This is a genomic window from Ectothiorhodospira sp. PHS-1 (genome assembly GCF_000225005.1).
GTDB lineage: Bacteria > Pseudomonadota > Gammaproteobacteria > Ectothiorhodospirales > Ectothiorhodospiraceae > Ectothiorhodospira.
In genome coordinates this window covers 1-56899 of record NZ_AGBG01000013.1, presented here as the reverse complement: position 1 = coordinate 56899, position 56899 = coordinate 1, and the positions used below count along the sequence as shown (strand labels likewise).

Genomic DNA, 56899 nt, shown 5'->3' with positions numbered 1-56899 from the left:
CCTACCGCCTGGCGGTGGTCAGTATCCGCAAGCAGTATGCCGGGCACGCCAAGCGGGTGATGCTGGGCGTGTGGTCCTTTCTGCGCCAGTTCATGTATACCAAGTTCGTCATCGTGGTGGACGACGATGTCAATGCCAGGGACTGGACCGATGTGATCTGGGCCATGACCACCCGCATGGACCCGGGCCGGGATACGGTCACCATCGACAATACCCCTATTGATTATCTGGATTTTGCCTCCCCGGTATCGGGGCTGGGGTCCAAGATGGGTTTTGACGCCACCAACAAATGGCCCGGCGAGACCACCCGGGAATGGGGGACCCCCATCGTCATGAGCGAGGCGGTGAAACGGCGGGTGGACGAGATCTGGAAGGATCTGGGCCTGGACGGAGACTGACGGGCATCCGGCATCAAGTCCTCGCGGTCGGTGCCGCCATTGTGATATGGCAATATGCTATTTTTTCCGGCACGAGGCTTGAGGGGACTGCAAAAGGATGGACCGATCCATATTGATTCGCCTGACATGGGCGGCGGCTGTCTGCGGGGGGGCGGTCGTGTTCGCCCTGCTGATGCACTGGCTGATGGGCCCCGGCTTGCCGGCGGTCGTGGTCGGTGCCGTTGCGGCCGTGGCAATCACCTTCCTGCTGCTGGAGCGCCGCTGGTTTGCCCCCCGTGAGCGTGACCTTCAGGCCCTGTACGGGCAGCTTCAGGGTGGCCCCATGCCCGTCGGGGCCGATCCCAGGATCGAGGCCGTGTCCAGGCAGCTGAACCGTTACCGGAATCTGACCGACAAGCTGGCGGAAACCGGATCGCTCATCGCCGTGTCGGCGGCCGAAGTGGCCTTTTCCTGCAATGCCCTCAAGCAACGGGTCCACGCACAGGTCACCAGCGTCAACGGCATTGCCGATTCCTCCACCCGGATCTCGGCCACGGTCCAGGCCGCCGCGCAAAGCTCCGGCGAGGCCGTGGCAAGTTCCAGGCGTACCAATCAGGCCAGTCATGAGGGGCATGAGTGTGTCGCCGATGCCTTGCGACACATGGAACAGATGAAGGAGCGCATGCAGCAGGCCTCCGCGCTCATGACCAGTCTTGAGAGCCGGGCCGGGGAGATCCAGCGCATCACCGAAGTCATCACGGGGATTGCCGAGCAAACCAACCTGCTGGCCTTGAACGCGGCCATCGAGGCGGCCCGGGCCGGAGAGCAGGGCCGCGGGTTTGCCGTGGTGGCGGACGAGGTGCGAGGCCTGGCCACGCGCACCTCGTCCGCCACCCGTGAGATTGCGCAGATGGTCCATGAGATCCATACCGAGACCTCCCATGCCGTCGCCACGATTCATCAATTGGTGGAGGCCGTCGAGGAGAGCGCGCGACGCACGGCCACGGTGGATGAGAAGCTGACGGCCATTCTGGAACACTCCGCTTCAGCGGACCGCAGCATCCAGACGGTGGTCAGTGGCAGCGAGGAAAACCATACCCATCTGGATCAGGTCACGGGTTCCATCCAGACGGTCAGCGCCCACCTGAGCGAGACGGAGCAGGATGTGACCACCCTCTCCACCGAAGCGGACAGGCTCTCGGAACGGGCGGAGTTGATCTACGAACTGCTGGGGGACATGGGGCTGGGCGGCATCCATGACCGGATGCGCCGGGAAGCGGAGCAGGCCGCCACCGCCGTGGGACGTGCCTTTGCCGAGGCCTGCGACAAGGGCCGCATCCGCCTGGATGATCTGTTTGACCGCAACTACAAACCGATTCCCGGCACGGATCCGGTGAAGTACAAGACACGCTTCGATGACTTCACCGACCAGGTGCTGCCCACCATTCAGGAACCGATCCTGGAGCGCGACGACCATGTATCCTATGCCGGCGCGGTGGATGATCGGGGGTATTTCCCCACCCACAACCGTCGCTACACTCAGCCCCTGACCGGGGACTATCAGCGCGATCTGATCAACAACCGCACCAAGCGCATCTTCAAGGACCGGACCGGTTCCCGTTGCGGCAGCCACCAGAAACCTTATCTGTTGCAGACCTACAAGCGTGATACGGGAGAGGTGATGCACGACCTGTCGGTGCCGATCTATGTGAAGGGACGGCACTGGGGAGGATTCCGTATCGGGTATCGCAGTGAAGGAAACGGCCGGACCGGCAAGCGCTGAGCCGGACATGGGGCACGGGTGTGTTAGAGTGACTCACCCTGAGTCCTGGTTTTTAGGGTGGCCCCATGGTGTTTCCCGCCTCCCCCTACAGTCTGCGCACCGCCCTGCTCGGTTTTGTCCTGTTCCCCCTGTTGCTGTTGGTCATGCTGGCCGGCTGGTCCGGCCTGCGCAGCCTGGAATCCCAGGTGGAAATGCGCATGCAGCAGGATATCGAACTGGTGGCGCGGGCGATCCAGCTTCCCCTGAGCGACGCCCTGGCCCGTGACCGCCGGGGCCAGATCCAGCAGGCCCTGGATTCGGCCTTTCGCATCGACCAGGTGTACGGCGCCTATGTCTATGATGATTCCGGTGCACTGATTGCCGCCAGCGGCCCCCGCAGTCCTTCCATGGAACGGCGACGGGATGCGCGCCTGGCGACGGTGACGGGTACCCACGGGGCCTATGACGACCGCGGCGGAGACGAGGTGTATTCCTTTTTCATGCCCCTGACCGATGCCGGCGGACGCATCAACGGCCTGTTGCAGGTGACGCGCCACGGCAGTGACTTTCGCGATGACCTGGCCCAGGTCCGCTCCCGTGCCCTGCTCGCCCTGGCGGCCCTGAGCCTGCTGCTGCCGGCCATCGTGTTCTGGGGGCATCAGCGGGCCGTGGGCAGGCATGTGGATCGTCTGGTGACGGTCATGGCCCGGGTCGGTCAGGGCGACCGCCTTGCCCGGGTGAAGCCCGCGGGTCCCCATGAGCTGCAGATGCTGGCACGGGCCATGAACCGGATGCTGGAAGGTATCCAGCGCTCGGAGAAGGAACTGGAGTTTCAGCGCCGGCGACAGGCGGCTCTGGAGGAGCGTTTGCGGCAATCGGAAAAGCTGGCGGCCATCGGTCGGCTGGCGGCCGGTGTGGCCCATGAACTGGGGACGCCGCTGGGGGTAATCAATGGCCAGGCCCAGCGCGCCCTGCGCCATGCCTCGGCGGACAGCGGCACGGGCAAGGCGTTGATGAAGATTCGTTGCGAGGTGCAGCGGATGGATCGGATCGTGCGACAGTTGCTGGATTTCGGGCGCCGCAATCCCAGTTGCACCCGTCCGGAGCTGGTGGGGCGTCTGGTCAAGGCGGCTCTGACCCAGGTGGCCGAGGAAGCTCGGGACGCGGATGTGAGTCTTCGGGTGGTCACCCAGGATGTCGGTCCTACCCTGTCCATGGACCGCCCCCGGCTGGAACAGGCCCTGACCAATCTGCTGAGAAACGCCCTCCATGCCGCGAGGGGGCAGGTGCGGGTGTCCTGGGACATCGTTGATGGCCGGCTGGAACTGCGGGTGGACGATGACGGACCGGGTATCGATCCGGCCCACCGCAGTCGATTGTTCGAACCCTTTTTCACCACCAAGTCAGTGGGTCGTGGTACCGGTCTTGGGCTGTCCGTTGCCCATGGTGCGGTGACGGAACACCAGGGGGAGATCCAGGTGGAGGATAGCCCCCTGGGGGGCGCCAGGCTGGTGATCCGTCTGCCGCTGGAGCGTATCGATGAGCCATGATGTCTCCAAGTCCCCGCCGGGTCTGGTGCTGGTGGTGGAGGATGATCCGGCCCATCGGGAACTGGTGCTGGATGAGCTGGCGGACGCCGGGCTGGCGGCGCGAGGAGTGGAGGATGTGGTCTCGGCGCAGGGGATCCTTTCAACCCGTCCCGTGGATCTGGTGCTCAGTGACCTGCGCCTGCCCGGCGAGGATGGACTCGCCCTGCTTGCCCACTGCCGGCGCCTGCCCCTGCCCCCGGCCTTCATCATGCTGACCGCCTTCGGCACGATCCCCCAGGCCGTGGAAGCCCTCAAGCTGGGTGCCGATGACTTTCTCACCAAGCCGGTGGACCTGGATCATCTGGTCATTCGGGTGCGCCGGGCCTTGCGCAACCGCCACCTGCAGGCGGAAGTGCAGCGCTATCAGGCCCTGCTGCGGGCCGATGATTTTCACGGCCTGATCGGCAGCAGTCCGCCCATGCAGGCCCTCTATGAGCAGGTGCGCCGGATTGCCCGGGCCTCCGGGCCGGTGCTGGTGACGGGGGAATCCGGGACCGGCAAGGAGCTGGTGGCCCGGGCCATCCACGCGGAAAGCGACCGCTCCGGGGGCGCCTTTGTGGCCATCAACTGCGCCGGCATTCCCGGCGAACTGATGGAGAGCGAGCTGTTTGGGCACGCGGCAGGTGCCTTCAGTGGTGCCAGGGAAGCCCGACGGGGGTTGTTTGCCGAAGCCCACGGCGGCACCCTGTTGCTGGACGAGATCGGTGAGATGCCCATGGCCATGCAGGCAAAGCTGCTGCGCGTGCTGCAGGATGGCCGGGTCCGCCCCGTGGGTGGCAATCATGAAATCGACGCCAATGTGCGGGTGGTGGCCGCTACTCACCGGGATCTGGAGCCCATGATCCGGGCGCGGCAATTTCGTGAGGACCTGTTCTACCGCCTGGAAACCTTTCGCCTGCAGGTCCCTCCCCTGCGGGAGCGGGGCGAGGATATCGACCGTCTGGCGGCGCGTCTGCTGGCCCGCTTCAGCACCGCCATGGACCGTGATATCCGTGGTATCTCGCCCGAGGCCATGCGTCGTCTGCGGCTTCATGGTTTTCCCGGCAATGTGCGGGAGCTGACCAACCTGATGGAAAGGGCGGTGACCTTTTGCCGCGGCGACACCATCGAGGTGCGCGATCTGCCGGAGCGTCTGGATCCGGCCCGGGAGGATGCCGGCAAGACCGGCGTGTTGTCGGCGGTGTGGTCCGATGACGAACCCATGCCGACCCTGGCGGAGGTGGAATCCCGGTATATCCATTGGGTGCTGCGGCGACTGGACGGCAACAAGCGCCAGGCGGCCCGGGTGCTCGGCATCGGTCGCCGGACCCTGTATCGACGTCTGGGCGAAACGGAAGAGGCACCCATGGGCAAGGAGATATCCGACGACCAGGATCACTGATGCCAACGTCTCATGGTCACCGGCCGGCGAACAGTCGAATAGCGTTGTGTCCCTGGCGCACGTGGCAGACTGGCCCATGTGTCATCATGACTCACCTGGACAAGCCATGGGCCTCACCGGCTATCCGATTTTTAATCAAATTAAATCAAATGGTTATGATCTTCATGGTGCATGTCTCCATGGTTGGCACGATGTCTGCAAAAGTCACCGTGACATTCAACGAACCAAAAGGAGACGCCCCATGAAGCGCACTTTCCTTCACAGCCTGCCCATCGCCCTGACCACCGCCCTGCTTATCGGCGCCGGTTCCCATGCCATGGCCCAGCAGCAGGAAGGCAATTTCGGCGCCCAGCCGCCGGCGGGAATGGAACAGCAGGGTGCCACGGTGGATCCGCATACCCTGGACCGTTTCGTGGATGCCTTTGTGTCAGTGCAGCATATCCGGGATGATTTTGCCCGCAAGCTCGAAGACGTGAGTGACGAGGCCGAGGCCCAGGCCCTGCAGCAGGAAGCCCAGGAAGAAATGATCACCGCCGTGCAGGATGAAGGCATGAGCGTGGAAGAGTACAACCAGGTGGCCATGACCCTGCAGAGCGATCCGGCCATGTTGCAGCAGGTCCAGGAGATGGCGGCTGAACGGATGTAGCCCGTTTTATCGGGAGGGTGTGAATCCTCCTCCACTACGCGACTCTGCCGGAGGAGGCATTTGCCTCCTCCGGCCTGGTGGAAGTTCTTATCAGGACTTACGCTTCAGTGCTTTCCACAGGCCCGATTGTTCCCAGTCCTCGATCCACGGGATGATCCGGTCGGCTTCCATGGGGCGTGCAATACCAAAACCCTGGACCGTCGGGCACCCCATCTTCATCAGTACGCGGGCATGGCGTTCCGTTTCCACGCCTTCGGCAACCGCTTCCAACTGAAAGGAAATGGCCAGACTGACGACGCTTTCCACGATGCTGAAATCCTCGGGATCTTCGAGCATGTCACCCACGAAGCCCTTGTCGATCTTGAGCGTGTCCAGTGCCAGGCGTCGCAGATGGACCAGGGAGGAATAGCCGGTACCGAAATCGTCCAGCGCGAACCTGACCCCCAGCGTACGGCAGTCCTGCATTGCCAGTGCCGCCATTTGCCAGTCTTCGACGGCGGCGCTTTCCAGAATCTCGATCTCCAGATCGCCCGGGGCCAGTTGGGGATGGTTGAGCAGCATGTCGGCCAGTTTGCTGGCAAATCCGTGCTGAAGCAGGTGTGGCGCGGCGACATTGACGCTAACGGCAATGTTCCTGCCGTTCATTTTCCAGCTACTCATCTGGCGTAATGCCTCGGTCAACACCCAGTCACCCACCTGAAACTCCAGATCCGTGCCGATGATCCGGGGTAGAAATTCGGCCGGGGACAAGATTCCCCGTTCGGGATGACGCCATCGGATCAGTGCCTCCACGCCCCTGACGCAACCACTTCTGAGGTCCACTTTGGGCTGGTAGAAGAGCACAAATTCACCTTGTTTCACGCCCTGATGGATGCGCTGCCTTTGCTCGCGCAGTTCGTCCATCATCCGGGCGTGGGACGTATCGAAGATGTGGAAGGCGCCTCGGCCTTTCTGCTTGGCCAGGAACATGGCGTGATGGGAGTGACGCAGCAGGGTATCCGCATCAACGTCCGGAAGTGAGAGTGCGATACCCATACTGGCGGTGAGGCTGATATCACCATGCTCACTGTCCATGGGCTGGACAAAGCCGGAGTGGAGTTTGCGGATGATGGCATGAATTTGCTCGGGATCCGTAAGCGAGTGGATGATGATCACGAACTCGTCTCCGCCCAGGCGAGAAACCGTATCAGCCTCACGCAATGCGTCCTGCAGACGCCTTGCAATACGGCCCAGGATTTGATCGCCGGCCTGATGACCCAGTCGTTCATTGATGGCGACAAAATCATCGATGTCCAGAGTGATCAGGGCCAGATGGAGGCCTTGGCGTTGATGATAAGCCAGGGCCTGGTGGAGGCGATCCATCAGCAGATGGCGGTTGGGTAGTCCTGTCAGCGGGTCATAATGGGCCAGAAAGGCGATGCGTTCATCGGCCTGCTTTTTGTCGGTTAGATCGCTGAATACCGCCACATAGTCATGTTCGCCATCCTCCCCCGGCACCCGACTGATGGCGGTCCATTGAGGGTACTCTTCACCGTTCTTGCGACGATTCCTGATTTCTCCCTGCCAGGTGCCCGTTTGGATGATGTCCCACCACATGGCGCGGTAGAAATCTGCGTCATGCCGGCCGGATTTGAGCATGCGGGGATTGTTGCCGACGGCTTCCTGGGCCGTGTAGCCGGTAATCTGCGTGAATGCCCGGTTCACCGACAGAATCCTGGCCTGGGCATCGGTAATGATGATGCCTTCCTGGGCATTGTCCATGGCCCTGGCGATGCGGGCCAGATCCCGGGTACGGGTCTCCAGTGCTGTCTGGATCTGTTTGATCAGGGTGATATCCGTATGGGCCCCCAGCATGCGCACGGGGCGTCCCTGGTCATCACGGACGACCATGCCGCGGCAACGGATCCACAGTGTCGAACCGTTCCGATGGGTATAGCGGACGACCTGGTCAAAGGGACAGGCGGGATCGGCGAAATGTCTTTCCAGCGCCTGCTGGACGGACTTCATGTCATCCGGGTGAACCAGTGACTGCCATTCACTGGCCAACGGCTGCTTGCCGGCCGGATCGTAGCCCATCATGGTCCAGAAGCGGTCACTCATCCACTCATGTTCCGGATGTTCCAAATCCCAGAACCAGATGCCGTCGAGCGTGGCCTGCTGCAAAAAATCGAAACTTTGCGCGTCGCCTCGGATAAGCTCGTAAAGCTCCCGTTTGAGATAGTGTTCGGCCATGTCCCCGTTCCGGGTCGGATGTGACGGTCATCAAGCGTGAGTCGGGCCGATCCATTCCCGGTTGGGCTTGTGGATCGAAGGCCGTGAGAAATACTATACCATACGGCGCATATGGGCTATATGTGCATATGGATATGGGGAAATGAGCTTGCGCTAAAGGAGAGTGTCCCTTGAAGGCCGACATGTCTCGAACAGGTACCGGATGCAGCATCCAGCGTGGTCGGTTCAGGCTCGATGAGGAGGGCGTGCAGCAATTTGACCATCACAGGGAAGAACTCATCCGGTTTTCAAGTCATCGCATCACGGCGCACTTCCCTGAAGTCTACGCCGATGGCGGGGCTTTTGGTTCCGATCGTTGCCGCGAGGAACTCACTTTTCTGCTGGAATTCATCCGCCCGGCACTGATCTTCGGCATTCTCGAACCCCTGGAGGACTGCCTGCGCTGGTTATCCGCATTGTTGGAGCGGCGCGGTCTGTCCGCTGAGGTAGTGCATCACGCCCTGGAGGAGATGAGGTTTTGTCTGTCACGGTATCTTCATGGTGAGAACAGACAGCGTATGTCTGCCCTGTTCGATCATGCCAAGGCCATTCTGTGCGAGGACAGCGAGAGGGTATTCAGGGATGAGGACAGCGCGCTGGATCCGTCCGCCGGACAGGTAATGCAGGCATTGATTCGCGGTGATCGGCTCACCGTCTGCACCCTGATCGAGACGGCCCTGGCCGAAGGCCATAGCCTGGCCGAGGCGGAGCAGCGGTTACTGCAGCCTGCCCTGTATCAGGTGGGCCGTGAATGGCATGCCAACCGGCTCTCCGTGGCCAGGGAGCACCTGGCCACCACGACCGCACAGGATGCGATGGCGCAACTGTTGTTCAAGCAGGCCCCCTCCCCCCGGAATGGCCTGAGGGCCCTGTTTGCCGCACCTCCGGGCAACCGGCATGTTCTGGGCCTGCGGATGATTGCGGATGCCTTTGAAATGGCGGGCTGGTCAGTCCAGTTCCTGGGTGCGGACGTGCCGCTGGAATCCCTGCTGGGCCAGATCCAGGATTTTGACCCGCACCTGCTGGGGTTGACGGCCTCCTTGCCGCAGCATCTTTGGCCCGTGCGCAACCTGGCCGAAGAGATTCGTCGGCAACACACAGGGACGTATCCGCTGATTCTGGTGGGTGGCATGCTGATCAATCGCGTACCGTCGCTGGCTATGGCCATCAGTGCTGATCTCTGGGCGGCGGATGCCTGCGACGCACTCAGGTTGGTGGATGATGCATGGCCGGCATCTTGCATCTGCCCAGGCTAACTGACTGAATCCTTGTGTATTGTCAGGGCCTGTCCGGCGATCCAGGCAGCGATTCCGGCGTATTCCCCCAATCCCTTGAAGACGGGGGTGCAGCTCATGCCCACGGCCTCCAGCCGGGATTGCCAGCTGTTCGGGTCCGGACCCGCCATGTCGCGGCGTGCGTGGCCGGCGGTGGACATCATGAGTGGCAGCAGAAAGGCCCGTCGATACCCTTGTGAGAGTAGCCGGGACTTCAGACCGGTAAAGGACAGACCACCGCCCAGGCAGGCCAGATGCACATCGGGGTCCACCTGGTTCAGTCCGTGGGCCAGCGCCTGGTAATGCAGGTCGCAACGTCCCGCGCGGTGTCCATGCCCCACGAAAATGACGGCTTCCCCGGGCATCCTTTCGGTAGGCAATCCTTCCAGCAGGGCCTTGACCACCACTTCCAGCGAGGCACAAGTGGACAGCAGTGCAGGACTGATCCGAATCTGGATCCCGGGGACCGCCTCGCAGGCGGCCCGGAGGGTGCGTCGCATGACGTGATATTCATGGCCGGGGACAACGAAAAGCCCCGTCACCCCGATGGATGCGTGACCCTCCATGGCCAGGTCCGACAGGACCCGGGCCATGGCCTCCCGAGCATCAACCCCCTGCCCCGCCGGGAGAGAGAAACGGAGCAGCTGCGGGGGATGGTCGCCCGCCTGTTGCAGGATGGCCGACTCGATCCCTCCGAGAGAGGCCTCGACCCCGGTCCCTCCCCTGGAAATCAGCAGTACGACACTTGCAGGCGGGGACACGGGCATTGGGTGGCTCACAACTCGTTCTGAATCTGCTTGTAGCCCTGAACCAGTCGGACATTGGTCTGGGCCACATCTTCGGAGAAGCTGGAGGCTTCCGGCGTCACCGGCTGGATCTGGGCCAGATCGGTCTCGGAGTGGATGTTACTGGTGGAAGGGATGTAGAAGGACGGTGGGACTTCGCAGTCTTCCACCACCGAGTTGTGCCGGATCACTGAGCCCTCCCCCACCTTGCAGTTGAACAGCACGGTGTTGAAGCCGATGAAGACCCGGTTGGCAATGTGACAGGGGCCGTGGATGATGGAACGATGGGCAATGGAGGAGTTTTCGCCGATGGTGACGGCGGCACCGGATTTTGAATGGATCACCACCCCGTCCTGGATGTTGGAGTTGTCACCGATGATGATGGGCTCCATGTCGCCTTCGGCATTGAGTTCATCGGCACGGATCACCGCATAGGGTCCGATGAAGACATTTTCGCCGATGACCACCTTGCCGCAGATGATGGCGGTGGGATCGACAAAGGCGGATTCGGCCACCCTGGGGAGATGTCCGCTGGGGTTTTTCCTGATCACGGCAATTTCTCTTGTTGTCTGGATTCGAAGGTCCCGGATGCTGCCATCATCCGGAAGTCGAGGCAATGCGTGGTTAGTGTCCCAGCGACTTGCGGCTCATGCGATACGGATGTACCGCCGTGCCGGCGGCCTCCGCCGTCTGTTCGGCTTCCAGGGATGCCTTGATGCCCGCTTCCATGCGTGGATACAGCAGATCCACGCCCAATTCCACCGGCGCGCGGCCGCACAGGACGACCCGGGATTCCCGCAGGTAGGACATCATGCCCGGAGGGATCAGTTGCTCGGCTTCGGCGAAAGTCACACAGGGTGGGCGTTCCAGGCCGGCGGCATCGGCAGTGGCATGGACGAAATCCGTCATGGAGCGGTGGTCGCCGTCACCCACGTTATAGACCTTGCCGGCTGCGCCATGATCCAGCGCGGCCACGCACAGGGTGGCCAGATCATCCGCATGGATGCGGTTGCCCGGGCTGGCCTCTTCCGGACAGATGACCGGTTCACCTTTGAGGATGCGGTCGATCGGCAGGCGACCGGGGCCGTAGATGCCGGGCGCGCGCAGGATCACCACCGAAATCCCGGTTTCCTGCATCAGTGCCGTCAGCCGCCGCTCTGCATCCAGACGCCGTTGGCCCCGATCCGTCTGAGGGGTGGGCTCGGTCAGTTCGTCCACCTGCCCGCCCGCCTGGTCGCCGTAGACACCGGTGGTGCTGATGTAGACGATGTTGTCCGGCGGCAGGCGTCGGCACAGCTCCACGAAAGTGCCCGTGCGGGGGTCCTCTGTGCCTTCATTGGGCGGTGGGACGCTGTGCAGAACCAGTGCGCCCGCCAGTGGCAGCGCCTCAAGACCCTCGCCGGTATCCAGATCCGCCAGCAGAGCCTCGATCCCCTGTGATCGGAGATATTCCGCGCGATCCGGGTTCCTCACCACGGCGGTGACCCGGCGGCCGGAATGGTTGAGTCGGTGGGCAACCCGTTCACCCACATACCCGCAGCCCATGATCAGTACTGGTTTCATCATTTTTGTTCCTGTCGGCAGAAGGGGCTGTTTTCTAGTAAATAGCAATCGGTCCCGGAAATCCATGTTTGTGGCCCGGTTGCCCGGTCAGACAGGTAAACAAAAGGGCCGCCGGGAGGATCCCGGCGGCCCTTTGAGACTGCCTGAACCGGAGCCCGCCTCTTCTTCAGGGACGGGTTACCGGGGATGCCTGATGTCTCAGGCGGTGCCGGAGCTCAGGCTCGGCAGGGCGACGGTACCACCCTTGGCGGCCTTCTTGCCCTTCTTGGCGGGCTGGGCGACCGCCACCGGAGCGGCATCCGCTTCGGCGCCGTCCACGGCCAGCTGCAGGCCCTTGCGATAGGCGTCCTGAGCCAGCTTTTCTTCACCTACCTGATCCAGCAGTTCGCCCAGTTCCCGATAGGCTTCCGGGCTGGCCTTGGCGCTGATGCTGGACTCCAGATAGCCGCGGGCCTTGCCCCACACCTTGGCCTGCTTGCACAGACGGCCCAGGGTAAGCAGCAGCACGGCATCACGGCGGTGGTCACGCAGCCAGCCTTCGGCATAACCGATGGCACGGCTGACGTCGTTCACTGCCAGCTTGCCGTACAGGCGCACCAGGTTCTCGTCCCAGTGCTGCTTGATGGCGGCACGCAGGACGGCCTCGGCGCGGTCGGCTTCATTCATGGCCGACAGGGCCTGGGCATAGGCGGCGACCATGCCGGGGTTGTTGCGGGAGACCTTGGGCAGGTTCACCCAGATGCCTTCCAGCTTGCCCAGCTCGTTGGCGGCGGCGATGTCCTGGGCCTGAGCGCCGAAGGCATCGGCTTCCAGCTTGTCCAGGGTCGGGTTGTCGAAGGCGCGAGCCTTGCGCAGATCGGGCATCAGCGCCATCAGGGACTCGCTGTCGTTCACTTCCTGATACAGACGGGCCTTCAGGCGCAGCAGCTGCGGATTGCCGGGGGCCACATCGTTCAGGTGACGCAGGGTGCTGATGGCCTGAGCGTGCTCGCCGTGGGCGATCTGCAGTTCGGCCTGGGTCAGACCCACGGCCACTTCGGTGTTGCTGCCGGACTGGGAAGCCTGACGCAGGTACTCGTCACGACGGTCGTAAGCCCCTTGCATCTGGGCCGCGCGGGCGGCGTACAGATAGTTCAGCATGGGGGAGTCACCGCGCTTGGCGGACTGTACCAGCAGCTTTTCAGCCTTGGCGTAGCGACCTTCGGTCATCTCGGCCAGGCCCAGGGCCAGACCTCGCTGACAGGCCACGGCCTTCTTCTGTTGCCGCTTCTCGCTCATGCGACCGGGCAGGCCGAAAACGCCCACCAGGAAGCGGATCAGGCCATAAACCACGGCCAGCATGACCACCAGGGCGATGATGAAGAAGGCCATGGTGGTCTGCACGCTCATGTCAGCGTAGGCGAACAGGACATAACCGGGCTCCTCCATGAACATGAGGGTGGCCACGGCAGATACGATCAGAACCAGAAAAATGACGATCAGAGATTTCATTGCTTACCCCTCCAGCCCGCTGAGCTTCTCAAGAGAGCCACTGATATCGGGCCGTTCGGCGCGCAGTTCCCGCTGTTCCAGGTCCTGCAGACGCTTCAGCAAGGGTGCGACCGGCTCGGAGGCGAAGTACTCCACCAGCAGCTCCTGGGCACCCTTCAGGTTGGCGCGGTAGTCCTCGGCATCCAGACGCAGGGCGGCCAGACGGGCGGACTCGATGCGCAGGGCCAGTAACTGACGCATGAACAGTTCAGCATCGGCATCCGGCATGGAGCGAACGGGCTGAGCGTGACGGCGCACGGTGACGTGCTGGTTCAGTTCGTTCATGACCTGGAAGTAGGCACGCTCCCACCAGGCGGCGTCTTCGGCGGGCTCGCCGTTGACCATCAGCAGGCGGGCGGCGCCGTTTTCGGCCTCGGGCATCTTCAACGGCATGGGCCTGAGCTCGGCGGTGATCTGCTCCAGCTCGGCGACCAGCTGGCTCACCTGGGTACCGTCATAGTTTTCCAGGGCCTGCTTCTCGAGGGCGATGGCGTCGCGCACTTCACCGAAACGCGGATCGCCGATGGCCTTGAGCATTTCGTCGGCGGCATTCAGCGCAGCCAGGGCACCCTGTGCATCATCCATCAGGCTCAGGCGGTGATCGGCGATGCGCATCAGGTAACGCACTTCGGCCACCTGCCATTCACGATGGGGACGTGCGGAGTCATCCTGCAGGGCGGTCAGGCCTTCCTCCAGGGTTTCCAGGCGACGGGCCTGGCGCTGCTCAATGCCGGCCACATCGTTACGGGCCTTTTCCAGGGCCTGGGCCAGTTCGTTGCGCACTTCCCTTTCCAGACGGCTGATGGTGTCCGGCAGGGCCTGGGTGCGTTCCTGCATCTGATTGAGTTCGCGCAGGGCGGTGCTCAGGCGGTCATTGGTGGCATTGACCATGTCCTGGGCCTTGTTGGCGTTGGACGCGGCGTTCATGCCGATACCCAGGGCCAGCACCAGAGCCACGCCACCGACGATCAGCGGCATCTTGCTGCTGCGGCCGCCGCCGTTGCCACCGGAAGCCGGCGGGGTCGGCGGGACGCGACCGCCACCGGTGGAACCAGGTGCGGTCGCCGGCTTGGCGGCGCCGGAAGCACTGGTCTTCGGCGGTTCGGTCTTGGCGGCACCGGCAGTGGTCTTTACCGGTTCGGATTTTTCAGACCCGGCTTTTGGCGAGTCGGTCTTCGGAGTTTCTGGTTTGTTGTCCACGGGTTTTGATGCCTCGGGCTTTGGGGTTTGGGATGGGTCGGCCCCGGCCTTGGGTGCATCGGACGTACTGCCCCCGGCCGCGGCTGTCTCGGGTGCGGGAGATTCGGGCTTGCCTGAATCGGGCTGGTTAGACCCGGAGGCGCCGGCCGCTCCCGCCGGTTGCTCAGAAGTGGATACGCTGCGAACGCTGCCTTCGATCGGATCGCGATCCTTGGCGTCGGCGTTGAATGCAGCATTGTCGTTGCCGGAGGCAGCGCTCACAACGGTACCGGTCAGTGGCCGCCCCCTGCTGGAAGATGTTTCCTTCAACTCGTCCGGTGCACCGGCACCGGTTGCCTGTGGCTTGTTCTTGCCTCTGGCCCTGTCTTTGGATCTAGATCTACTCATGAGTTTGCTTCCTCTTTTCAGCCCATTTCTGCACGGCCACCAGCATGGATTCATCGCTGGGATCGTCGGCCACCACTGGGGATTCCGTGAAGCCCATCTCCCGGACCGTGTCCAGCATGCGTTCGCAGCCCACCACCAGGGGGGTGTTGCGAAGCCAGAGCCGCCCTGCCTGACCGACCATCTCGTACAGGTTGCGCAGCCCCTCGGCGCTGGTAATCGTAATCACGTGGATGTCTCCCCGGGACCACTGACGCAGGAGCTGACCGGTATCCGCATCCGGCATGCCCCGTCGGTAGGTCTCGGCAAAGGTCACCCTCGCGCCCCGAGCAGTGAGTGTAGCACCTAGCAATTCACGGCCCCCGTCGCCGCGAAAGATCACGACATTCTTGCCCTGGACATCCTGCAGTTCCGGTTCTTCCAGCAGGGCTTCGCTGTCAAACCGGCTGGGCGGGCAGATATGCACCCGGTGCCCGAAGCGTTCCAGCGCCTTGGCCGACTTGATCCCTACCGTGGCCAGCTTCAGGCCTTCGGGCAGGCTTCGCCGCGCATGGATCAGGTTCATGGTCCGGGCGACGGCGTTCGGGCTGACAAACACCGCCACATGGAATTCGTCCAGTCGGTCAATCAGGGCATTCAGTGCGCCCGCGTCACCAGGGTCCATAATGGCGAGCACGGGAAAGCGCAATGCCCGCCCTCCGGCGGCTTCCACCATGCGACAGAACGGCTCCGCCTGGTGGGCGGGCCGGGTCACCATGACGGTGACGCCCTGCAGAGGCATGTCCGATGTCGCAGGGGTCATGTCCGCGGGCGCCGTGAATGTCATGACCGTTGGTCGTCTTGGGTCGGCGGTGCCTCGGGTGCCAGTCCCAGGTCGTTCAGGATCCTGTCGGCGCCCTCGCGCAGCAACTGCTCCGCCAGCGCAATGCCCAGGGCCTCGGCCTGATCATGGGGGCCGTTGAGGGCGCCACTATAGACCATGGAACCGTCCGGCTCACCCACCAGGCCGCGCATGTGGATCAGGCCGTCATCCCCCAGCACGGCATAGCCGCCGATGGGTACCTGGCAACCGCCGTTGAGACGGCGGTTGAAGGCACGCTCCGTGATCACCCGCAGGTGGGTGTCCGGGTCGTTCAACGGGGCGATCAGCTCCATGACCTCGGGATCATTGCTGCGGCATTCGATGCCGATGGCGCCCTGACCGATGGCCGGCAAGCTCTCTTCCGGGGTGAGGATGGCGGTGATGCGGTCTTCGAAGCCCAGACGCTTGAGGCCGGCGGCGGCGAGGATGATCGCGTCATAGTCACCGGCATCCAGCTTGGCCAGGCGGGAGTTCACGTTGCCGCGCAGGTCCAGCACCTTGAAGCTGGGGAAGCGGGCGCGGATCTGGCACTGGCGCCGCAGGCTGGAGGTACCGACGCGGGCACCTTCGGGCAGCTCTTCCAGCGACTTGTACTTGTTGGAGACGAAGGCATCGCAGGGATCTTCCCGGTCCATGATCACCGGCAGCTCCAGGCCCTCGGGCAGTTCCATGGGCACATCCTTCATGGAATGCACGGCGATGTCCGCCTCGCCCTGCAGCATGGCGGTTTCCAGTTCCTTGACGAAGAGTCCCTTGCCGCCCACTTTCGCCAGCGGGGTATCCAGGATGCGGTCACCCTGGGTGGACAGCTTCACAAGGGTCACCTTGACCTCGGGAAACAGTTTCGTGACCCGGGCGGCCACTTCCTCGGCCTGCCAGAGGGCGAGAGGGCTTTTCCGGGTGGCGATCTTGAGTTCGGTTTTTGGCATCTTCGGGTTTGAAGCTCGTGAAAATGTGGCCGTTCAAATGGTTCGCGGTATCGTACAACGCAACCATACATTATGTCTGCCTTTCAACACACACGGCAGAGGTGCCTGTGTCAACTTTCATTGACCCGGGCCGCTATTCTTTGCTGCCGCGCATGCCGGAATCCTGTCCCGGCAGACCCTTTGCCGCTAAAGACACTTCAGGAAGCGGCGTACCTCGGCCACGTGGCGACGACTGACTTCCAGTCGTTCCCGCGACCCTTTGAGAACCACTTCGAAGCCGCCCTGGCTGTTCTTTTCCATGCCACAGAATCGGGCCTTGGCAACCAGGGCGTTGCGGTGAATGCGCAGGAAGCTGCCGGTAAACTCTTCTTCCAGGGCCTTGAGGGGTTCTTCGATCAGCACTTCGCCGCCGTCATGGCGGACGGTGACGTATTTCTGGTCTGCCTGAAAATAGTGCACCGAGTCCACGGGAATCAATTCCAGGTTGCCCCGGACCCGGGCACAGATATGGCTGCGGGCGGTGCCGGTCTGGGTGGCGGGTTCGTGGAGCGCGCCGAGCTGGGCCCGGTTGGGCCGGCCGGCCTGCTCCAGGGCCTCCTGCAGGCGCTCCCGGCGTACCGGCTTGAGCAGATAGCCCACGGCGTGGGTTTCAAAGGCCTCGAAGGCATGCTCCTCATAGGCGGTGACGAAGATCACTGCCGGGGGTGTGTCCATGCCGGCGATGTGTCGCGCGGCCTCCAGGCCATCCATGCCCGGCATGCGGATGTCCATGAGGATGATGTCCGGCTCCAGTTCCTGGGCCAGCCACACTGCCTGTACGCCGTTGGATGCGGCGGCAACCATCTGGTATTCGTCCATGTCTTCCAGCAATGAACTCAGCCGTTCCCGTGCCGGCAGTTCGTCATCCACGATCATGACCTTCATGGCAATCTCCTTGGCAGCGAGAGATCCACTCGATAATGGTCCGAGGCCTGGAGGGTCTCCATGCGTGCCTTGCCCTGATAGGCCAGGTCCAGGCGTTGGCGGATGCTTTCCTGGGCAAACCGGTTTCCGGGTCGCCGGCGCCGCTCCTGTTCCGAAGGCATGGGATTTTCGATGGTGATGTCCAGCCGTTCTCCCTGTTGGCGGATCTCCACGCGCACGCAGCCGCCTTCGGTCAGCGGCTCGATGCCGTGGTAAATGGCATTTTCCAGCAGGGGTTGCAGGCTCAGGCTGGGAACGGGATAGTCCATGGCCACCGAGGGTGCCACATGCCAGTCCACCTGGAGGCGGTCTCCCAGGCGCAGGGCCTCGATGCGCAGGTAGTTCTGAGAGAGCTTTACTTCATCCTGGAGGCTGACCATGTCCTTGCTGGACAGGGTGGCCCGGAACAGGTCGGCCAGGTCCATTACGGTGGCTTCGGCCACCTCGGGGCGTGTCCGTGTGAGGCTGGCGATGGTATTCATGCTGTTGAACAGGAAATGAGGCCGAATCCGTGCCTGCAACGCCTGTACCCGTGAGCGGGCTTCGGACTCCACATTGGCCTTCCACTGCTTCTGTACGTAGAGGTAGCGTAGCGCCACGGCGCTGACAATGGCGCTGATGGCCAGGGTACGGGTGAGGAATTCGCCGATCGAAAGGCCACCCTCAAGCAGGTTCCAGTCCAGGTGGCGACCGGTCCACAGTGACAGCAGGGAGAGTGCCAGGGTGATGGTCAGGGTGATCAGCCAGGCCGCGGCGGCGGCCTGCAAGGCGCTCAGGCGTTCCAGCAGGCTCCGGGTTGCGCACAGGACCAGCACCGTCCCCAGGGCGACCCACTGCACGAACAGGGAAATCAGTGCCAGATTGACCCAGAATCCATGACGGCTACCGCCGGAGGAGAGGGTCAGCAGGAAGGCCAGCAGCTGCCCCATGAGCACGACCACGAACACGGTGCGGCTCTCGCAGAAATTGGGCAGGAATCCGGACGCGGTTCCCGACTCCTCTGCAGGGGTTGATGAATGCCTGGGCCTCATGATGATCGCGGTCTGCTGCCGTGCATGGGGGTGGATGAATAAGGGTTCCCTGGCCCCGGGTCCCGCGCGAGGGCCATTGCATCCCCTACAGTATCTCAATGGTATACTCCTTGCCAGTTATCCGGAGATCTGCACCTTCTATGAACGCCAAGGCATCACAAGACAAACTCTGGGGCGGCCGCTTCTCGGAGCCCACCGACAGCTTCGTGGAGGCGTTCACTGCCTCGGTGGAGTTCGACCGCCGCCTCTACCGGCATGACATCCAGGGATCCTGCGCCCATGCCCGCATGCTGGCCAGGGTCGGGGTGCTGACGGAAGATGAATGCGGGCGCATCGTCGCCGGCCTGGAGGACATCCTGGCTCAGGTGGAGCGAGGGGAGTTCGAATGGTCCGTGAGCCTGGAGGACGTCCACATGAATGTGGAGGCCCGGCTCATCGAGCGTATCGGTGACGTGGGCAAGAAGCTGCACACGGGCCGTTCCCGCAATGACCAGGTGGCCACGGACATCCGCCTCTACCTGCGCGAGGCCATTGATCATCTGCTGACGGAAATCCGGCGTCTGCAGCGCGGACTGCTGGATCTGGCGGAGCGCGAGGCAGAGACGGTCATGCCCGGCTTCACCCATTTGCAGACCGCCCAGCCGGTGACCTTCGGCCATCACATGATGGCCTGGTTCGAGATGCTGGAGCGGGATCACGACCGCCTGGTGGATTGCCGCCGCCGGGTCAATGTCCTGCCCCTGGGTTCCGCCGCCCTGGCCGGCACCCCCTATCCCCTGGATCGCCACTACACCGCCGAACTGCTGGGTTTCGACCGGGTGACGGACAACTCCCTGGATGCGGTCAGCGATCGGGATTTCGCCATCGAGTTCTGTGCCGCCGGCGCCCTGATCATGACCCACCTGTCCCGCTTCTCCGAGGAGCTGATCCTCTGGGCCAGCGCCCAGTTTGGCTTCGTCGATCTGCCGGACCGGTTCTGCACCGGCTCTTCCATCATGCCGCAGAAGAAGAATCCCGACGTACCCGAACTGGTACGGGGCAAGAGCGGCAGGGTGAACGGCAACCTCATCGCCCTACTGACCCTGATGAAGGCCCAGCCGCTGGCCTACAACAAGGACAACCAGGAAGACAAGGAACCCCTGTTCGACACCATCGACACCCTGGCCGGCAGCCTGCGGGCCTTTGCCGACATGGTGCCTCATATCCAGGTGCGGGCCGATATCATGCGCGCCGCCACTCGACGCGGGTTTGCCACCGCCACCGATCTTGCCGATTATCTGGTCCGCAAGGGCATGCCGTTCCGTGACGCCCATGAGGTGGTGGGCCGGGCCGTGCGCCTGGGTGTTGAGACCGGCCGCGATCTGGCCGACATGTCCGTGGATGAGCTCAAGGGCTTTTCCGATATCATCGAGGCCGATGTGCACGATGTGCTGACCCTGGAGGGTTCCCTGGCGGCCCGGGATCTGCATGGTGGTACCGCCCCCCGTCAGGTCCGGCTGCGTATCGCCGCGGCCCGGGAGCGTCTGACCGAGGCCTGATCTCCCCGGCGATATTCCCTGTCCGGTTTTCGTCATGCCCCCGGTGAAGGGGCATGACGCGCTTGCGTCATGACGCTATCGGTTGCCTGTGCTATTTTGAGCTTATAGCCATAGGTTAAAAAGGTATTGAAGCAGGCCGTCCGTGCCGGTTTCAAGAAGGATAATTAGGAGGATGAGATGGCGCCCCAATCCGTACTGGTGGTGGACGATGAACCCAATATCGTCCTCTCATTGGAATTCCTGATGAAGGAAGCCGGTTTCGACGTGCGCGTCGCCCGTGACGGCGAAAGCGCGCTGGAAGCCGTGCGCCAGGCCCCCCCCCATGTGATCCTGCTGGACGTCATGCTGCCCAAGCGGGACGGTTATGATGTCTGCCAGACCATCCGCGCCAATCCGGCGTGGAAGGATGTCCGTATCCTGATGCTCACCGCCAAGGGGCGGCAGATCGAGAAAGAGAAGGGGCTGGCCATGGGGGCGGACGACTACATCACCAAGCCCTTTTCCACCCGTGAGGTGGTGGAACGGGTGCGCGCCTACATGCCGGACGCAGAAAGCTAGGCCGCCTCTCCGTGGACAAGCGCACACTGGTTGCACTGCTCCTCTGGTCCCAGGTCCTCTTTGCCTATCTGGGCATGGTGGTGGTGGCCAATTTTGATGTCCTGACTCAGGGGGAGTTGCCGACCCAGTGGTTCGGGCTGCCTTTGCTGGCGGCACTGATCTTTGTGGCCCCCATCTACCTGACATGGTTTGCCCTGCGGCGTCTGGTGTTTCGTCCGGCGCGAGTGTTGAGTCGGGATGTCCGCGCCCTGCTGGAATCCCGGTCCGCCGATGCCGAGATCAGCCTGCCTGCCCGTCATGCCATGGGGAGCTTGCCGGACAGTGTCGGCGCCATGGCGGTGGCCCTGCGCGCCTCCCGCCGGGAGATCCGCAGTGCCATGGCCTCCGCCACGGCGCAGATCAATGAGCAGAAGACCTGGCTGGAGGTCATCCTTCAGGGTCTCACGGAGGGGGTGCTGGTGTGCAACCGCAATCACCAGATGCTGCTCTATAACCAATCGGCCATCACCATTCTCAACGAACCCGAGCGGGTTGGTCTGGGCCGGCCCCTGTTCGATGTCATCTCGAAGGCACCGGTGATGCATACCCTGGATCGCCTGGAATGGCGCCGCTGCACCCGGGGCGAGTCCCAGGCGGAACTGTCCGAATCCTTTGTCTGCACCAATGCCGAGTCCACCCGCATCCTGCAGGGGCGCATGGCCCTGATCCTGGATCCGCGCGGGGAGACCAGCGCCTATCTGATCACCCTGGTGGATATCTCCGCCGACGTGGAGACCCTGACCCACGTGGATGCCATCCGCCGTGCCCTGACCATGGAGCTGCGTGGTGCCGTGGGCAATTTGCGGGCGGCGGCCGAGACCGTCGATGCCCATCCGGAGATGGCCACCGAGGTCCGGCGCCGATTCGAGCATGTGATGCGCACCGAAAGCGAGCAGCTCAGCCGGCGCCTGGAAGAGCTGGCCGCCATCTTCCGGGGCCATGCCCTGGGCCGCTGGCCCATGTCCGACATCTTCAGCTCCGACCTGATCAGCTGTGTGGCCCGGCGTCTGGAGGATCTGCCGAATCTGCGCCTGGTGCCCGTGGGCCAGCCCCTGTGGGTGCAGGGGGACAGTCTCTCCCTGGTACGTGTAATGGAGTGCCTGCTGCGGGAATTGCACGCCTTTTCCGGTGCCGATACCTTCCATGTGGAAACCCTGCTCGGGGATCGACGCATCTATCTGGATCTTTCCTGGAAGGGACAGGTGGTGCCGGCCAAGCAGCTGGACCAGTGGTTGGACATCTCCTGTGGTGAGGAACTGGGCCACCGTACCGTGCGCGACGTGCTGGACCGTCACGGCATCGAATTGTGGAGCCAGCAGGCGGGGCTGCCCGGCGAGGCGCTGTTGCGACTGCCCCTGATCGTACCCAAGCGGCCCCAGTTCCTGCCCGAGGGCGAGCGCTTGCCGCCACGGCCCGAATTCTACGATTTCGGCATCATGCGCGAGCACGAAGGCACCCCGGAGCTGGCCGATGTCCTGCTGGAGGATCTGACCTTCGTGGTCTTCGACTGCGAGATGACGGGTCTGGACCCGGTGGGAGGCGACGAGATCATTTCCATCGCCGGCGTGCGCGTGGTCAAGGGTCGGGTGCTCACCGGCGAGACCTTCGAGCGCCTGATCAACCCGGGCTTTTCCATTCCGGCCGCGTCCATCCGCTTCCACGGCATCACCGATGACCAGGTACGGGACAAGCCGCCCGTCACCGAAGTGCTGCCCCTGTTCAAGGCCTTCGTGGGCGATGCGGTGATGGTGGCCCACAATGCGGCCTTCGACATGAAGTTCATCAGCATGAAGGAAGCCCGGTGCGGCATCAGCTTCCCCAATCCGGTACTGGATACCCTGTTGCTGTCGGTGATGGTGGAGGACGAGGAGGAAGATCACTCCCTGGATGCCCTGCTGGAGCGCTACGGCATCCAGATCTCGGGGCGTCATACCGCCCTGGGGGATGCCGTCGCCACCGCGGAGCTGCTGGTGCGTCTGATCGAGCGTCTGCAGGCACAGGGATTCAAGACCTTCGGCGAGGTCATGCGCTCTTCCAACATGGCGGCCCAGTTGCGTCAGCGTGAACATACCCTGACCCATCAGGGCGGGAACGGGTCGGCCGTGGGGGCGTGACGCCATGAAGCCGTCGCTCCCACCGGAGGATACCCAGGGTGACCGGGGCCTGCGGATGGCCCCGCCCAGCGGCGCCCGGGAGCGATACGTGGCGGCCTTCCTGCTGGGACTGGCCTTGTTCTTTCCCCCCTTGCTGGCGGTGTTCGATGTACCCACCACCTTGCTGGGGATCCCGGTCCTGTTCCTGTATCTCTACCTGGCCTGGCTGACCGTGATCCTGGTGGTGTTGCTGATCGTGGTTCGCAACCCCGACGGGGACGGGCCGGATGACCCGGCCGCGGGACGGGAGGATGAGCACCGGTGAGCATGGGCCTGGTCATCGGCGTCTCCCTGGGCTATCTGCTGATCCTGTTCGGCATTGCCTACTGGGGGGACCGCCGGGCGGACCAGGGCCGCAGCGTCATCAACAACCCCTATGTCTACGCCCTGTCCATCGCGGTGTACTGCACCTCATGGACCTTCTACGGCAGCGTGGGCCTGGCGGCCCAGGGGGGCATCCACTATCTGCCCATCTATCTGGGGCCCACCCTCATGGCGGCGGTCTGGTGGATCGTCCTGCGCAAGATGGTGCGTATTTCCAAGGTCAATCGCATCACGTCCATCGCGGATTTCGTGGCCTCCCGCTACGGCAAGAGCCCCCTGTTGGGGGGGCTGGTCACCGTCATCGCCCTGGTGGGGCTGATCCCCTACATCGCTTTACAACTCAAGGCAGTTTCCGACACCTTCACCGTGATGGTCATGTACCCCGAGGTGACGGCCCAGGATCTGATGCACAGTGTGCCGTTCTACATGGATACCGCCTTCTATGTGGCGCTGATCCTGGCCCTGTTCGCCATCCTCTTCGGTACCCGTCACATCGACACCGCCGAACATCACCAGGGCATGGTGGCGGCCATCGCGTTCGAGTCCATCGTCAAGCTGGTGGCCTTCCTGGCCGCCGGCCTTGTGATCACCTTCGTGATCTTCGGGGGACCGGCGGATCTGTTCGACCAGGCGGCCCGGCACCCGGATCTGGCCGAGCTGTTCCGGGTCGGGGAACTGGCGGACTACGGTAATTGGGTGGCCCTGATCCTCCTGTCCATGGTGGTGATCCTGGTCCTGCCGCGGCAGTTCCAGGTGGCGGTGGTGGAGAACGTGGACGAGCGTCACGTGAGCAAGGCCGCCTGGCTGTTCCCTCTGTATCTGTTCCTGATCAACCTGTTCGTGTTGCCCATCGCCTTTGCCGGGGTGCTGATGTTCGGCCATGGGGAGATCCACCCGGACAGTTTCGTTCTGGCCCTGCCCCTGTCCCAGGACCTGCAGTGGCTGGCGCTGATGGTCTTTCTGGGCGGGCTGTCCGCCGCCACGGCCATGATCATCGTCGAAACCGTGGCCCTGGCCACCATGCTCTGCAACGATCTGGTGATGCCGGTATTGCTGCGCATCCGCTGGCTGCGGTTGCAGCAGCGCAAGGACCTCACCCGCCTGCTGCTGCACCTGCGGCGCTGGGGCATCCTGGTGGGCATCCTGCTGGGCTACGGCTATGTCAGGATCACCGGAGACATGGTGGCCCTGGTGGGGATGGGGCTGGTGTCCTTCTGCGCCGTGGCCCAGTTCGCACCGGCCCTCATCGGCGGCATCTTCTGGAAGGGTGCCACCCAGAAGGGGGCTTTGGCAGGTCTGGCGGCGGGATTTGCCGTCTGGCTCTATACCCTGTTGCTGCCGGCCTTTGCCCAGTCGGGCTGGCTGTCCATGGGTTTTGTCGAACAGGGGCTGATGGGGATCGCCCTGCTCAAGCCCTATGCCCTGTTCGGGCTGGAGGGGCTGGACCCGATCACCCATTCCCTGATCTGGTCCATGCTGGTGAACGTGGGGGCTTATGTGACCGTCTCCCTGCTCACCCGTCAGAGCACCATGGAACGTATCCAGGCCAACCTGTTCGTGGATGTGTTCCGGCTCTCCGCCGATCGCTACGGCAGCTCCCGATTCTGGCGCGGTACCGCCACCGTGCGCGATCTGCTGGACCTGCTCAAGCGGTTCGTCGGGGAGGAGCGGGCAGTACGGGCCTTTCATCAGTATGCCCGTGCCCGTGGACTGGATTTTCGCCGCATGCGCGAGGCGGACGGCGAGCTGATCCTCATGTGCGAGCGCCTGTTGGCCGGTTCCATCGGCACCGCCTCGGCCCGGGTCATGGTTTCCAATGTGGCCAAGGGGGACGTGGTCAGCCTGGAGGAAGTGATGGAAATCCTCGACGAGGCCAGCCAGGTGATCACCTACAGCCAGCAACTGGAGGCCAAGTCCCGGGAGCTGGAGGCGGCCACCGCCGAACTGCGGGCCGCCAATGCCCAGTTGCAGCAGCTGGACCGCATGAAGGATGACTTCATCTCCACCGTCACCCACGAACTGCGTACCCCGCTGACCTCCATCCGCTCCTTCACCGAGATCCTGCATGATCATCCGGATCTGGAGACGGCAAAGCGCCAGGAGTTTCTGGGCATCATCATCAGCGAAAGCGAGCGTCTGACCCGGCTGATCAACCAGGTGCTGGACCTGGCCAAGCTGGAGTCCGGAGCCATGCGCTGGTACATCCGCCGGCTGGATCTGGTGGAGATCCTGACCGAAGCCGCCACCACCACGGGCCAGCTGTTCCGGGACAAGGGGGTGGACCTGGCCCTGGAACTGCCGGAACAGCCGGTCTGGCTGCCCACGGATCGGGACCGGCTGATGCAGGTGGTCATCAACCTGCTCTCCAATGCGGTGAAATTCACGCCACCGCAAACCGGACGGGTGGTGCTGCGCCTGCGCCCGGCCCGGGACGGGGGGGTGCGGGTGGAGGTGGAGGACAATGGCCCGGGGATCCCGGCGGAGGCCCTGCCCACCCTGTTCGAGAAGTTCCGTCAGGTGGGCGATGCCCTCACCGACAAGCCGGAGGGCACCGGCCTGGGTCTGGCCATCTGCAAGAACATCGTGCAGCGACTGGGGGGGCGGATCTGGGTGGAGACCGAGCCCGATCAGGGCAGCCGTTTCATTTTCACCCTGCCGGTGCCCCGGTCCCCCGAGGCGAACGATGACTGAGGCGGCTTATGCCAGCAGCGTGCCGAACCAGCCGCTCAGATCCCGGATCTCGTCGGCGCAGACACTGTGGGGCATGGGGTATTCATGCCATTGCACCACGGCTCCGAGGCTACCGAGCAGTTTGGAGGTATGGCGACCGAAATCCACCGGGATCACCGGGTCAAGGCTGCCATGGCCCATGAACACGGGCATCCCCCGGGCGCGCCGGGACAGCCCCACCCCGGCCTGATCCGCATCGGGCATGTAGGTGGACAGGGCAAAGATGCCGTCCACCGCCGGGCCTTCCGACAGCCCCGCCAGCAGGGCCACCGCCCCACCCTGGGAAAAGCCCCCCAGCAGCACCCGGTCATGGTCCTGGCGGGCCGTTTCCACCATGGCCTGGATCAGGGAGACCGCCTCGGCCACCTGGGCATGATCCTCACCCCGGCCCGGGTCCAGGCTGAGAAAGTCATACCAGGCCCGCATGGGCATGTGATTGTTGATGGTCACCCGCCGCACAGGGGCATGGGGGAAGAGGAAGCGCACCGGCGCATCCGGCGGCAGGGCAAGCTCCGGCACGATGGGTTCGAAGTCGTGGCCGTCGGCCCCCAGGCCATGCAGCCAGATGACGCAGGAACGGGGCGAGGCGCCGGTATCGATGACGACGGTATCAAGGGATGTGTTTTTCATGACCCATAGCATAGCCACTTTGTCTTGCCCGCACTACGGGCCCGGCAGGTGCCCGCGGGGCCGTGCCCGGCGGGGATGAATCCGCTATCCTGTGTGCGGTTAATTCATCCAGCCTCCGATCACAGCGTGGAGCGATCTCAATGTCCCAGTTCAAAGGTTACTATCCCCTGGTTCGTCCCCGTCGCATGCGGCGCGACGACTTCTCCCGCCGCCTCATGCGCGAGAACCGGCTGACCCCGGATGACTTCATCTATCCGGTCTTCGTGCTCGAAGGCAAGGGTGAGCGGGAGGCGGTACCCTCCATGCCCGGGGTGGAGCGTCTGTCCATCGACCTGCTGGTGGAGGAGGCCCGTGTCTGTGCCCGGATGGGCATTCCCGCCATGGCCCTGTTCCCCGTGGTCCCCATGGAGAAGAAGAGCGAGGACGCGGCCGAGGCCTACAATCCCAATGGCCTGGCCCAGAATGCCGTGCGCGCCATCAAGGATGCCGTGCCGGAAATGGGCGTGATCACCGACGTGGCCCTGGATCCCTTCACCACCCACGGCCAGGATGGACTCATCGACGAAACCGGCTACGTGCTCAATGACGAAACCGTGGACGTGCTGACCCAGCAGGCCCTGTCCCATGCCGAGGCCGGCGCCGACGTGGTGGCCCCTTCCGACATGATGGACGGCCGAATCGGCGCCATCCGCGAAGTGCTGGAGGAAGGCGGTCACATTCATACCCGCATCCTGGCCTATTCCGCCAAGTACGCCTCCAGCTTCTACGGTCCCTTCCGTGATGCCGTGGGCTCGGCCGCCAACCTGGGTGCCGGCAACAAGTACACCTACCAGATGGACCCCCACAACTCCGACGAGGCCCTGCATGAAGTGGCCATGGATCTTGAGGAAGGGGCCGACATGGTGATGATCAAGCCCGGCATGCCCTATTTGGACATCGTGCGCCGGGTGAAGGAAACCTTTGGCGTGCCCACCTTCGCCTATCACGTGAGCGGTGAATACGCCATGCTCAAGGCGGCGGGTCAGAACGGCTGGATCAACGAGAAGGCCTGCGTACTGGAGGCCCTGGTCTGCATGAAGCGGGCCGGCGCCGACGGCATCCTCACCTACTACGCCCGCCAGGCGGTGGAGTGGATGGACTGATCGTTCCGGAGAGAGCCCCTGTCATGGATCATTATGCCGTCATCGGCAACCCCATCGGGCACAGCAAGTCGCCCCAGATCCACAGCCTGTTCGCCCGGCAGACGGGCCAGGATCTCGTCTACGAGGCCATCCTGGCGCCGCCGGACGATTTTGCCGGCAACGTGCGACGTCTGGTGGCCCAGGGCTACCGGGGCTTCAGCATCACCGTGCCGTTCAAGCACGAGGCCTTCGACCTGGCGGACCGGCTCAGTGAGCGTGCCCGCCGGGCCGGGGCCGTCAACACGCTGAAGGTGGAGCCGGAGGGACTGTACGGCGACAACACCGACGGCGTGGGTCTGGTGAATGCCCTGAGGGCCGTCCCCGGCGCGACCCTGGCGGGCGCCAGGATCCTGCTGCTGGGGGCCGGCGGCGCCGTGCGCGGCGTGCTGGCCCCGCTGCTGGCGGAGCATCCCGAGAGCCTGCACATCGCCAACCGCACCGCGGAAAAGGCGGCGGCCCTGGCGCGGGATTTCGCCGACCTGGGTCCGGTGTCCGGTGGTGGCCTGGATGGGCTGGCGGGACGTCATTTCGATCTGGTGATCAACGGCACGGCAGCGGGCCTGAACGATCAGGTGCCCGATCTGCCCGACGGCCTGCTCATCCCCGGGGGCGGTTGCTGCGACATGATGTATGGCGACACCCCCACCGCCTTCGTGCGTTGGGGACAGTCCCAGGGGGCCGGCTGGACCCGGGATGGCCTGGGCATGCTGGTGGAACAGGCGGCGGAGGCCTTCGCCCTGTGGCGTGACTGCCGCCCCGATACCGGGCCGGTGATGACGGCCCTGCGCCCGGATTCATGAACCGTTCATCCATCGGCTGCTAAAACCGGTTCATGGACCGATGGATGTCCCGCATCTGCGCAAGCGATAAAGTGACAGTAACTCAAAAAAGAGGCTCGACATGCATAAAACATTGCTGATCCTGACCCTGGCCGCCGCCATGGCGCTGGCGGGCTGCACCACCCTGGATCCCTATACCGGCGAACAGAAGGTCAGTTCCGCCACCAAGGGGGCCGCCATTGGCGCCGCCGCGGGCGCCCTGATCGGCAACGTCACCACCCGACGCGATCGCACCAAGCGCGCCATGGTCGGCGCCGGAATCGGCGCCCTGGCCGGGGCCGCCGTGGGTAATTACATGGACCGTCAGGAACTGGAACTGCGTCAGCGTCTGGAAGGGAGCGGGGTGAGCGTCACCCGGGTGGGGGACAATCTGGTCCTCAACATGCCGGGCAACATCACCTTCGACGTCAATCGTGCGGAAGTGAAGCCGGATTTCTATGAGGTGCTCAACTCCGTGGCCCTGGTGGCCAAAAAGTATGATCAGACCGCCATCGAGGTGGCCGGCCATACGGACAGTACCGGCAGCGTGGAGTACAACATGGATCTGTCCCAGCGTCGGGCCGACAGCGTGGCCCGTTATCTGGCGGGCCAGGGCGTTTCCCAGGTCCGGCTCGACACCATCGGCTTCGGTCCCCATCGCCCGGTGGCGGACAACAGCACCACCCATGGCCGTTCCCTGAACCGTCGCGTGGAACTGACCCTGATCCCCCTGACCCTGTAACCGCGCGTGCCTTCCGGATCTTTCCGGGAGGTTGCATTGAGCGCGTCCCTCCCTTCTCTCCCCTGGGGGAGAAGGGCCGGGGATGAGGGGCGCCGCTGAGGCTACCCGCCCCCGGCGTGCCGGTTCTTCACCCGCACGTAATGTTCCGCCGAATAGCGCAGGTGGGCCTTTTCCTCCTCGGTGAGCGGTCGCACCCGCCGGGCCGGGCTACCCCGCCACAGATGACCGCTTTCCAGCAGTTTTCCCGGGGGCACCACGCTGCCGGCCGCCAGCAGCACGTCCGACTCGATCACCGCGCCGTCCATGACGATGCTCCCCATGCCCACCATGACCCGGTCATGGAGGGTGCAGGCGTGCAGGATCACCTTGTGCCCCACCGTCACCGCGTCACCCACCACCAGGTCCCGGCCGCCGGGGGTATAGGGACCGTCATGGGTCACATGCAGCACGCTGCCGTCCTGGATGTTGGTGCAGGCCCCGATGCGGATACGGTTCACATCCCCCCGCAGCACGCACAGGGGCCAGATGGAGCTGTCCTCGCCCAGGGTCACATCCCCGATCACCACCGCCGTCTCATCCACCCAGGCACCGGCGGCGATCCGGGGCCGATGATTTTCAAAGGCCCGGATCATGGTCGTCAGGCCGCGTGGACACTGCTGTGGGCGTGCTTTTCCTCCACCACCCGAGAGGTCAGCCCCAGGCGCCGGAACAGGGCCTCGTCGTGGCTTTCAGAGGCATTGGGGGTGGTGAGCAGCGTGTCGCCGTGGAAGATGGAGTTGGCGCCGGCAAAGAAGCACAGGGCCTGCATCTCGTCGCTCATCTCGCTGCGGCCCGCGGACAGGCGCACATGGGAATGGGGCATGATGATCCGGGCCACGGCCACGGTACGCACGAACTCGAAGGGGTCGAGGGGTTCCACACCATGCAGCGGCGTGCCTTCCACCTGTACCAGGTTGTTGATGGGCACCGACTCCGGATGCCGGGGCAGGTTGGCCAGTTGCTGCAGCAGGCTGGCCCGGTCACGGCGGGATTCGCCCATGCCCAGAATGCCACCGGAGCAGACATTGATGCCGGCCTCGCGCACATGGGCCAGGGTGTCCAGGCGGTCCTGATAGGTCCGGGTGGTGATCACCTCGCCGTAGTACTCCGGGGAGGTGTCCAGGTTGTGATTGTAGTAGTCCAGGCCCGATTCCTTCAGGCGCCGGGCCTGCATCTCGGTGAGCATGCCCAGGGTCATGCAGGTTTCCAGCTCCAGCGCCCGCACGCCCTTGACCATCTCGATGATCTGTTCCAGGTTGCGGTCGTTGAGATTGCGCCAGGCGGCGCCCATGCAGAACCGCGTGGCGCCTTCATCCTTGGCCTTGCGCGCCTCGGCCAGTACCTCGGCCACGGGCATGAGTTGCTCCTTTTCCACCGCGGTGTCGTGGTGGGCACTCTGGGAGCAGTAGCCGCAGTTCTCGGAACAGGAGCCGGTCTTGATGGACAGCAGGCGGCTCACCTGGATCTGGTTGGGATTGAAGCGGGCACGATGAACGGTGTGGGCCTCGAACAGGAGGTCATTGAATGGGCGTTCCAGGAGGGCGAGGATCTCGTCCACCTCCCAGTCGTGGCGTGTATCAGCCATGGTCAGGTTCCTCGGGGATTGCAACGTCGTGCCATTGTTCGCGGTTGATCCGGATGATGTCCCGGATCGACCAGGGGATGAGTATCGCGGCGGCCACCAGCCAGTAGAGCCGGTAATAGAGTATCTCCGGCGGGAAGAAGGTGCCGATGACGATGAGTGAGCCCATCAGGGCGTAATAGCGATAGGCCGCCTGCTGGGTGTAGTGTCCCACCCGGGGTTCCGGATGATGACGGTTGAGGGCGTAGACCAGCATGGAGCCGCCGAACCACAGTACCAGGGGGACGATGCCCATGATGGCGGCGATGATGGTGGCCATGCCCACGTCGCCGGTGACCAGGAACAGGGGCACGCCGGCGACGGTCACGGCAATGATGTTGCCGTAATTGAACAGCTTGGCCGATCCGGCGCAGGCGCGGGCTGAGACGATGCGGGGGGCGGCGGTATGGGGCATGGGAAGGGTCCGTGCCTGAAGGGGCTTTTGCGCTGTGTCCGGCGGGTATCGTGCATACCCTGATCTGGTAGGATATCAGGCCAATATACCGTATCAATCCACAAGGTGACAGGGATCGTGACCATGATTGCATCCTGGCTCGGGGGGCTGCGCGGCGCCCTGCTGGAAACCGCCTATCCGTCCACCTGCCTGCTGTGCGCGGCCCCGGGCCATGCCGGGCTGGACCTGTGTGCCGCCTGTCGGGCGGAATTGCCGGTGTCCGATCATGCCTGCACCCGCTGTGGCCTTCCCCTGGAGTACCCTGCCCCCTTCTGCGGGCACTGTCTGCGCCGACCTCCCCCCTTTGATGCCGCCTGGTCCGCCCTGCTCTATGCCCCGCCGGTGGACGACCTGATCGCTGACTTCAAGTTTCGCGCCCGCCTGCCCCAGGGGCGTCTGTTGGCGCGGTTGATGGCCGATGCCCTGGCATCCCGGGTGCCCCCGCCCGACTGCGTGATCCCGGTCCCCCTGCACCCATGCCGGCTGAGGGAGCGGGGCTTCAATCAGGCCCTGGAGCTGGTCCGGCCCCTGGCACGGACACTGGCGTGTCCCATCACCCATGGGGCGGTGACGCGGATACGGGCCACGCCGCCCCAGCAGAGTCTGGCGGCCACCGCGCGGCATGGCAATCTGCGGGGTGCCTTCCGGGTGGCGCCGGGTTTGGAGGCCGGGCACGTGGCCTTGGTGGACGATGTGATGACCACCGGTTCCACCTTGCGGGAGATCGCCGCCGCCCTCAAGGCCCACGGCGTCGGCCGGGTGGATGTGTGGGTGCTGGCGCGGGCGGCCTGATCAGCCGGCGCTGAAGAGATAGGAGGCAATGATCCCCGCGAAGACGGCCAGGCCGAACCAGTTGTTGTTCAAGAAGGCCTGGAAGCAGCCCTTGGGATTCCGGTCATGGATCAGATACTGCTGATAGAGGGCCAGCAGGGCCGCGATCCCGAGTCCCAGGTAGAAGAACCCGCCCAGGCCGGCCTGCATGCCCACCAGTGCCAGGGCCACCAGGGTCAGGCCCTGCAGGATGCCGATGATCAGACGGTCGGCCTCACCGAACAGGATGGCGCTGGATTTGACCCCGATCTTCAGGTCATCCGGTCGGTCCACCATGGCATACATGGTGTCGTAGGCCGTGGTCCATAGGATGGTGGCCACGAACAGCAGCCAGGCCAGCGGCGGCGGGAACTCCCCGGTCTGGGCGGCAAAGGCCATGGGCACGGCCCAGCCGAAGGCAGCGCCCAGGTGCACCTGGGGAAGATGATGGAATCGCTTCATGAAGGGGTAGCTGACCGCCAGTACCAGGGCCACCACGGACAGGGCGATGGTCAGGGGGTTCATCAGCAGCACCAGGGCAAAGGCCGTCAGGGCGAGGGCCACGGTCACGCCCACCGCCTCCCGGGCGCTGATGCGCCGGTTGGCCAGGGGGCGGTCCCGGGTCCGGCTGACATGGCCATCGATGTCCCGGTCGGCGAAGTCATTGATGGCGCAGCCGGCGGACCGCATCAGGGCCACGCCGGCCACGAACACGAACAGGACCAGCAGGTCGGGCATGCCCTCGGCCGCGATCCACAGCGCCCAGAGGGTCGGCCAGAGGAGCAGGAGGATGCCGATGGGCCGGTGCAGTCGGGTCAGCAGGGCGTACTGGACGAGCCTGTCATGCAGACTCAGCGGGGCGGTGTCTGGGGTCACGGGTTTCAAAGCGGGCTTGGTCCGGTATCTGCCAGGGGCTAAAGTGTAGCAAAGCAAAACGGAGCAGGAGAGCATCCATGCAAGATCATTACGACCTCATCGCCATTGGTGCCGGTAGCGGTGGTCTGTCCGTGGTGGAACGGGCGGCCCGTCACGGTGCCCGCTGCGCCGTGGTGGAGAAAGGTCCTCTAGGTGGTACCTGTGTCAACGTGGGCTGCGTGCCGAAGAAGGTGATGTGGTATGCCGCCGAGACCGCCCATCGGCTGGAGGATGCCCCCGGTTACGGTTTCAGCCTGGCCCGGGAGGGGTTCGACTGGACCGCGCTGGTGACCAAAAGAGATGCCTACATTGCCGATATCAATGCCTGGTATCGCACCTATCTGGAGGATTCCGGTGTCGACCTGATCCAGGGCGCCGCCCGGTTCGTGGCGGAGCGCACCCTGGAAGTGGACGGGCGGCGGGTGACGGCGGATCACGTGGTGATTGCGGTGGGGGGGCGGCCCACGGTGCCGGATCTACCCGGCGCGGAACTGGGTATCACCTCGGACGGCTTTTTTGCCCTCCAGAGTCAGCCCCGGCGGGTCGCCGTGGTGGGCGCGGGCTATATCGCCGTCGAACTGGCGGGGATGCTGCAGGCCCTGGGATCGGAAGTCTCCATGTACCTGCGTGGCGAGACCCTGTTGCGTACCTTCGATGCCATGCTGCGGGATACGCTGATGGAGCAGATGCTGGCGGCGGGCGTGAACCTGTTCCCCCGCACCCGGGTATCCCGGCTCATCGCCCACCCGGACAGCGTGGAGCTGCGCTGTGACCAGGGGGAATGCCGAGGGGTGTTCGATCAGGTGATCTGGGCCATCGGCCGGACCCCGGCCACCGCCGGGCTGGATCTGGCGGTGGCCGGGGTGAGTCAGGATGAACAGGGCTTCATTCCCACCGATGCCTTTCAGAACACCAACGTGGCGGGGGTCTACGCCATCGGTGACGTCACCGGTCGTGCCGCCCTGACACCGGTGGCCATCGCGGCCGGCCGGCGGCTGGCGGACCGTCTGTTCGGCGGCCTCCCGGATCGACACCTGTCCTATGAAAACATCGCCTCGGTGGTGTTCAGCCATCCTCCCATCGGCACCGTGGGCCTGACGGAGGACGAGGCCCGCGCCACCCACGGCAGTGCGGTGAAGGTGTATGCCACCCGCTTCACTTCCATGTACCACGCCATGACCGATCACAAGGTCCCCACGGCCATGAAGCTGGTGACGGTGGGGGCGCAAGAGAAGGTGGTGGGCGTGCATATCATCGGGCCGGGCGCGGACGAGATGCTGCAGGGATTTGCGGTGGCGGTGCGCATGGGCGCCACCAAGCAGGATCTGGACGATACCGTGGCCCTGCATCCCACCAGCGCGGAGGAGCTGGTCACCCTGCGGTGACCGGGAGCGCCCCATGAAAGACCTTGCCCCCCTGCTCCAGCAACGCCGGGCCGAGCATCGTTACCGGCAGCGGCGGCTGCTGGACGGCCCCCAGCAGCCGGAGCAGATCATCGACGGTCGGCCGGTACTGGCCTTCTGCAGCAACGACTACCTGGGCCTGGCCAGCCACCCGGCGGTGATTGCCGCCTTCAAGGCCGGTGCCGACCGCTACGGCGTGGGGGCCGGGGCCGCCCATCTGGTCAATGGCCATACCCGTGCCCACCACCAGCTGGAAGAGGCGCTGGCCGCCTTCACCGGCCGTGAACGCGCCCTGCTCTTCTCCACCGGCTACATGGCCAACCTGGGGGTGGCCCAGGCCCTGCTCCATCGGGGTGACCGGGTGTTGCAGGACCGTCTCAATCACGCCTCCCTGATCGATGCCGCCCGCATCAGCGAGGCCCGGTTGCAGCGCTATCGCCACGCCGACCCGGACGACCTGGCCCGTCTGCTGGACCGGGACCCGGAGCGGGAAACCCTGGTGAGCACCGACGGCGTGTTTTCCATGGACGGCGATGTCGCTCCCCTGCCCGCCCTGGCCGACCTGTGCGCCCGGGCCGGGGCCTGGTTCATGGTGGATGATGCCCACGGCCTGGGCGTGCTGGGTGCCACCGGGGCCGGCACACTGGAACACCAGGGACTGGATCAGGCCAGGGTCCCCATCCTCATGGGCACCCTGGGCAAGGGGCTGGGCACCGCCGGGGCCTTCGTGGCCGGTGGGGAAGACCTGATCGAGACCCTGATCCAGGCCGCCCGAACCTATGTTTACACCACTGCCATGCCCGCCGCCGTGGCGACGGCCACGCTGGCTGCCCTGCAAGTGGTGCGCACGGAGCCGGAGCGCCGCGAGCATCTGCGGATGCTGGTGCGGCAATTCCGGGCCGGCGCAACGGAACTGGGACTGACGCTGATGGACAGCGACACCCCCATCCAGCCCTTGCTGGTGGGCGACGCGGCCGCCGCCATGGCCCTGAGCGAAGGCCTGCTGGCCCGGGGCCTGCTGGTGCCCGCCATCCGCCCACCCACGGTGCCGGTAGGCACGGCCCGTCTGCGGGTGACCCTGAGCGCGGCCCATACCCCTGCCCATGTGGACCGGTTGCTGGAAGGCCTGCGGGCGCTTTGCGCATCGCCGGCGTCAGGGATGGGCTGATCGCTCCCTTCTCCCCTTGCCCTTGGTACACTCCATCCCACCAAAACAGTCTGTCATTGCATCCAGAACCCAGGAGAGAAGACGTCCCATGCCCAAGAAAGAGATCGATCTGTTTTCCAACCTCTATGCCGGTGCCCTGGACCTCAAGAACCGTATCGTCATGGCGCCCATGACCCGCTCCCGGGCGGACGATCAGGGCGTGCCCGGCGAGCATGCGGCGACCTACTATGCCCAGCGGGCCTCCGCCGGCCTGATCATCAGCGAGGGCACCTACCCCTGCCCCATGGGCAAGGGCTACCTGCGTACCCCGGGCATGTTCACCGAAGAGCACGTGGATGCCTGGGCCCGGGTGACGGACGCGGTCCATGCCGCCGGCGGCAGCATGGTGCTGCAGGTCATGCACGCGGGCCGCATCTCCGATCCATCTTTCCTGCCCGGTGGTGCCACCCCCGTCTCCGCTTCCGCGGTGCGCCCGGAGGGTCAGTCCTTCACCCAGGACGGCATGAAGCCCCATGTCACCCCCCGCGCCCTGGAAGTCAGCGAGATCCAGGATGTCATCGAGGACTTTCGCGTTGCCACCTCACTGGCCTTCGAGGCCGGCTTCGATGGTGTCGAACTGCACGCCGCCTCCGGCTACCTGCCCGAGCAGTTCCTCTGCTCCGGCACCAATCAGCGTACCGACCAGTACGGCGGCAGCGTGGAAAACCGTGCCCGCTTCATTCTGGAGATCCTGGAGGCCATGACCTCCGTGCGCAGCGGTGATTACATCGGCATCAAGCTGGCGCCGGAGATGGGCTTCAACGACATCCGCGACGACAATCCCCAGGAAACCTACGCCTATCTGGTGGAACAGCTGGACTATTACCGCCTGGCCTATCTACACGTGGCCCTGTTCGGTACCGAAGTGGACTACCACGGCCTGTTGCGGCCCAAATTCAAGGGTGATGCCTACCTGGCCGGCGGTGGCCTGACCCGGGAGACGGGCGAGGCGCTGGTCAGGTCGGGCAAGGCGGATGCCGCCGTTTACGGCACCCCCTTCATCGCCAACCCGGATCTGGTGGAGCGTTTCCGCCGCAACGCCCCCCTGGCCGAGGCGAACCGGGACACCTTCTACACCCCCGGCCCCGAAGGCTACATCGACTACCCCACGCTCTGACGGCCCGTTGCCCGTCCGCAGGCCCGATCCGGCCCGCCGTTCCGGCCGGGTCGGGTCATGCAATCCCGAAACCAGGTCAAATGTTGCGGGTTTCATGACCAAAAACCCCATTCATGCCCTTGTAATAGGGCGGCACACCGCTCCACAATCAGGCCATCAGGCATTGACATCCAGTCGAACAGTTGTACCGGGAAGGCGGTATCACTGCGTCATTGAGTAACCTGCCGTCCGTATCCCGGAACAGATCGTCCAATCCGATGGGGGGGTATCAGCGATGGTGGAGTTTTCCCTGATTGTCTTGTTTCTGATTGCCGCGTTGCTGTTCTATCAGCAATACAACGCGCGCGTTTCCCTGCCCGCCCCACGGCCGGATTGCTACGGCAAGTCTGAGTCCATGCTCAAGCCCGAGGAAAAGGCCCTGTTCAAGGCCCTGGAAGACGGCCTGGGCGCCGATCACTACGTCTTCCCCAAGGTCATGGCGGCTAATGTACTGGAACTGAAGCCGAACCCCGATCAGCCCCTGAAGCAGGCTTCCCGCCAGCGTATCGCCCATGAATACTTCGATTTCGTGATCTGCCGAAAGTCCGATCAGGCGATGACCTGTGCCCTGCGCATGGAGGCCGCCGGCAAGGGCCTGACGGCGCTGCATGATTCCAATATGTTTCTGGGCTCGGTCTGCCGCCACGTGGAGTTGCCTTACGCGGTGATTCCCACCGAATCCGAGTACCAGGCCGATCGTGTCAGGGCGCAGGTTGACGAGGCCATCGCCGCCACCAAGGCCCAGATCAAGGCCAAGGCCAAAGCCAAGGCGGAGGCCAAGGCCAGGGCGGAAGCCAAAGCCAAGGCCAAGATGGAAGCCAAGGCGAAGGCGGAAGCCAAAGCCAGGGCGGAAGCTGAGGCCAGGGCAGCGCAGAAGGCGGCGGCACAGAAGGCAGCAGCACAGAAACCCAAGCCGACCGCTCCGGAGCCGACCCCGGCTGTCTCCGCTTCCGTCGCCGCCAAACCTGAGGTCAAGACCGCTCCCGCACCCAAGCTGGCCGCCCAGCCTGAACCGGCCGCCAAGTCCGAGCCCATGCCTGAAGTGAAATCCGCGCCCGGGAGCCAGGCCCCGGCGGCGACGCCGGCCCCTTCGCCCCAACAGCCGGCCGAGGCGGAAACCAAGGGCAAGGATGAGCCGCCGCCGCCCAGTGCGTCGGCTTCGCGCGGCACCAGCGGTACGACGGTCGATGTGGTGAGTGCCCCTGCAAGAAAGGCGGTCCCGCCCCGCAGGTCCCGTGCCACGGCCGCCAAGACCGGTGTGGCTGCCGCCAAGGCCAAGCGCACCACCGCCACCCAGTCCGCCGCGGCAAGGGCCCGTGGCACCACCCGGCGAGGGCCGGTAACGAAGAAGGACTGACAGACAGGAATAGGTAGGCTGTGTACTCCTGAGTGGGTAACGGTTACGCTGGTCCAATCGCACCTGCTCAGGAGTCCATGCCATGCGTCTTCCCGTGTCCCTGGTGATCTTGCTGTTGGCCGTGCTCGTGAGCCTGCCCGGCTGTCGTGATGCCCGGACGGTCGCCCCGGATGGTGACGGCATCGTTACCATTCAAGGTGAACTGACCTATCCGGAGCGCATTGCCCTGCCGCCTCAGGCCGTGGCTGTCATCGAGGTGCGTGCCTTTGACGCAACCGGCGAGCAGGTTCTGATCGAGCAGCGCCTTGACCTGGAGGGCCGGCAGGTCCCCATTCCCTTCCGTCTTGAGCTGCCTTCCGTCGCCCTGGGCGGGACGGCCATCCACGAACTGCGGGGCGCTGTGGAACTGGAGGGGCAGTGGTTGCGAGTGACGGAACCGCTGATGCTGTCCCTGACCGGGAACACGCTGGATACCGGACCGCTGCGTCTGATTCCGTTCACCGCGGCGCGCTTTGGCACCCATTTCACCTGCGGTCCCGAACAGGTCGTGCTGGACGCATCGCCACGCCTCATCGTGTCGGGCACCGCCCACGATCTGGTGCCGGTGCCGGCGGCATCCGGGGTTCGCCTTGAAGGCGTGGAGGACCCCGACACCTGGATTCATGAAAAGGGCGGCGAGGCCCTGATCAGTGTGGCGGGGCGGGAGCTACCGCCCTGCCGGATCATCCAGCCCCCTTCCCTGCCCTTCCGCGCTTATGGTCAGGAGCCGGGCTGGCACGTGGATATCGAGCAGGATCGGATCACCCTGGTCACCGGCTATGGTGCGCAAACCCTGACCCTGCCCCTGCTGCACACGGGACAGGACGGACCCCGGACCCGTTTCCGGGCCGCCGATGCCGGGCATCGTCTGGTGGTCGCTGTCGCCCCCGATATCTGTCGCGACAGCATGAGCGGCATGCCTCACCCCTACACCGTGATCCTGCAGCGGGACGACGAGACCCTGAACGGCTGCGGAGGCGAGCCGCTGTCCCTGCTCACGGACCGGGAGTGGGTCATTGAAGACCTGGACGGTCAGGGCATCGTGGATCAATCCCGCATCACCCTGCAGTTTTTTGCCCAGGACGGCCGGGTGGCCGGTACTGCCTCCTGCAACCGTTACCACGGAGGTTTCACGCTCACCGGCGAGAATCTGACCTTCCAGCACCCCGCTTCCACCCTGATGGCCTGCCACGAGGCACTGATGCATCAGGAGCAGACCTTCTTCCGCATCCTGGCCGCGGTCACCGGGTTTGATATCGACGCCACCGGTGCCCTGGTCCTGTCCGGGCTGGAGGGGACGATGAAGGGTCATGCCGAGCCGATGGCCTCCCCGTGAGCATGGGTGTGTTTTGAGCCTTGATCCGCGATACTGACCCGTATCCGGCATATACAACCTGGGGGATGACCATGGAAGCCTTTGGAATCTTTGCCACCACCATCGTGGTGGTCACCATCATCTTCATTGCCAAGGCGGTCAAGGCGGTGCCGCAGGGTGAAAAATGGACCGTGGAGCGGTTCGGGCGCTACACCCGCACCCTGGAATCGGGCCTCAACATCATCGTGCCGTTCATCGACAGCATCGGTCGCAAGCTGACGGTGATGGAACAGGTGCTGGACGTGCCGGCGCAGACCGTGATCACCAAGGACAATGCCGCCGTGGTGGCCGACGGCGTGGTCTTTTTCCGCATTGATGATGCCGCCTCCGCCGCCTACCAGGTGCGCAACCTGGAAGAGGCCATCGTCAATCTCACCACCACCAACCTGCGCTCGGTGATCGGCTCCATGGATCTGGACGATACCCTGTCCAATCGCAGCAAGATCAACGATGTTCTCATGGGCATCGTCGACGATGCCACCAATCCCTGGGGCGTCAAGATCGTCCGCATCGAGATCCGCGACCTGAAAATGGAGCCGGAGTTGCAGAAGGCGATGAACATGCAGATGACCGCCGAGCGCAAGCGTCGGGCCCAGGTCCTGGAGGCCACCGGCAAGCGGGAGGCGGAGATTTTGCAGGCGGAAGGCGAAAAGCAGGCCGCCATCCTGCGCGCCGAAGGGGAGCGTCAGGCGGCCTTCCTGGAGGCCGAGGCCCGCGAGCGTGAGGCCAAGGCCGAGGCCGAGGCAACCCGCGTGGTGTCCGAAGCCATCGCCTCCGGGAACATTCAGGCGGTGCAGTACTTCCTGGGCATCAAGTACGTGGAGGCCCTGCAGCAGATCGGCAAGGCCGATAATTCCAAGCTGGTCCTGATGCCCCTGGAGGCCTCGGGGATCACCGGTGCCGTGGCCGGCGTGACCGAACTGGTGCAGCAGATGGGGGCGGACAACAAGGCCCTGACCTCCGGCTCATCCGTTAAATAGGGCAGGGCAGGCGATGTTGCAGACGCTGCTGACCAATCCCTGGTTCTGGCTGATCGCGGGGATGATCCTGATGGGGCTGGAGATCCTGATCCCCGGGGTGTTCCTGCTCTGGATCGGGCTGGGCGCCCTGATCTCCGCCATGTTCGTGGCCCTGTTGCCGGATCTGGCCTTTGCCTGGCATCTCATGGGTTTTTCCGTAACCATGCTCGGTGCCTGCGGCCTGGGGTTCTGGTTGCAGCGGCGGGGCAGGGCGGCCCAGGGTGACGCCCCGGTGATGAATCGGGAAATGGATGCCCTGCTCAACCGGGAATACATCGCCGCCACGGACTTCGTGGCGGGTCGGGGCCGGGTGAGGGTGGGGGATACCACCTATGCCGCCCAGGGGCCTGATGACGTGAAGGCCGGGGACCGGGTGTTGGCCTTTTCCCGCGACGGCATCCAGCTCCGGGTCAGGCCGCTGCACTCCGATGGTGGTGTCACGACCGGCTGATCATGGTCTTGACACGTCCCTTCGGGGGGTGCATCACACCCCCAGCCACTGCAGGATCTGGTGGTATAGGGGAATCCCCACGATCACGTTCACCGGGAAGGTGAGGCCCAGGGCGGCGAGCATGGCCAGACCGATGTTGGCATCGGGAATGGCGGCGCGAATGGCTGCCGGCGCCGCGATGTAGGAGGCGCTGGCGGTCAGTGCGGTGAGAATCAGCACGGAACCGGCGGGCAGATCCAGCAGCAGGCCCGTGACCATTCCGATGGCGCCCAGCAGGAACGGGGCGATCACGGCAAAGCACAGCAGACGCCAGTGCTGCCAGGGGATGGGGCGCAGGGTTTCGGCGGCCGTCAGCCCCATCTCCAGCAGGAACAGGGCCAGTACGACCTTGAAGGCGTTGGTGAGCAGATCCGTCACCGCGGCGCCTTCCTGAGGGCCGTAGAGCAGCCCGATGATCACCCCGCCCACCAGCAGGATCACCCCCCGGTTGGTCAGGGTTTCATGCCACAATCCCCGCATGCTGGCGGCCGTCTGGGCACCGCAGTAGCGGCGGTAGAGGATGATGGCCACCACGATGGCCGGCAGTTCCATCATCACCAGATACAGGGTCACTTCGGGGCTGATGGTCAGTTGCAACCCTTCCGCGAAGGCCAGGGCCACCGCAAAGGTCCCCGCGCTCACCGAGCCGTAATGGGCGGCCATGCTGGCACTGTCGGCCACTGACAGCCGGATCACCCGCATCAGCAGCGGCATGAGTATCAGCGGAATCAACGCCCCCAGCACCGCCACCGCCAGCAGATCCTGAATCACCGACACACTGACATTGCCATGAAGTGCCATACCCCCCTTCAGACCGATGGTGAGCATCAGCAGCAGGCTGAGGGTGTCGTAGGCGGCCTTGGGAATGGTCAGGTCGGACTTCACCAGACCGGCCACCAGGCCGAGCAGGAAGAACATCACCACAATATCGGGCATGGGCGTCGTCAGGTTGCTTGGGCTGGGGCGGAATTCTGAAGCCAACGGCCGCTGGATGCCAGTGCCGGGGCCGCAATCAGCCCGTCTTGATGACCACGATGGCTACCACCACCAGCAGGATGCCCGCCCAGCCGACGGCATTGAGCCGCTGTCCGAAGCACCAGAGTCCTCCCAGGGCGGTGCCCAGGATGCCCAGGGCTCCCCAGGTGGCATAGGCGATGGCCAGGTCCATGTAGCGGATTGCCTGGGCCAGAAGCGTGAACGCTCCCAGCACGAGCAGGATGGCCAGTATGCCCCAGAGTTTTTTGCGAAAGCCATTGGACAGGGTCAGCAGCAGGTTGGCCGCCACGTCCAGGGCCGCGGCAAGGGCCACCAGGGTGAAGGGCAGCAGGTGTGTGGCCGACATGGAAGGATGTCTCTCTCTTGGTTTGTGTCAGTCGGTTTTTGGTCAGTCAGGCTGACGCTTCAGGATGCTTTTCACCGGCATTGATCATGATGATCCCCACCACGGCCAGGCCCAGTCCGATCAGCTCCTGAGTGGACAGGGTGCTGCCGAACACCAGCAGGGACAGGGCCGTGATGAGGGTGATGCCCAACCCCTCCCACATCGCGAAGGCCACTCCCACAGGGATCTTTTTCACCGCAAAGCCCAGGAAAATGTAGGAAAAAATGATACATACGTACATGATCAGGTAGCCGGTGATGCCGACTCCCGAACTCAGAAAGTTCATGGTGCTGACACCGGATACCTCGGTCACGATGGCCAGCATCAGGAACATCCATGCCAATCTCATGGTCGATCTCCAAAGGGTGTGTGACCGGAGATGCTATTCGGTGACTGGGGATCTGGCATAATCGCTGAGCGTCGTAAAATCTGACGCATAAGTGTCCGTTCTTCTGCCCGTGGACCGCCCATGACCCTGGCCCAGATCCATGAGTTCGTTCTCGTTTGCCGCCACGGTTCCATTGCCGCCGCTGCCCGTGCCCTGGGCAAAAGCCGGGGGGCGGTGAGCATGGGGATTTCTGCACTGGAAGACCACCTTGGGGTGAGGCTGTTCGAACGCAGCGGCAATCAGGTAAAGCCGACCCCTGTCGGCGCAGACCTGCTGGATGACTGTCAGCGCATCGTCTCTCTGGCCCAGTCCCTGGAGCAGCGTTGCCGTCGTCATTTCCAGGGCGAGGAGCGGATACTGCGCATCGCCCGGGATGACGCCTTGCCCGAGGCCTTCTGGCGGGAGATCGTCATCCGCCTGTCGCGACGCTTCCCGAATCTGGATTTGTGCTTTGGGTTGTCCACCATGGCAGAGCTGGACGCCATGATCGCCAGCGGCGAAGTGGACCTGGGGATCGGCCTGCGGCGGGTATCCTCCAAGCCGTCGGCGTCGGAGACCGTGGTGCTCAGTCCGGTGCAGGTGATGATGGTGGCCGCCGCCGGCCATCCCCTGACCCTGCTGCAGCAGGTCTCGGAACAGGATCTGAAGGACTATCCCTTCATCGGGCAGGCGCACTTCACCGCCCAGGGACTGCGGGTGACGGACGGGCAGGCCGCCAGGCAGGTCGGTGTGAGCCATTTTGAACTGATGCGCGACATGGCGGCGGAAGGCATCGGCTGGACCTGGTTGCCCCAGCCCCTGGCCGCCGACGACCTGGAGACGGGGCGACTGATGATCCTGAGACATGTCGCCGCCGTACGGATGGATGAATACGTGGCCCTCAAATCCCGACATTATCGGGAGGGTCAGGTTACCGACTGGCTGCTGGGGCAGGTACGGGAGTATCTGCGCCGATGAGTATGCCGTCGGTGTAATTGGCCGAGAGCCCCGTACGGCGTTGATCAGGCGTGGCGTTGGAGTGGTTGCTTGGGTTGGTTCGGTTCGGATTATCAAACCCGGGGCCCCGAGTGATGACCGGGATGGATAAGCCGGTGAGTGGTTGAAACCCAAAGACGCCGTGCGATGACAGGGCCGGATCAGTCGGTGAATGGCTCATTGTTTTGGTGCGAGACGGTATATCATCTTATTTGAACGGCCTTGTCCGTGGGATGCCGCTCCCGGTAAGTCCATGATGGCCCTTTGAAGGAAACGCCCATGCTGAAACCATTGTTGATGAGTGCGGTCTTGCTGGCCGCGACCGGTACCCTGTCGGCGGCCGAGATCGTGGATGCGAAGGATCCGGAAAAGATCCGGCAGCTTGCCCAGGGATATGGTTCAGCGACCCTGACCACCGACAGTGTGGGTGACCCCATGATCCGCGGGCGCATCGACGGCACGGGCTACACCATCATGTTCTATGGGTGTTCGCAGAATCTCAATTGCAAGAACATTCAGTTCACCAGTGCCTGGCAGACCAATGGCCAGTACACGCTGGAAGACATGAACCAGTGGAACAGGGTTGCCCGTTTCGGCAAGGCCTATCTGGATGACGAGGGAGATCCCGTGCTGGAGATGAACGTGAACCTGGATTTCGGCGTCACCGGGCGCAACCTGGACGACACCCTGGACTGGTGGCGCGTGGCGTTGCTCAAGTTCCGCAGCGAGGTGCTGACGAAGTAGGCGTTGCATGACACGCGCCTTCCCCGGGTCAATGGGTGCTGATGGCCACCTTGAGCACCCCGTCGCGCTGATGGGAGAACAGGTCGTAGGCGTCTACGATCTGATCCAGGTGGTAGCGATGGGTGACCATCGGCCCCAGATCCAGGCGGCCGTTGGCGATGATCTGCATCAGTCGACGCATGCGTTCCTTGCCGCCCGGGCAGAGGGAGGTCACGATCTTGTGGTCACCCAGGCCGGCACAGAAGGCATCCAGGGGAATGGTCAGGTCGCTGGAGTAGACCCCCAGGCTGGACAGGGTGCCGCCCGGCTTGAGTACCCGCAGCGCCGCTTCAAAGGTAGACGGCAGGCCCAGTGCCTCGATGGAGGCGTCCACGCCGCGACCACCGGTCAGTTTCAGGATTTCCGACACCACATCCACCTTGCGAAAATCCAGTGTCACGTCGGCCCCCATCTGCCGTGACATCTGCAGGCGCTCATCAACACCATCCACGGCAATGATCATGCCGGCACCGCGCAGGCGGGCACCGGCAGTGGCACACAGGCCGATGGGGCCCTGGGCAAAGACGGCGACGATATCACCGATGCGGATATCCGCCGACTCGGCCCCGGCAAAGCCGGTGGACATGATGTCCGGGCACATGAGCACCTGCTCGTCGGTCAGTCCATCCGGCACCGGGCTCAGGTTGCCCTGGGCATCGGGCACCAGCAGGTACTCCGCCTGGGCGCCATCAATGGTGTTGCCGAAGCGCCAGCCACCCATGGGTTTGTAGCCATGGGCATGGTGTCCACCATCCTGGGCATAGCAATGGTCCTGGCAGGCGTAGGAGGTGAAACTGGGGCAGATGGCCCCCGCAATGACGCGCTGCCCTTCCGCGTATCCTTGCACGTTCGCCCCCAGCTTCTCGATGATCCCCACCGGTTCGTGACCTATCGTCAGGCCCTGGGCCACCGGATACTCACCCTTGAGGATGTGCACATCGGTACCGCAAATGGTGGTCGTAGTGATGCGTATCAGGGCATCGTTGGGTCCCACGGCGGGGATCGGTTTGTCCGTGATTTCAATACGGCCGGGTTCCACGAACACCGCGGCTTTCATCATGCTGGCCATGGCTCCACCTCCACGTCTGGACTCTTAATGAGTTAAGCAGAAAACCAGGGTGGTGGGGGCGACAGAACGGTCTCTATCCCCCCGGCATCAGCCACGTCACCATCACCGGGATGAATCCCAGCGCGAAGATCGTGCTGAGCAGGGTGGTGCCGGCGGCCTGCCGGGGGTGGATGTCCAGAAGGGTGGCGATGACCACGGTGTTGGCGGCGATGGGGGTGATGGAGAGCAGGAAGATGGCCTGATGAACGGCTAGGTCATAGATGCCCAGCCAGTGGGTGTCCACCCAGGCAAAGGCCAGGGCCAGCAGGGGCCAGCTGATGAATTTACCGGCAAAGGCCAGGAGGGTGAAGCGGGGATTGCCCGCCAGGCCCCGGAAGCTGAGGATGCTCATGCCGATGATCATCATGCCCAGGATGCTGTAGGCCCCGCGGAGGTTGTCGAACAGGGGTTGCAGCACCTCCGCGATGCCGACGCCGCTCAGGTTCAGGGCCGCGCCCAGCAGGAAGGCATAGAGGGAGGGCAGGCGGGAGACCTTGACCAGGCAGTCACGGATGCTGAAGCGCCCCCGCGCCGCCAGATAGAAACCCACGGAATGCTCGAACAGGGTGGTGCCCAGCATGCACAGGATGTACAGGCTCACACCTTCCGCGCCGAACAGCAGGAGGGCCACGGGAATGCCGAAATAGCCGCTGTTACCGGTGCCCACCGACAGGGGAATGAGCGCGGCAGTGTTGTCCCCCAGCCAGTGCCGAGCCAGGTACAGGTGGCTCAGGGCGATCAGGGTGCAGAAGCCGAAGACCATCACCGGCAGCAGCAGGACGCTGGGGCTCAGGGGGGCGTGCATGACCCCGCCAAAGATCACCGACGGGGTGATGATGTAGAGCATGATCCCGGCGATATGGCCGCCGCTGGCGTTGAGATAGCGCCCGGCCAGCCAGCCCAGCACGATGGTGATGTACAGGGGCAGCAGCTGGGTGAGCAGGGAGAAGGTGGCGGTCATGCAGGCAGGATAAGGCCCCGCCCCCCGGAGGGGGAGCGGGGCCGTCGGGAGGGAAGGTTCGGGTGTTAGCCCTTCTTGCCGGGCGGGATGTGCAGCGGATGGCCCAGGGTGGCCAGGGCGGCTTCGTGCACGGCCTCGGAGAGGGTGGGGTGGGCAAAGACGGTGCGGCCCAGATCCTCGCTGGAGGCCCCGAATTCCAGGGCGATGACACACTCGGCGATCAGCTCGGAGGCGCGGGAGCTGATCACATGGGCGCCCAGCAGACGGTCGGTGTCGGCGTGTGCCAGCAGTTTGACGAAGCCGGTGGTGTCCTCCATGGCCCGGGCCCGACCGGAGGCGGCAAACGGGAACACGCCCACGGAGTAGGGGATGCCCTTGTTCTTGAGTTCCTGCTCGGTCTTGCCCACCCAGGCGATCTCCGGGAGGGTGTAGATCACGCTGGGGATGGTCTCGTAGTTGAGGGTACTGCCCATGCCGGCGATGCGCTCGGCCACCATGACCCCTTCCTCGGAACCCTTGTGGGCCAGCATGGGGCCGCGCACCGCGTCGCCCACCGCATAGACGTTGGGCAGGGTGGTCTTGCAGTGGTCGTCCACATGGATGGCGCCGCGCTCGTCGATGAGCAGTTCCACCGGGCCGCTTACCAGGCCGTCGGTGGAGGGGCGGCGACCGACGCAGACCACCAGACGGTCGAAGCGCTCCTCGTGACGGCCCTGCTCGTCCTCGTACATGACGGTGACAGTGCCCTTGTCCTCGTCCACCTGGGTGTCGGTGACGCGGGCGGAGAGGCGGATGTCCAGTCCCTGCTTGCCGAAGATCTTCAGGGCCTCCTGGGAGACCTGGTCGTCGCAGAAGGAGAGGAAGCGGTCCTGGGCCTCCAGCACCACCACTTCGGACCCCAGGCGGCGCCAGACGCTGCCCAGCTCCAGGCCGATGACGCCGCCGCCGATCACGCCCAGGCGCTTGGGCACCTCGTCGAAGGCGAGGGCGCCGGTGGAATCGACGATGTACTTGCCGTCATAGGGGGCGCATTTGAGTTCCACCGAGTGGGAGCCCGGCGCCAGGATGATGTGTTCCGGCTCCAGGATCTCTTCCTTGCCGTCGTGGGAAGTGAAGCAGACCTTGCGCTCCCCCTGAAGCTGGCCCTGGCCCTTGAGCCAGGTGACCTTGTTGGCCTTGAACAGGCCCTGGATGCCCTGGGTGAGGTTGCCGATGAGGCGGTCCTTGCGGGACATCATGCCGGCCAGATCCAGTTCCACATCGCCCACATGCACGCCGTGGGTGCCCAGGTGTTTGCGGGTGTGTTCATACAGCTCCGAGGATTCCAGCAGGGCCTTGGAGGGGATGCAGCCCACGTTCAGGCAGGTGCCCCCCAGGCGCTCCTTGCCTGCGTCATCCCGCCAGCGGTCGATACAGGCAGTCTTGAGTCCGAGCTGGGCGCAACGGATGGCGGCCACATAGCCTGCCGGGCCGGCGCCGATCACTACTACGTCATAGTCCTGCTGTGCCATGGTCTGGCTCCTGATCTTCTTGTCTTGTGTTCATGTGGCCCGCGCCGTGCCTGAGGCCGGCGGACACGGGCATGGTTCAGGGTGTGATTCCTACACTTCCAGCAGCAGTCGGGCCGGGTCTTCCAGCATGTCCTTGATGGTCACCAGGAACTGCACGGCCTCGCGGCCGTCGACGATGCGGTGGTCGTAGGACAGGGCCAGGTACATCATGGGCCGGATCACCACCTGGCCGTTCTCGGCCATGGGCCGCTCCTGGATGCGGTGCATGCCCAGGATGGCGCTCTGGGGCGGGTTGATGATGGGGGTGGACAACAGCGAGCCGAAGACGCCGCCGTTGGAGATGGTGAAGGTGCCGCCGGTGAGGTCTTCCATGCCCAGGCTGCCCGCTTCGGCTTTCTTGCCGAAGTCGTTGATGGTGCGTTCAACATCCGACATGGTGAGGGTGTCCGTATCCCGCAGGATGGGGACCACCAGCCCCCGGGGCGCGGAGACGGCGATGCCGATGTCGAAATAGCCGTGGTAGACGATGTCCTTACCGTCGATGGAGGCGTTCACTTCGGGGAAGCGCTTGAGGGCCTCGGTGGCGGCCTTGACGAAGAAGGACATGAAGCCCAGGCGCACGCCGTGGCGTTTCTCGAAGCGGTCCTTGTACTGGGCCCGCAGGTCCATCACCGGCTTCATGTTCACCTCGTTGAAGGTGGTGAGCATGGCGGCGTTCTGCTGGGCTTCCACCAGGCGTTCCGCAATGCGCGCCCGCAGACGGGTCATGGGGACGCGTTTTTCGGGGCGGGCGCCGCTGGGTCCGGTGGACGGGGCCGGCGGCGGGGCGCTGGCGGGGGCTGGGGCGGCCTTGGTTGTGGGGGGCGGAGCCGCCGGCGCGGGTGCCTGGGCGGCTTCGGCCTCCAGGGTCTCCAGGTACTTGAGCACGTCTTCCTTGAGCAGGCGTCCGCCCTTGCCGGTGCCTTCGATCTCGGCCGGGTCCAGGCCGTGTTCGTTGACCAGGCGGCGTACCGCCGGACTCAGGGCCGGGTCATCATCACCCGCATCGGTGGCGTCCCGTCCCGCGCCGACGGTGTCCGGCTGCTTCGCGGCCTTGGCGGTGTCCTTGTCGCCATTATCCTTGGCGGCCTTTTTCTTGCCGCCACCCTTGCCGCCCTTGCCGGCCTTTTCCAGGTGGGCGATCACCTGTCCGGCGGTGACGATGGCGCCTTCCTGCTCAATGATCTCCCCCATCACCCCGTCCTCGGGGGCGGGAACTTCCAGCACCACCTTGTCGGTTTCGATATCGACCAGTATCTCGTCCCGCTTGACCTCGTCTCCGGGTTGCTTGTGCCAGCTGACGATGGTGGCATCCGAGACGGACTCGGGGAGTTGCGGGATCTTGACCTCAGTACTCATGGCGTGTGTGTCCTTATTGGTTCCGGCCTCGGGGCATGGGCGCGGTCCGCACCCGTTGGCCCCCTGTGTGTCTCTTGCCCTGGTGGTGGCCAGGTCAGTTCTGGCGCAGGGCCCGTTCGATCAGGGCTTCCTGTTGCTTCACGTGAACGTCCAGGTGGCCCACTGCCGGTGAGGCGGAGGCAGGCCGGGTGACATGCTGCAGGTAGCGATCTTCGCCCAGCAGGGCGCGGATGTGGTGCTGGCTGGAGTACCAGGCGCCCTGGTTGAGGGGCTCTTCCTGGACCCAGTAGAACTCGGTGGCATTGGGGTATTGTGCCAGGATCCGGCTCAGTTCCTCTTCCGGGAAGGGATAGAGCTGCTCCAGGCGCAGGATGGCGATGCCGTGTTTCTCCTCGGCGCGGCGCCGCTCCAGCAGGTCGTAGTAGACCTTGCCGGCGCAGAGCACGATTCGGGTGACGCCCTGGGGATCCAGTTCGTCGATCTCGTCGATGACGTTCTCGAAGCATCCTTCGGTGAGGGATTCCAGGGTGCTTACCGCCAGTTTGTGGCGCAGCAGGCTCTTGGGCGTCATCACGATCAGCGGCTTGCGGTAGGGCCGGATCATCTGACGCCGCAGCAGGTGGAAGATCTGCGCCGGGGTGGAGGGGACGCAGACCTGCATGTTGTGCTGGGCGCACAGCTGCAGATAGCGTTCCAGACGGGCGGAGGAGTGTTCCGGACCCTGGCCTTCATAGCCGTGGGGCAGCAGCATCACCAGGCCGCACAGACGTGCCCATTTCTGTTCGCCGGAGCTGATGAACTGGTCGATCACCACCTGGGCACCGTTGGCAAAATCGCCGAACTGGGCCTCCCACAGGGTCAGGGTGTTGGGGGCCGCGGTGGCGTAGCCGAACTCGAAGGCCAGTACGGCCTCTTCCGATAGCAGGGAGTCGATGACCAGGAATTCCTCCTGGTTCTCGGCCAGGTTGCGCAGCGGTATCCAGCGGTTGCCGTCGCGCTGGTTGAAGAGCACGGCGTGACGATGGAAGAAGGTGCCGCGGCCGCTGTCCTGCCCCGTCAGCCGCACCGGGTAGCCCTCGGTGACCAGACTGGCGTAGGCGGAGACTTCGGCAAAGCCCCAGTCCAGAGGCAGGGAGCCGGCGGCCATCTTGCGCCGGTCGTCCATGATCTTGGCTACCCGGGGGTGCAGCTCGAAGCCCTCGGGCAGGTCCACCATGCGCCGCCACAACCCGCGCAGGGTATCCAGGCCGACCCGGGTCTCGGTGGGCTCCCGCCAGTCCCGGTCGAGGAAGGGCTTCCAGTCCACCGCCTTGTCGTAGGAGGACTCGGACTTGTCGATGATGAAGGGCATCAGGCTGGTGCCGGCATCCAGGCGGGTGCGGCAGGAGGCTTCCATGGCCCGGGCTTCTTCCCCGTCGAGGATGCCCTGCTGTTCCAGCCGCTCCGCGTAGCGGGCGCGGGTGGTGGGCATGGACTTGATGCGCTGGTACATGACGGGCTGGGTGGCGGACGGCTCATCGGCCTCGTTGTGACCATGCCGCCGGTAGCAGACCAGGTCGATGACCACGTCCTTCTTGAAGGTCATCCGGTAGTCCAGGGCGATGCGGGTGGCAAACAGCACCATCTCCGGGTCGTCGCCGTTCACGTGCAGGATGGGGGCGTTCACCATCTTGGCCACGTCGGTGCAATAGGGGGTGGAGCGGGCATCCCTGAGGGTGCTGGTGGTGAAACCGATCTGGTTGTTGATGACGATGTGCACCGTGCCCTTGGTGGAGAAGCCCCGGGTCTGGGACATGTTCAGGGTTTCCATCACCACGCCCTGACCGGCAAAGGCGGCATCGCCGTGGATCACCACCGGCAGCACCTCGTCTCCGTCCCGGTCGTCACGGCGGGTCTGCCGGGCACGCACCGAGCCCTCCACCACCGGTCCCACGATTTCCAGGTGGGAGGGGTTGAAGGCCAGGGCCAGATGCATGGGACCGCCGGGAGTCTGGATGTCGGAGGAGAAGCCCATGTGGTATTTCACATCGCCGGTGCCGGGGTGGCGGCGGCCGGTACCCTCGAATTCCTGGAACAGCTCCGCCGGGGATTTGCCCAGGATGTTCACCAGCACGTTCAGGCGGCCCCGGTGGGCCATGCCCATGACCATCTCCCGAACCCCCTGCTCACCACCGCGCCGGATCAACTCGTCCAGCATGGGAATCAGGCTCTCGCCCCCTTCCAGGGAGAAGCGTTTCTGGCCCACGTAGCGATTGTGGAGATAGCGCTCCAGACCTTCGGCGGCGGTAAGACGATCCAGGATGTAGCGCTTGCGATCGGCGGTGAAGCCGGGTTCACCGCGCACCTGCTCCAGGCGTTCCTGCAGCCAGCGTTTTTCGGTGGTCTCGGTGATGTGCATGTATTCAGCACCCAGGGTCTTGCAATAGGTGCTCTTGAGGATGCGGGTGATCTCCCGCAGGGAGGCCTCCTTCGGGCCGAACAGGGATCCGGTGTTGAAGACGGTGTCCAGATCGCCTTCCGAGAGTTCGTGATGTTCCAGGGTCAGTTCCGGCAGGGCGCTGGCGGGTTCATACAGGCCCAGCGGGTCCAGGTCCGCCTGCAGGTGGCCCAGGAAGCGATGGGCATTGATGTACTGAAGTACCCGGACCTGCTTGCGTTCATGTTCCAGGCTGCCCATGGGCAGGCCGCGCTGGGTGCCGGCCTCGGCCATCTGGCGGAATTCATCGCGGATCCGGCTGTGGATGACCTGGGGCTCCCGGCCGGCTCGGGTCATATCCTCGAAATAGGTTCGCCAGGCTTGTGACACCTGCTGGGGGTCTTCCAGGTAGGTCTCGTAGAGCTGGTCCAGGTAGGCGGCATTCCCGGCATCCAGATGGGAGGTGTTCCATTGGGCCTGCATGTCGCGGGTTTGGGTCGCTTTGGTCATCGGCGCGTCCGCTGGTGGCGTGAATAGCGTGAGTTTATGGTTTCGGGGGTCCCTATATATGTAGACCTTTCCGGCGTTCTATCCAAGAGGAATCACCCCCGGATTCACCCGGCCACGGGTTTTGATAGACTCCCCCGGATGGATGCTGCTCCCCTGCTTGAATCACTCAACGAAGCCCAGCGCGAAGCGGTGGGCAGTCCCTGCGGCCCTCTGCTGGTGCTGGCCGGTGCCGGCAGCGGCAAGACCCGCGTCCTGGTCCATCGGGTGGCCTGGCTGATCCAGGTGGAGGGACTCTCGCCCCACAGTATCCTCGCCGTGACCTTCACCAACAAGGCCGCCGGTGAGATGCGCGGGCGGCTGGAGAGCCTGCTGGGCATCCCGCCCCGGGGACTGTGGGTGGGGACCTTCCACGGTCTGGCCCATCGCCTGCTGCGTACCCACTGGCGCGAGGCCGGCCTACCGCAAGCCTTTCAGATCCTCGATTCGGAGGATCAGTTCCGCCTGGTGAAGCGGGTACTCAAATCCCTGGAGCTGGACGAGGCCCGCTGGGTGCCCCGGCAGATGCAGTGGTACATCAACAGCCGCAAGGATGAAGGGGTACGGCCCGAACACATGCAGGACACCGGCGATCCGGTGAACCGGCAGATGATTCGCATCTACAGCGCCTACGAGGCCGCCTGCCGTCGCGCCGGGGTGGTGGATTTCGCCGAATTGCTGCTGCGCAGCCTGGAGCTGTTGCGGGACAACCCCGACCTGCTGGAACACTATCGCCATCGCTTCCGCCATATCCTGGTGGACGAGTTCCAGGATACCAATGCGATCCAGTATGCCTGGCTGCGACTGCTGGCGGGTGAGCGCACGCCGGTGTTTGCCGTCGGCGACGACGATCAGTCCATCTACGGCTGGCGCGGTGCCCGCATCGAACATATCCAGAAGTTCTGCCGTGACTTTCCGGGTGCCCGCACCGTGCGCCTGGAGCAGAATTACCGCTCCACCGGGACCATTCTCCAGGCCGCCAATGCCCTGATCCGCAACAACGGTGAGCGTCTGGGCAAGGAGCTGTGGACCGAGGATGCCGCCGGCGCTCCGGTCACCCTTTATGCGGCTTACAATGAATATGACGAGTCCCGCTTCGTGCTGGACCAGATCCGTGCCTGGCGGGCGGCGGGTGGCGCCTGTCGCGACGTGGCCATTCTCTACCGGTCCAATGCCCAGTCCCGGGTGTTCGAGGAAATCCTGATCCAGGCCGCCGTGCCCTACCGCGTCTATGGCGGGCTGCGCTTTTTCGAACGGGCGGAAATCAAGGACGCCCTGGGGTATCTGCGCCTGGTGGAAAACCGGGCGGATGACACCGCCCTGGAGCGGATCATCAACCAGCCGGCCCGGGGGTTGGGAGAGCGGACCCTGGCCCTGATCCGGGAGCAGGCCCGTGAACAGGGCAGCAGCCTGTGGGCAGCCGCTGAACATCTGTTGTCGCAGGGGACCCTGACCGCCCGCGCCGGCAATGCCCTGCGCGGCTTCATGCAACGGATCGATGCCATGCAGCAGGCCTGTCAGGGCATCGAACTCCACGAACAGGTGGAACATGTGGTGGCCCATTCCGGTCTGAGGGAACACTATGCCCAGGAGAAGGGTGAAAAGGCCCAGACCCGGCTGGACAACCTGGACGAACTGGTCAGTGCCGCCAGGGGCTTCGTGCCCGATGGCGAGGCCCAGGGAGACATGTCGCCCCTGACCGCCTTTCTCTCCCATGCCGCCCTGGAGGCGGGGGAAGGGGAGGCGGACCCCTGGGAGGACTGCATCCAGCTCATGACCCTGCATTCCGCCAAGGGGCTGGAGTTTCCGCTGGTGTTCCTGGTGGGCATGGAGGAGGGGCTGTTTCCCCATCGCATGTCCCTGGACGAACCCGGGCGTCTGGAAGAGGAGCGGCGACTGGCCTACGTGGGCATCACCCGCGCCTGTCGCCGGTTGGTGATGAGCTACGCGGAGACCCGTCGGCTGCACGGCCGGGAGACCTATAACGCCCCCTCCCGCTTTGTTGGGGAGCTGCCGGCCGAACTGCTGGAGGATGTCCGGCCCCGGGCCATGATCCGGCGTCCGATGCCCGAGAGTCCGGCCCGGCCCCCGGCGCGTCCATCCCCGTTCCGAGCACCGGCGCAGGAGGGTGGGCTGGCCATGGGCGCCAGGGTGCGTCATCCCAAGTTCGGAGAGGGGGTGATCACCGACCTGGAAGGGCAGGGCAAGTCGGCCCGGGTCCAGGTAAGATTTGCCGGCCAGGGCAGCAAGTGGCTAGTGGTGGGCTTTGCCAAGCTTGAGCCCATCTGACTGAGAGCACACAGAACCGAGGTCATCCATGCATCGACGGGATTTCCTGGGCAAGGCCGCCCTTACCGCCCTCGCGGCTGGCGGCGCCCTGACCGGTTGCGGTATTCCCCAGGGGAGTGAAACTTCGGCGCCGGACACCGGCCGTCGCTTCCACTGGCGCATGATCACGGCCTGGCCCCATGAGTCTCCCGGCCTGGGGGGCGGTGCGCAGCTACTGGCGCGAACCCTTCACGAGCTGTCCGACGGTCGCATTCAGGTCCGGATCTTCGCGGCGGATGATCTGGTGTCGCCCTTCGAGATCTTCGGGGCGGTCTCCCGCGGTGCCGCCGAGATCGGTCACGGTGCCGCCCATTACTGGCAGGGCCTGAGCGGTGCCGCGCAGTTCTTCACCGCGGTGCCGTTCGGCATGGGCGCCCTGGAGACCCAGGCCTGGCTGCATGCGGGTGGCGGTCTGGAGCTCTGGCGGGACCTGTACCGTCCCTTTGACGTGATCCCCTTTCCCTGCGGCAACACCGGTGCCCAGATGGGGGGCTGGTTCCGGCGCGAGATCCGGACCATCGAAGACTTCCGGGGGCTGCGCATCCGTGCCGTGGGGCTGGGGGCCGAGGTCCTGCGGCGCGCCGGTGCCGAGGTGATCCGGCTGCCCGGTGACGATCTGCCGGAGGCCATGCAGTCGGGGCTGCTGGAGGCGGCCGAGTGGATGGGGCCTTACGAGGACATGGCGCTGGGACTGCATCGCCAGGCGCCCTATTACTACCACCCGGGCTGGCAGGCCCCCGGTTCCCAGGTGGAGGCCCTGATCAATCGGGACGCCTACGAGGCCCTGCCCCAGCATCTTCAGATTGCCGTGGCCCAGGCCTGCCGCCTGGCCGGCGAGCAGATGATCCATGAATTCCTGGCCCGCAATCAGCAGACCCTGGATCGACTGGTGAGTGAACACGGGGTTCAGTTGCGGCGTTTCCCGGATACGGTGCTGGACGGTCTGCGCCGGCTGACCCAGGACATGCTGCTGGAAATGACGGCAGACGACCCCTTCATCCGCCGGGTTCATGCCTCCTACATGGGGTTCGAGTCGGAGATGGTCCGCTGGAAGGAGATTCACTCGATTTGACCGTGCTGGATCCTTCCATGCTGGGAGACGGAAGCCATCAATGGACTTTCCACACGGTCGCTGCCAATTCCGCCAATCTCTTCTGGCGGGCCTCAATTCTGCCCTCGTCCCAGTCCTCGTAGTGTTCGGCGACACTACGGGTGATCTGAAACTGGCTGTTGCGGTACGCCTCCCGTTTGACATCATAGCCAACATTGCCAAGATCGCGGTTGGCGCCAGTTTCCATGGGGGTCATGTTGCCCAAGCGGTAGATGCTTCGCTCCTGCTGGCTTTCATTCATGTGGTTCCATGCCTCGGAAGGACTTTCCGGCAGGATGTGATCCAGATTGTAGGCGCTACTTTCAAAGTCAAAATCCTGCCCGGACCGCTGCTTTTCCAGTGCAAATAGAATGTATCTCACCACTTTCTTGTTGCGGCTGTTGGTGGTCTTCAGCGACTTGCTGGTGAAGGCGGCCTTGAACATTTCCCCGCGCATTCCCCCTGCTAGGCGTTAGCCAGGAGGGGGTCAAGCGGGGTTTCTTTTGAGGGGTTTGGTGCCTTGTGATTCCACATAGGCCCGAACCGTCTCCAGGGATACCCCACCGACAGAGCCAACGTAATAGGCGCGGTGCCAAAACATCGGTTTCCAATAAAACGCCGCCAAGTGCTCGGCAAAACGATTGCAGGCGCGGCGGGCGCTGGCTGTCTTGAGATTGTTGACCAGCGTGGAAAGGTTCAATGCCGGATGGATCGCTATCAGCAGGTGAACGTGATCAGCCTCGCCACCAAATTCGATCAGTTCACAACGCCATGCCGCCAGGATCTCCGAAAACGCCCCCTCCAGGTAGTCCCTCAGCTCTTCATGCAGGCAAGGGCGACGGTACTTGGTCACAAAAACAACATGCAGC

General features: G+C 64.3%; 51 protein-coding genes (1 of these 51 cut by a window edge). 26 read left to right on the top strand and 25 right to left on the bottom strand.

The window, feature by feature from the left end; translation table 11 throughout:
• From ubiD to ECTPHS_RS07405, 5 genes are all read left to right on the top strand, one after another.
• Window positions 1-398, top strand: the end of a protein-coding gene (ubiD, locus tag ECTPHS_RS07425) for a 4-hydroxy-3-polyprenylbenzoate decarboxylase (protein ID WP_008932098.1). It extends 1075 nt beyond the left edge of the window; only the last 398 of its 1473 coding nucleotides appear in the window; its start codon lies off the left edge, out of view; its stop codon occupies window positions 396-398.
• 97 nt (window positions 399-495) lie between these two features.
• A complete protein-coding gene (locus tag ECTPHS_RS07420) occupies window positions 496-2160 on the top strand; it encodes a methyl-accepting chemotaxis protein (RefSeq protein WP_141565292.1) in 1665 nt (554 codons plus the stop codon).
• Window positions 2161-2225: 65 nt separating this feature from the next.
• Window positions 2226-3689, top strand: coding sequence for a sensor histidine kinase (locus ECTPHS_RS07415; protein ID WP_008932096.1), 1464 nt, complete (start codon window positions 2226-2228; stop codon window positions 3687-3689).
• Window positions 3679-5109 carry a sigma-54 dependent transcriptional regulator gene (locus ECTPHS_RS07410; protein ID WP_008932095.1) on the top strand — a complete coding sequence of 477 codons (1431 nt, stop codon included), beginning with the start codon at window positions 3679-3681 and terminating at the stop codon, window positions 5107-5109. Before ECTPHS_RS07415 ends, ECTPHS_RS07410 begins: the two co-directional genes overlap by 11 nt.
• A gap of 241 nt (window positions 5110-5350) precedes the next feature.
• Window positions 5351-5755 carry a DUF4168 domain-containing protein gene (locus tag ECTPHS_RS07405; RefSeq protein WP_008932094.1) on the top strand — a complete coding sequence of 135 codons (405 nt, stop codon included), beginning with the start codon at window positions 5351-5353 and terminating at the stop codon, window positions 5753-5755.
• Window positions 5756-5845: 90 nt separating this feature from the next.
• On the opposite strand, the gene ECTPHS_RS07400 is transcribed toward ECTPHS_RS07405, so the two are convergent.
• The gene (locus ECTPHS_RS07400; RefSeq protein ID WP_008932093.1) at window positions 5846-7987 is read right to left on the bottom strand and encodes a GGDEF domain-containing phosphodiesterase; all 2142 of its coding nucleotides are present in this window, start codon (window positions 7985-7987) and stop codon (window positions 5846-5848) included.
• A gap of 245 nt (window positions 7988-8232) precedes the next feature.
• On the opposite strand from ECTPHS_RS07400, the gene ECTPHS_RS07395 reads away from it, so the two are divergent.
• Window positions 8233-9282 (top strand): B12-binding domain-containing protein, encoded by a 1050-nt coding sequence (locus ECTPHS_RS07395; protein WP_168044652.1) that lies wholly within the window; start codon window positions 8233-8235, stop codon window positions 9280-9282.
• Here ECTPHS_RS07395 and ECTPHS_RS13980 read toward each other — a convergent pair.
• From ECTPHS_RS13980 to ECTPHS_RS07350, 9 genes are all read right to left on the bottom strand, one after another.
• Complete coding sequence (locus ECTPHS_RS13980; protein WP_168044651.1) at window positions 9279-10061, bottom strand: sirohydrochlorin cobaltochelatase; 783 nt, start codon at window positions 10059-10061, stop codon at window positions 9279-9281. The genes ECTPHS_RS07395 and ECTPHS_RS13980 overlap by 4 nt on opposite strands.
• Window positions 10062-10075: 14 nt before the next feature.
• Complete coding sequence (locus ECTPHS_RS07385; protein ID WP_008932090.1) at window positions 10076-10636, bottom strand: carbonate dehydratase; 561 nt, start codon at window positions 10634-10636, stop codon at window positions 10076-10078.
• 73 nt (window positions 10637-10709) lie between these two features.
• Window positions 10710-11648: an SDR family oxidoreductase gene (locus ECTPHS_RS07380; RefSeq protein ID WP_008932089.1), complete on the bottom strand. Its 939-nt coding sequence runs from the start codon at window positions 11646-11648 to the stop codon at window positions 10710-10712.
• Between the two features lie 198 nt (window positions 11649-11846).
• Complete coding sequence (locus tag ECTPHS_RS07375; RefSeq protein ID WP_008932088.1) at window positions 11847-13139, bottom strand: heme biosynthesis HemY N-terminal domain-containing protein; 1293 nt, start codon at window positions 13137-13139, stop codon at window positions 11847-11849.
• Window positions 13140-13142: 3 nt separating this feature from the next.
• Window positions 13143-14378, bottom strand: a complete 1236-nt coding sequence (locus tag ECTPHS_RS14585) for a uroporphyrinogen-III C-methyltransferase (protein ID WP_168044650.1) — start codon at window positions 14376-14378, stop codon at window positions 13143-13145.
• Between the two features lie 379 nt (window positions 14379-14757).
• Window positions 14758-15588: a uroporphyrinogen-III synthase gene (locus ECTPHS_RS07365; RefSeq protein ID WP_050814229.1), complete on the bottom strand. Its 831-nt coding sequence runs from the start codon at window positions 15586-15588 to the stop codon at window positions 14758-14760.
• Window positions 15585-16553 carry a hydroxymethylbilane synthase gene (gene hemC / locus ECTPHS_RS07360; RefSeq protein ID WP_008932085.1) on the bottom strand — a complete coding sequence of 323 codons (969 nt, stop codon included), beginning with the start codon at window positions 16551-16553 and terminating at the stop codon, window positions 15585-15587. Before hemC ends, ECTPHS_RS07365 begins: the two co-directional genes overlap by 4 nt.
• A 186-nt stretch (window positions 16554-16739) precedes the next feature.
• Window positions 16740-17477 (bottom strand): LytTR family DNA-binding domain-containing protein, encoded by a 738-nt coding sequence (locus ECTPHS_RS07355; RefSeq protein ID WP_008932084.1) that lies wholly within the window; start codon window positions 17475-17477, stop codon window positions 16740-16742.
• Window positions 17474-18463, bottom strand: a complete 990-nt coding sequence (locus tag ECTPHS_RS07350) for a sensor histidine kinase (RefSeq protein ID WP_008932083.1) — start codon at window positions 18461-18463, stop codon at window positions 17474-17476. Before ECTPHS_RS07350 ends, ECTPHS_RS07355 begins: the two co-directional genes overlap by 4 nt.
• 224 nt (window positions 18464-18687) lie before the next feature.
• Here ECTPHS_RS07350 and argH point away from each other — a divergent pair, with 224 nt between their 5' ends.
• The 5 genes from argH to ECTPHS_RS07325 all read left to right on the top strand — a co-directional run bounded on the left by argH (window position 18688) and on the right by ECTPHS_RS07325 (window position 25850).
• The gene (argH, locus tag ECTPHS_RS07345; protein ID WP_008932082.1) at window positions 18688-20085 is read left to right on the top strand and encodes an argininosuccinate lyase; all 1398 of its coding nucleotides are present in this window, start codon (window positions 18688-18690) and stop codon (window positions 20083-20085) included.
• Window positions 20086-20262: 177 nt separating this feature from the next.
• Window positions 20263-20643, top strand: coding sequence for a response regulator transcription factor (locus ECTPHS_RS07340; RefSeq protein ID WP_008932081.1), 381 nt, complete (start codon window positions 20263-20265; stop codon window positions 20641-20643).
• A gap of 11 nt (window positions 20644-20654) precedes the next feature.
• Window positions 20655-22796, top strand: coding sequence for an exonuclease domain-containing protein (locus tag ECTPHS_RS07335; RefSeq protein WP_008932080.1), 2142 nt, complete (start codon window positions 20655-20657; stop codon window positions 22794-22796).
• 4 nt (window positions 22797-22800) lie between these two features.
• Window positions 22801-23100 carry a hypothetical protein gene (locus tag ECTPHS_RS13975; RefSeq protein WP_008932079.1) on the top strand — a complete coding sequence of 100 codons (300 nt, stop codon included), beginning with the start codon at window positions 22801-22803 and terminating at the stop codon, window positions 23098-23100.
• Between the two features lie 2 nt (window positions 23101-23102).
• Entirely contained in the window at window positions 23103-25850 is a 2748-nt protein-coding gene (locus ECTPHS_RS07325; protein ID WP_040405427.1) for an ATP-binding protein, read from the top strand.
• 6 nt (window positions 25851-25856) lie between these two features.
• Here the strand turns inward: ECTPHS_RS07325 and ECTPHS_RS07320 are convergent, their stop codons facing one another.
• A complete protein-coding gene (locus ECTPHS_RS07320) occupies window positions 25857-26519 on the bottom strand; it encodes an alpha/beta hydrolase (RefSeq protein WP_040405453.1) in 663 nt (220 codons plus the stop codon).
• Between the two features lie 140 nt (window positions 26520-26659).
• Between ECTPHS_RS07320 and hemB the strand changes: the two genes are divergently transcribed.
• The 3 genes from hemB to ECTPHS_RS07305 all read left to right on the top strand — a co-directional run bounded on the left by hemB (window position 26660) and on the right by ECTPHS_RS07305 (window position 29260).
• Complete coding sequence (gene hemB / locus ECTPHS_RS07315; RefSeq protein ID WP_008932076.1) at window positions 26660-27661, top strand: porphobilinogen synthase; 1002 nt, start codon at window positions 26660-26662, stop codon at window positions 27659-27661.
• A 23-nt stretch (window positions 27662-27684) separates the two neighbouring features.
• A complete protein-coding gene (gene aroE / locus ECTPHS_RS07310) occupies window positions 27685-28500 on the top strand; it encodes a shikimate dehydrogenase (RefSeq protein ID WP_008932075.1) in 816 nt (271 codons plus the stop codon).
• Window positions 28501-28600: 100 nt separating this feature from the next.
• On the top strand, window positions 28601-29260 hold the full coding sequence (locus tag ECTPHS_RS07305; RefSeq protein WP_008932074.1) for an OmpA family protein: 660 nt from the start codon (window positions 28601-28603) through the stop codon (window positions 29258-29260).
• 101 nt (window positions 29261-29361) lie between these two features.
• Here ECTPHS_RS07305 and ECTPHS_RS07300 read toward each other — a convergent pair whose 3' ends face one another.
• The 3 genes from ECTPHS_RS07300 to ECTPHS_RS07290 are packed head-to-tail and all read right to left on the bottom strand — an operon-like array spanning window position 29362 to window position 31335.
• Window positions 29362-29892: a gamma carbonic anhydrase family protein gene (locus ECTPHS_RS07300; RefSeq protein WP_008932073.1), complete on the bottom strand. Its 531-nt coding sequence runs from the start codon at window positions 29890-29892 to the stop codon at window positions 29362-29364.
• Between the two features lie 5 nt (window positions 29893-29897).
• The gene (bioB, locus tag ECTPHS_RS07295) at window positions 29898-30884 is read right to left on the bottom strand and encodes a biotin synthase BioB (RefSeq protein WP_008932072.1); all 987 of its coding nucleotides are present in this window, start codon (window positions 30882-30884) and stop codon (window positions 29898-29900) included.
• A complete protein-coding gene (locus ECTPHS_RS07290) occupies window positions 30877-31335 on the bottom strand; it encodes a hypothetical protein (protein WP_008932071.1) in 459 nt (152 codons plus the stop codon). Before ECTPHS_RS07290 ends, bioB begins: the two co-directional genes overlap by 8 nt.
• Before the next feature lie 123 nt (window positions 31336-31458).
• Here ECTPHS_RS07290 and ECTPHS_RS07285 point away from each other — a divergent pair, with 123 nt between their 5' ends.
• Window positions 31459-32166 (top strand): ComF family protein, encoded by a 708-nt coding sequence (locus ECTPHS_RS07285; protein ID WP_008932070.1) that lies wholly within the window; start codon window positions 31459-31461, stop codon window positions 32164-32166.
• Here the strand turns inward: ECTPHS_RS07285 and ubiA are convergent, their stop codons facing one another.
• Window positions 32167-33069: a 4-hydroxybenzoate octaprenyltransferase gene (gene ubiA / locus ECTPHS_RS07280; protein WP_008932069.1), complete on the bottom strand. Its 903-nt coding sequence runs from the start codon at window positions 33067-33069 to the stop codon at window positions 32167-32169.
• A 68-nt stretch (window positions 33070-33137) separates the two neighbouring features.
• Between ubiA and gorA the strand changes: the two genes are divergently transcribed.
• From gorA to ECTPHS_RS07245, 7 genes are all read left to right on the top strand, one after another.
• The gene (gene gorA / locus ECTPHS_RS07275; protein WP_008932068.1) at window positions 33138-34484 is read left to right on the top strand and encodes a glutathione-disulfide reductase; all 1347 of its coding nucleotides are present in this window, start codon (window positions 33138-33140) and stop codon (window positions 34482-34484) included.
• Between the two features lie 13 nt (window positions 34485-34497).
• Window positions 34498-35670, top strand: coding sequence for an 8-amino-7-oxononanoate synthase (gene bioF, locus ECTPHS_RS07270; protein ID WP_008932067.1), 1173 nt, complete (start codon window positions 34498-34500; stop codon window positions 35668-35670).
• A gap of 88 nt (window positions 35671-35758) precedes the next feature.
• Window positions 35759-36826 carry an alkene reductase gene (locus tag ECTPHS_RS07265; RefSeq protein WP_008932066.1) on the top strand — a complete coding sequence of 356 codons (1068 nt, stop codon included), beginning with the start codon at window positions 35759-35761 and terminating at the stop codon, window positions 36824-36826.
• Between the two features lie 298 nt (window positions 36827-37124).
• Window positions 37125-38222, top strand: a complete 1098-nt coding sequence (locus ECTPHS_RS14945) for a DUF2726 domain-containing protein (RefSeq protein ID WP_210386901.1) — start codon at window positions 37125-37127, stop codon at window positions 38220-38222.
• Between the two features lie 82 nt (window positions 38223-38304).
• Complete coding sequence (locus ECTPHS_RS13965) at window positions 38305-39597, top strand: META domain-containing protein (protein WP_008932064.1); 1293 nt, start codon at window positions 38305-38307, stop codon at window positions 39595-39597.
• A 71-nt stretch (window positions 39598-39668) separates the two neighbouring features.
• Window positions 39669-40616 (top strand): SPFH domain-containing protein, encoded by a 948-nt coding sequence (locus tag ECTPHS_RS07250; RefSeq protein ID WP_040405439.1) that lies wholly within the window; start codon window positions 39669-39671, stop codon window positions 40614-40616.
• Between the two features lie 13 nt (window positions 40617-40629).
• Window positions 40630-41106 (top strand): NfeD family protein, encoded by a 477-nt coding sequence (locus tag ECTPHS_RS07245; protein WP_008932062.1) that lies wholly within the window; start codon window positions 40630-40632, stop codon window positions 41104-41106.
• 33 nt (window positions 41107-41139) lie between these two features.
• On the opposite strand, the gene ECTPHS_RS07240 is transcribed toward ECTPHS_RS07245, so the two are convergent.
• The 3 genes from ECTPHS_RS07240 to ECTPHS_RS07230 all read right to left on the bottom strand — a co-directional run bounded on the left by ECTPHS_RS07240 (window position 41140) and on the right by ECTPHS_RS07230 (window position 42875).
• Window positions 41140-42081 (bottom strand): sodium-dependent bicarbonate transport family permease, encoded by a 942-nt coding sequence (locus ECTPHS_RS07240; RefSeq protein ID WP_008932061.1) that lies wholly within the window; start codon window positions 42079-42081, stop codon window positions 41140-41142.
• Window positions 42082-42157: 76 nt separating this feature from the next.
• A complete protein-coding gene (locus ECTPHS_RS07235; protein ID WP_008932060.1) occupies window positions 42158-42487 on the bottom strand; it encodes an SMR family transporter in 330 nt (109 codons plus the stop codon).
• A gap of 46 nt (window positions 42488-42533) precedes the next feature.
• The gene (locus ECTPHS_RS07230; RefSeq protein WP_040405425.1) at window positions 42534-42875 is read right to left on the bottom strand and encodes an SMR family transporter; all 342 of its coding nucleotides are present in this window, start codon (window positions 42873-42875) and stop codon (window positions 42534-42536) included.
• A 120-nt stretch (window positions 42876-42995) separates the two neighbouring features.
• Between ECTPHS_RS07230 and ECTPHS_RS07225 the strand changes: the two genes are divergently transcribed.
• Window positions 42996-43871 carry a LysR family transcriptional regulator gene (locus ECTPHS_RS07225; protein WP_008932058.1) on the top strand — a complete coding sequence of 292 codons (876 nt, stop codon included), beginning with the start codon at window positions 42996-42998 and terminating at the stop codon, window positions 43869-43871.
• A gap of 297 nt (window positions 43872-44168) precedes the next feature.
• Window positions 44169-44633, top strand: coding sequence for a YbjN domain-containing protein (locus tag ECTPHS_RS07220; protein ID WP_008932057.1), 465 nt, complete (start codon window positions 44169-44171; stop codon window positions 44631-44633).
• A gap of 28 nt (window positions 44634-44661) precedes the next feature.
• Here ECTPHS_RS07220 and ECTPHS_RS07215 read toward each other — a convergent pair whose 3' ends face one another.
• The 5 genes from ECTPHS_RS07215 to ECTPHS_RS07195 all read right to left on the bottom strand — a co-directional run bounded on the left by ECTPHS_RS07215 (window position 44662) and on the right by ECTPHS_RS07195 (window position 52576).
• Window positions 44662-45741, bottom strand: a complete 1080-nt coding sequence (locus ECTPHS_RS07215; RefSeq protein ID WP_008932056.1) for an NAD(P)-dependent alcohol dehydrogenase — start codon at window positions 45739-45741, stop codon at window positions 44662-44664.
• 73 nt (window positions 45742-45814) lie between these two features.
• Complete coding sequence (locus ECTPHS_RS07210) at window positions 45815-46741, bottom strand: AEC family transporter (protein ID WP_008932055.1); 927 nt, start codon at window positions 46739-46741, stop codon at window positions 45815-45817.
• Between the two features lie 65 nt (window positions 46742-46806).
• Window positions 46807-48252: a dihydrolipoyl dehydrogenase gene (gene lpdA / locus ECTPHS_RS07205; protein ID WP_008932054.1), complete on the bottom strand. Its 1446-nt coding sequence runs from the start codon at window positions 48250-48252 to the stop codon at window positions 46807-46809.
• A 90-nt stretch (window positions 48253-48342) separates the two neighbouring features.
• Window positions 48343-49650 carry a 2-oxoglutarate dehydrogenase complex dihydrolipoyllysine-residue succinyltransferase gene (gene odhB / locus ECTPHS_RS07200; RefSeq protein WP_008932053.1) on the bottom strand — a complete coding sequence of 436 codons (1308 nt, stop codon included), beginning with the start codon at window positions 49648-49650 and terminating at the stop codon, window positions 48343-48345.
• A 94-nt stretch (window positions 49651-49744) separates the two neighbouring features.
• On the bottom strand, window positions 49745-52576 hold the full coding sequence (locus ECTPHS_RS07195) for a 2-oxoglutarate dehydrogenase E1 component (protein WP_008932052.1): 2832 nt from the start codon (window positions 52574-52576) through the stop codon (window positions 49745-49747).
• A 138-nt stretch (window positions 52577-52714) separates the two neighbouring features.
• Between ECTPHS_RS07195 and uvrD the strand changes: the two genes are divergently transcribed.
• Complete coding sequence (gene uvrD, locus ECTPHS_RS07190) at window positions 52715-54901, top strand: DNA helicase II (protein ID WP_008932051.1); 2187 nt, start codon at window positions 52715-52717, stop codon at window positions 54899-54901.
• Window positions 54902-54929: 28 nt separating this feature from the next.
• Window positions 54930-56012, top strand: coding sequence for a TRAP transporter substrate-binding protein (locus ECTPHS_RS07185; protein ID WP_008932050.1), 1083 nt, complete (start codon window positions 54930-54932; stop codon window positions 56010-56012).
• 37 nt (window positions 56013-56049) lie between these two features.
• Here the strand turns inward: ECTPHS_RS07185 and ECTPHS_RS07180 are convergent, their stop codons facing one another.
• Both ECTPHS_RS07180 and tnpA read right to left on the bottom strand, forming a co-directional pair.
• On the bottom strand, window positions 56050-56475 hold the full coding sequence (locus tag ECTPHS_RS07180) for an HNH endonuclease family protein (RefSeq protein WP_008932049.1): 426 nt from the start codon (window positions 56473-56475) through the stop codon (window positions 56050-56052).
• Between the two features lie 42 nt (window positions 56476-56517).
• Window positions 56518-56899: IS200/IS605 family transposase (gene tnpA, locus ECTPHS_RS07175; protein WP_040405423.1), on the bottom strand; the 382-nt coding region annotated here is incomplete at its 5' end.

What these genes read in the sequence shown, in the direction of transcription:
- ECTPHS_RS07225 (WP_008932058.1), top strand. Translation starts at nt 42,996, where the DNA reads ATGACCCTGGCCCAGATCCATGAGTTCGTTCTCGTTTGCCGCCACGGT.
- ECTPHS_RS07415 (WP_008932096.1), top strand. Translation starts at nt 2,226, where the DNA reads ATGGTGTTTCCCGCCTCCCCCTACAGTCTGCGCACCGCCCTGCTCGGT.
- ECTPHS_RS07245 (WP_008932062.1), top strand. Translation starts at nt 40,630, where the DNA reads ATGTTGCAGACGCTGCTGACCAATCCCTGGTTCTGGCTGATCGCGGGG.
- ECTPHS_RS07340 (WP_008932081.1), top strand. Translation starts at nt 20,263, where the DNA reads ATGGCGCCCCAATCCGTACTGGTGGTGGACGATGAACCCAATATCGTC.
- aroE (WP_008932075.1), top strand. Translation starts at nt 27,685, where the DNA reads ATGGATCATTATGCCGTCATCGGCAACCCCATCGGGCACAGCAAGTCG.
- ECTPHS_RS07365 (WP_050814229.1), bottom strand. Translation starts at nt 15,588, where the DNA reads ATGACATTCACGGCGCCCGCGGACATGACCCCTGCGACATCGGACATG.
- ECTPHS_RS07325 (WP_040405427.1), top strand. Translation starts at nt 23,103, where the DNA reads ATGGGCCTGGTCATCGGCGTCTCCCTGGGCTATCTGCTGATCCTGTTC.
- argH (WP_008932082.1), top strand. Translation starts at nt 18,688, where the DNA reads ATGAACGCCAAGGCATCACAAGACAAACTCTGGGGCGGCCGCTTCTCG.
- ECTPHS_RS07180 (WP_008932049.1), bottom strand. Translation starts at nt 56,475, where the DNA reads ATGTTCAAGGCCGCCTTCACCAGCAAGTCGCTGAAGACCACCAACAGC.
- ECTPHS_RS07320 (WP_040405453.1), bottom strand. Translation starts at nt 26,519, where the DNA reads ATGAAAAACACATCCCTTGATACCGTCGTCATCGATACCGGCGCCTCG.
- ECTPHS_RS13975 (WP_008932079.1), top strand. Translation starts at nt 22,801, where the DNA reads ATGAAGCCGTCGCTCCCACCGGAGGATACCCAGGGTGACCGGGGCCTG.
- ECTPHS_RS07420 (WP_141565292.1), top strand. Translation starts at nt 496, where the DNA reads ATGGACCGATCCATATTGATTCGCCTGACATGGGCGGCGGCTGTCTGC.
- ECTPHS_RS07230 (WP_040405425.1), bottom strand. Translation starts at nt 42,875, where the DNA reads ATGAGATTGGCATGGATGTTCCTGATGCTGGCCATCGTGACCGAGGTA.
- ECTPHS_RS07220 (WP_008932057.1), top strand. Translation starts at nt 44,169, where the DNA reads ATGCTGAAACCATTGTTGATGAGTGCGGTCTTGCTGGCCGCGACCGGT.
- ECTPHS_RS07235 (WP_008932060.1), bottom strand. Translation starts at nt 42,487, where the DNA reads ATGTCGGCCACACACCTGCTGCCCTTCACCCTGGTGGCCCTTGCCGCG.
- ECTPHS_RS13965 (WP_008932064.1), top strand. Translation starts at nt 38,305, where the DNA reads ATGCGTCTTCCCGTGTCCCTGGTGATCTTGCTGTTGGCCGTGCTCGTG.
- ECTPHS_RS07355 (WP_008932084.1), bottom strand. Translation starts at nt 17,477, where the DNA reads ATGAAGGTCATGATCGTGGATGACGAACTGCCGGCACGGGAACGGCTG.
- ECTPHS_RS07375 (WP_008932088.1), bottom strand. Translation starts at nt 13,139, where the DNA reads ATGAAATCTCTGATCGTCATTTTTCTGGTTCTGATCGTATCTGCCGTG.
- odhB (WP_008932053.1), bottom strand. Translation starts at nt 49,650, where the DNA reads ATGAGTACTGAGGTCAAGATCCCGCAACTCCCCGAGTCCGTCTCGGAT.
- ECTPHS_RS07250 (WP_040405439.1), top strand. Translation starts at nt 39,669, where the DNA reads ATGGAAGCCTTTGGAATCTTTGCCACCACCATCGTGGTGGTCACCATC.
- ECTPHS_RS07400 (WP_008932093.1), bottom strand. Translation starts at nt 7,987, where the DNA reads ATGGCCGAACACTATCTCAAACGGGAGCTTTACGAGCTTATCCGAGGC.
- bioF (WP_008932067.1), top strand. Translation starts at nt 34,498, where the DNA reads ATGAAAGACCTTGCCCCCCTGCTCCAGCAACGCCGGGCCGAGCATCGT.
- hemB (WP_008932076.1), top strand. Translation starts at nt 26,660, where the DNA reads ATGTCCCAGTTCAAAGGTTACTATCCCCTGGTTCGTCCCCGTCGCATG.
- ECTPHS_RS07410 (WP_008932095.1), top strand. Translation starts at nt 3,679, where the DNA reads ATGAGCCATGATGTCTCCAAGTCCCCGCCGGGTCTGGTGCTGGTGGTG.
- ECTPHS_RS07215 (WP_008932056.1), bottom strand. Translation starts at nt 45,741, where the DNA reads ATGGCCAGCATGATGAAAGCCGCGGTGTTCGTGGAACCCGGCCGTATT.
- ECTPHS_RS07195 (WP_008932052.1), bottom strand. Translation starts at nt 52,576, where the DNA reads ATGACCAAAGCGACCCAAACCCGCGACATGCAGGCCCAATGGAACACC.
- ECTPHS_RS07290 (WP_008932071.1), bottom strand. Translation starts at nt 31,335, where the DNA reads ATGCCCCATACCGCCGCCCCCCGCATCGTCTCAGCCCGCGCCTGCGCC.
- ECTPHS_RS07240 (WP_008932061.1), bottom strand. Translation starts at nt 42,081, where the DNA reads ATGCCCGATATTGTGGTGATGTTCTTCCTGCTCGGCCTGGTGGCCGGT.
- uvrD (WP_008932051.1), top strand. Translation starts at nt 52,715, where the DNA reads ATGGATGCTGCTCCCCTGCTTGAATCACTCAACGAAGCCCAGCGCGAA.
- ECTPHS_RS07265 (WP_008932066.1), top strand. Translation starts at nt 35,759, where the DNA reads ATGCCCAAGAAAGAGATCGATCTGTTTTCCAACCTCTATGCCGGTGCC.
- hemC (WP_008932085.1), bottom strand. Translation starts at nt 16,553, where the DNA reads ATGCCAAAAACCGAACTCAAGATCGCCACCCGGAAAAGCCCTCTCGCC.
- ECTPHS_RS07210 (WP_008932055.1), bottom strand. Translation starts at nt 46,741, where the DNA reads ATGACCGCCACCTTCTCCCTGCTCACCCAGCTGCTGCCCCTGTACATC.
- bioB (WP_008932072.1), bottom strand. Translation starts at nt 30,884, where the DNA reads ATGGCTGATACACGCCACGACTGGGAGGTGGACGAGATCCTCGCCCTC.
- gorA (WP_008932068.1), top strand. Translation starts at nt 33,138, where the DNA reads ATGCAAGATCATTACGACCTCATCGCCATTGGTGCCGGTAGCGGTGGT.
- ECTPHS_RS07305 (WP_008932074.1), top strand. Translation starts at nt 28,601, where the DNA reads ATGCATAAAACATTGCTGATCCTGACCCTGGCCGCCGCCATGGCGCTG.
- ECTPHS_RS07405 (WP_008932094.1), top strand. Translation starts at nt 5,351, where the DNA reads ATGAAGCGCACTTTCCTTCACAGCCTGCCCATCGCCCTGACCACCGCC.
- ECTPHS_RS07380 (WP_008932089.1), bottom strand. Translation starts at nt 11,648, where the DNA reads ATGAAACCAGTACTGATCATGGGCTGCGGGTATGTGGGTGAACGGGTT.
- ECTPHS_RS07300 (WP_008932073.1), bottom strand. Translation starts at nt 29,892, where the DNA reads ATGATCCGGGCCTTTGAAAATCATCGGCCCCGGATCGCCGCCGGTGCC.
- lpdA (WP_008932054.1), bottom strand. Translation starts at nt 48,252, where the DNA reads ATGGCACAGCAGGACTATGACGTAGTAGTGATCGGCGCCGGCCCGGCA.
- ECTPHS_RS07285 (WP_008932070.1), top strand. Translation starts at nt 31,459, where the DNA reads ATGATTGCATCCTGGCTCGGGGGGCTGCGCGGCGCCCTGCTGGAAACC.
- ECTPHS_RS07185 (WP_008932050.1), top strand. Translation starts at nt 54,930, where the DNA reads ATGCATCGACGGGATTTCCTGGGCAAGGCCGCCCTTACCGCCCTCGCG.